The organism is Streptomyces sp. NPDC044002 (assembly GCF_056434525.1).
On record NZ_JBWKEZ010000027.1, the window covers coordinates 53,534 to 99,321 of the forward strand.

The window sequence follows — 45,788 nt, forward strand, 5'->3', positions numbered from 1 at the left end:
GGCTTCTTCGCCGCCGCGGTCAGGTCGAAGCGCTCCAGCAGCTCGGCGGCCACGCGCCGGCCCTCGGGCTTGGGCAGGTGGTGCAGGTCGGCCATCAGGAGCATGTTCTCCTCGCCCGTGATGAGCCCGTCGACGGCGGAGAACTGCCCGGTCACGCCGATCGCGGCGCGCACCCCGTCCGGGGCGGCGGCGACGTCGTGGCCCCCGACGTGCGCCTGCCCGCCGTCGGCGGTGACGAGGGTGGAGAGGATCTTCACGGCGGTGGTCTTGCCGGCGCCGTTCGGTCCGAGCAGCGCGAAGACGCAGCCGGCGGGGATGTGCAGGTCGACCCCGTCGAGGACGGTCTTGTCGCCGTACGACTTGCGCAGGCCCACGGCGCGGACCGCGGCGGGCTGTTCCCGGGTCGGGGCAGGGATTGACGTGGGCATGACAGAAGAAGACATGGGGCCCTCCGTTCGAAGGCTGGAGTGGCTGAAGTCGTTGGAGGCGCTGGAGGTGTTGGGGGAGGGGCGGCCGGGCGGCCCGGACGGGGCCGCCCGGCGGCCGGGTCAGGCCTTGGCGCGCAGGACGTCGATGTTGCCGTGCCGGGTGCGGGCCCGGATCCTGACCGTGTCCTCGGTGTCCTCCGGGGCGCCGGTGGCGGTGAGCATGTTGCGGACCTGGCCGGAGCCGGAGTTGACGTCGAGCCAGGCGGCCGTGCCCTCGCGCACACCGACCTCGATGGTTCCGTAGCCGGTCTCCAGGTCGACGGTGCCCCGTGCCACCTCGCCGATCCGCAGGGCGCCGTGGGCGGTGGTGGCGGTGACCGAGCCCTCGGCGTGCCGGACGTCGATGTCGCCGTGGGCGCCGCTCACCCGCAGCTCGCCGGTCGCCGCGCCGACGGTCGTGCTGCCGTGCGAGTTCTTGAGCACGCCGGGACCGTCCACGAGGCCGACGCGCATGCTGCCGGAGCTGGTGGTGATCTCGGCCGGGCCCACCACGCGGTCCACGGTGATCGAGCCGTGCGAAGCGGTCAGCCGCAGCGGCCCGGTCGCGTCGAGCCGGACGTCGCCCGTCGAGGTCTTCACCCGGACCTCGCCGAGCCGGCCCTCGCCGAGCACCTGGGCCCAGGCGCCGGTCAGGTCGACGTCCGAGCCCGCGGGCAGCCCGATGGTCACGTCGACGGTGCCGGGGCGGCGCAGCGAGTTGCGGTGCTTCGGCGTCCTGACGGTCAGGGTGCCGTTGGCGTACGAGACCTCGGTCTGCTCGGCGGCCCGTACGTCCCGGTCCTTCTCCGGGGCGCGGGGGAGCACCTCGACGACCGTGTCGCGGCGGTCGCCCGCGGTGAAGCGGATGGAGCCGGCCTCGACGTGCGCCGTGACCGAGATCGGTTCGGGGGTGTCGAAAGAAGGCATGGCTGTCCCGTCCTCTTGGGTCTTGGGTCTTGGGGCTTGGGGTGGAGTGGTGCCGGTGTGCCGGTGTGAGGTCGTGCCGGTGCGGTGGTGCGCGCGGGCCCGGCTAGCGGACCCAGCCCGTGACGCTCTGGCCGATGGTCTGGATCCGGTCCGCCGTGCGCGGCCGGGTGCCGCCCTCGACCGCCGCCGACACCGCCCGCACCAGCCAGGCGTTGACCGACGTCCCCTCGCGGTTCGCGGCCTCCTCGGCGCGGGCCTTGAGGTGGGCCGGCAGGCGCAGGTTGACGCGGGCGGTGCCGCCCTCGTCGCCGTCGGCCGGGGCCGGGGCGGCGAGCGGTTCGGCCGGCACGCCCGGCTGGGGTGCCGGGATGCCGCCGGCGGCCGGCAGCGTCACCACGAAGTCGGGGTCCAGACCGCGCAGCCGTACGTCGACTGAGCCGGGGGCGAGCTCGCGGGTGATCTCGTCCATCGCGGCGGACAGCACGTTGAGCATGGTCAGCCGGGTCGCCGACTCCAGGGGAGCGGTGAGCCTCTCGGCCAGCTCGCGGGCGTCGTCGCCGCCGGCTTCGGCGGCCACCGCCAGTTCGCGGCGGAGGGAGTCGATATACGGCGTGAGGTCCATGACGCCATCATGGCACCACTGTGGCGCCATGCGCAAGCGTCGATGGCGCCGCATGGTGCCTGGTCTGGCGCCATGGGCTCTGACCTGCGGAAATGTGCGGCAGGTCGGCGGAAGGCGGGGTCGGAGGTGGCGTCTCCGCGTCTTGGGTGACGCCGGGTGGTGCCATGTGGCGCCACCCGGTGCCATCCAGTGGCGCCGCCGAAGCGCCGGCCGCGGACCGGGCCGCCCGGGGGAAAGCCCGCCGCGTTCCCCGAGAGTCCCGAGGAGTGCGGCGCCGCCGCATATAGCGTCGGGCCGGGGGAAGGCGTAGGGGGCAGCTGACGGAAGGTGATGCCGGATGGTCTCCGGAGCGGACGACAAGCGGTTCACCGTCGCGGTGCGGGCGGTGGACGGGGTTGTACTGCTCACCCTCGGCGGTGAGCTGGACCATGACACGGCGGGTCCCCTGAAGGAGGCCCTGGACGCGGCCGTCCACCAGGGCGGCCGGCTGCTGGTCGACATGGCGGGACTGCGGTTCTGCGACTCGACGGGTCTCAACGCCCTGCTCCACGGCCGCCTCGCCGTCCAGGAGGCCGGCGGCAGCCTGGAGCTGGCCGGTCTGACCGGGCCGGTCGCCAGGATGTTCCGCATCACCGGCGCGGACGGGGTCTTCCCGGTCCACGCCGATGTCACGCGGGCCCTGGGCGCGAACCCGGGCCGATGAGAGGGGGCGAGAGCCGTGGAGCAGCGAGGCCCCGCCGAACGCAACTGGCTCCTGGTTCTCGAAGGGATGGCCGACCCGGTCCTGCGCAGCCGTGACTTCACCCGGCGGGCGCTGACCGCGTGGCAGTGGCTGCCGGTGCGCAGTCCGGCGGCGCGGGAGGCGGTGGAGGACGTCCTGCTGCTGGTGTCGGAGGTGGTGGCCAACGCCTGCCTGCACGGCGGCGGGCCCGGGGTCCTGGTCCTGGACTGTACGGACGAGCGGCTGCGGATCGAGGTCACCGACTCCAACCCGGCGCCGCCGGCCCCGTCGGGGGAGGGGAGGGACCCCCGGCAGCCGGGCGGGCACGGGCTGGTGATCGTGGACCGGCTGGCCCGGTCCTGGGGTACCAGGCCCGGGGCGGCCGGCAAGTGCGTCTGGGTGGAGGTGGCGTACCCGGCCGCCCTCAGCGGAGCGAGTCCAGGGCCGCGATGATCTCTCGGGTGGAGCTGACCCGGCCGATCCGGGGGAAGATCTTGCCGAAGGTGTGGGCGTGCGAGCCGGCGTCCAGGTCGGCGGTCGCGTCCTCGGCGAAGACCAGGCCGTAGCTGTGCTCCCAGGCGGTGCGGGCGGTGGACTCGACGCCGATGCTCGTCGAGATGCCCGCCAGAACGATCTTGTGGATCCCGCGCCGGCGCAGCTGGAGGTCCAGCTCGGTGCCGGTGAAGGCGCCCCAGTGGCGTTTGGTGACCGTCACGTCCCCCAGGGCGGCCAGCTCGGCCGGGATCTCGGAGAAGGCGGCCGGCGGGGCGGTGGCCGGGCCGGGGCGGTCGACGTCGGTGGTGGGCAGGTCGCAGCCGTCGGGCGACCAGGCGACGTTCACCAGGACGACCGGCAGCTTGTGCGCGCGGAAGGCCTCGGCGAGTGCGATGCCGTTGCGCAGGATCTCGTCGGCGGGCCGGGCGGTGGGCAGGGCGAGGATGCCCTGCTGGAGGTCGATGAGCACGAGCGCGGTGCCGGCGTCGAGGGCCGGAGGGGAGGCGGGGGTGTCCATGGGGACGACCGTAGGAAAGGCGGGGCGTGGTTGCACGCGTGTCCCGGCACGGGCCGGCCGTGTCGCCGACCCTAGGATGGGAACATGAGTGCGAATCGCGTGGGGGAGGGGCGGCCCGAGCCGACCCCGGAGCTGTCCGGGGCCGAGCTGCTGCGTTGGTACTGGACGCTGGAGGAGCTGACCGGGCTCGCCCGGCGGGCGGGCGTTCCCGCGCGCGGCGGCAAGGCCGCCCTCACGGAGCGGCTCGCCGCCGCGCTGGACGGGCGCGCCGTCCCGGCCCCCGCGCCGGCCGCCCGGCGCGGCGGGCGCCAGCTGAAGGCGCCCGTCGACGGGGCCAGCGTGATCCCCGAGGGGCAGCGGTGCAGCCAGGTGCTCCGGGAGTTCTTCCTCCGGGAGATCGGGCCGGGCTTCCACTTCGACGCCTTCATGCGGGAGTACGTCGCCCAGGGCGCGGGCCGCACCCTCGCCGAGGCTGTCGCCCACTGGCACGCCACCCGGCAGCGGGCCGCCGAACCCCAGGAGGTCGGCGCCCAGTTCGAGTTCAACCGGTTCCTGCGCGACTGGCACGCCGGCCACCCGGACGGCACCCGCGACCAGGCCCTCGCCGCCTGGCGCGAACACCGGGCCCGCCCCCGCGGCTGACGCGCGGCCGGGCGGTGCGCCCCACCGGCCCCGCGCACCTCTGGTACAGACCTGGTTCATCCCGAATCCGGTCAGACTTGACAAGTCCACCAGAAACGATCTTCATGGGGCGGGGCAGGGGACATACTGACCGACGTGACCGACGTGACCGAAGACACCGTTCTGATCGAGACCGACGGCTGTACGGGGCTGATCACCCTCAACCGCCCCCAGGCCCTCAACGCCCTCACCCACCCCATGGTGCTGAGGATCGGGGAAGTCCTGACGGCCTGGGAGGACGATCCCGCCGTGAGCCAGGTCCTCCTGCGCGGCGCGGGGGAGCGCGGCCTGTGCGCGGGCGGGGACATCCGGGCCATCCACGCCGACGCGAAGGCGGGCACCACCGGCTCCCTCGACTTCTGGCGGGACGAGTACCGGCTCAACGCCCGCATCGCCCGCTACTCCAAGCCGTACGTGGCCCTCATGGACGGGATCGTGATGGGCGGGGGCGTCGGGCTCTCGGCCCACGGCGGCGTCCGCATCGTCACCGAGCGGTCCCGGGTGGCCATGCCCGAGACCGGGATCGGCTTCGTCCCCGACGTCGGCGGCACCTACCTGCTCTCCCGCGCCCCGGGCGAGCTCGGCACGCACCTGGCCCTGACCGGCACGGCCGTCGGCGCGGGCGACGCCCTGCTGTGCGGCCTCGCCGACCACTACCTGCCCTCCGGCTGGCTGGAGGAGTTCACCTGGGAGCTCACCAGGGGGCCCGTCGCCGAGGTGCTGCCCAAGTTCCAGGGCACCACCCCCGAGGCTCCGCTCGCCGCCGACCGGGAGTGGATCGACCACTGCTACGCCGCCGACACCGTGGAGGAGATCCACAAGCGGCTGCTGGAGACGGGCCTGGCGGCCGCGCGGGACGCCTCCCAGCTCCTGCACGCCAAGTCGCCGACCTCGCTCAAGGTCACCCTTGCCGCATTGCGCCGCGCGCGCGGACTGGACTCGCTGGAGCGGGTGCTGGAGCAGGAGTACCGGGTCTCCGCCGCCGCCCTGTCGACGCCCGACCTGGTGGAGGGCATCCGGGCCCAGGTGATCGACAAGGACCGCCGCCCGCGCTGGTCCCCGGCCGCGCTCTTCCAGGTCCGCCAGGCCTCGGTGGACCGGCACTTCGCCCCGCTCGGCGAGGGCCGCGAGCTGACCTTCCCGCAGTCCGGGGCCGGCCGCGGCTGATCCGGGTCGCCGGGCGGCCCGGACCGCTCCCCGCGGCCCGGGACGCCCGGCCTCCCGCGTCAGTCCCGGCCGAGCCGGACCGCGAGGCCGTCGAGGACCCGCTGGAGCCCGTAGTCGAAGTTCTCGTCCCGCAGCCGCGCCGGGTCCTGGACGTGCCGGGAGTAGGCGTGGTCCTTCACGACGGGGTGGTCCTCCAGGGCCGCCTCGGCGGCGGGCAGCAGCGACTCCAGCCACTCCTTCTCGGTCTTCCCGCTGCGGGCGAGGAGCGAGAGGTAGGAGGCCTCGCTGGTGGTGGCGCCGATGACGTAGGAGATCACGGCCTTCACCGCGAGGTCGGCCTCGCCCGCCGGGAACCCCGCCGACACGGACAGGCCCAGCAGCCGCTCCGACATCCGGATCAGGTTCGGCCCCAGGTGCGCCAGTCCGACCTGGCCGAGGACCGAGGCCACCCAGGGGTGGCGCAGCACCATCGCCCGCAGGCTGTGGCCGCACTGCGCCAGGGCCTCGCGCCACTTCTCCCCGGGGCTGTCGGCCGCGGGGAGTTCCAGCTCGCCGTAGACCTCGTCCACGACCAGCTCGATCAGCTCGTCCTTGTTGGTCACGTGTCTGTAGAGCGAGGTGGCGGCGGTGCCCATCTCCGCGCCGAGCTTGCGCATGCTGAGCGCCTCGATGCCCTCGGCGTCCAGGAGGCGCACGGCGGCGGCGACGATCTGCTCCTGGCTGAGCGCGGGCTGTTCCTTCTGTCGCCGCGGCCTGGTCCACACGGAGGGCACCGGGGCGAGGGTCTGCTGCTCTGAAGAGGACATGCCCCCAGCCTAACCCGGTGCGAACAGTGTACGCATCATGCGTACACCTGCGCGTGGAATCCGCTGGAACCCGTTGGAACCGGTTCGGAAAGCGGGCCCGGCCCGCCCCTGAGCGGCCCCGAGGTGGCCCTCAGGGGCCGCTGCGGCGGCCGCGCGCCCCGGCCGGGACGGGCGGGGGAGGGTCCCCTCCCCGCAGGCCTCCACGCACCCGCCCGCGACCCTCCCGCACCGCCTCCGACCTGGGATTACGTACCCCCGCCGGGATATGATCTCCCCCTGACCGAAGGGGAGTTGATGGACCGCACCATACGCTCGACGGAAGACGTACTGGACCTCCTGGACGGGCTGTTCGCGCAGGACGCCGACCGCTGGACCGATGGCGGCGCCTCCTGGTGGGACGGCTTCTACGCCGACCGCTCCAAGCCCGTTCCCTTCTTCGTGGCGAAGCCCGACGAGAACCTCGTCTCGTACGCGGAGAGGGGGCTGATCCGCCCCGGCCGCGCCCTCGACCTCGGCTGCGGACCCGGCCGCAACGCCCTCCACCTCGCCTCCCTCGGCTTCGAGGTCGACGCCGTCGACCTGTCGCCGACGGCCGTCGCCTGGGCCGAGGAGCGCGCCCGCGAGACCGGCGCCACGGGCGTCCGCTTCCACCGGGGCGACGCCTTCCGGCTCACCACCGCCGAACTGACCGGCCCCTACGACCTGGTGTACGACTCCGGCTGCTTCCACCACCTGCCGCCCCACCGGCGCGTCAGCTACCTGGCCCTCCTGGACCGCGTCCTCGCCCCCGGCGGCCACTTCGCCCTCACCTGCTTCGCCTCCGGCGCCATGGGCTGCGAACTCCCCGACGCCGAGCTCTACCGGCAGGGCGGCCTCGGCGGCGGCCTCGCCTACACCCCCGAGTCGCTGCGCCTGATCTTCTCCGGCCTGGAGGAGACCGAACTGCGCCGGATGCGCGACGAGGACGCCGCGTCACCGCTCTTCGGCGAACCCTTCCTCTGGACGGCCCTGTTCCGGCGCCCGGAGCCGGCCCGCCGGTAGCGCCCGGGCGCGGTCCGGAGACCGGGAAGTGACGCGGCCGGGCTTGTACAACGCCCCCTTCAGGCCGCACTGTTGGCCGGGATCCGCCCGTCCGGCCAGCAACAGGAGAGCCCGCTTGTCACCCGACCGCGCCCCCGCGCACCCCCAGGCCCACGTCATCGACCCCGCCGGCGGCTGCCCCCACGCCCTCAACGCCCGGCTGCGCGCCCGGGGCGCGGTGGCCGAGGTGGTCCTCCCCGGAGGCATACCCGGCGCGGTCGTACTCGGGCACGAGGAGCTGAAGGAGTTCCTGTCCCACCCCGATGTGGCCAAGGACGCCCGCCACTTCCCCGGCCTGCACGACGGCACCGTCCCCGCCGACTGGCCGCTGCGGGTCTTCGCCAACGCCCAGGGCATGCACACCGCCGACGACGCCGACCACCGCCGCCTGCGCTCCCTCGTCGGCAACGCCTTCACCGCACGCCAGGTGGAGCGGCTGCGCCCGCGCGTGGAGGAGCTGGCCGACGGACTCCTCGACGGCCTCGCCCGCGCCGCCGGGGAATCCGCCGACGGGACCGCCGACCTGCGCACGCACTTCGCGCTGCCGCTGCCCATGAGCGTCATCTGCGAACTGCTCGGCGTGGACCCCGAGCACCGCGGCAGGCTGCACCACCTCTCCAACACCGTGATCATCTCCACGGACATCCCGCCCGCCGAGGTCATGGCCGCCGTACGGGAACTCGTCGAGCTGATCGCCACCATCGCCGCCGCCCGCCGCGCCGCCCCCGGCGAGGACCTCACCAGCGCCCTGATCGCGGCCCGCGACGACGACGGCGACCGGCTCAGCGAGGCCGAACTCATCGGCACCATGCGGCTGATGCTCGTCGCCGGCCACGAGACCACCCTCAACCTGATCAGCAACGCGGTCCGCGCCCTGTGCACCCACCGCGACCAGCTCGCCCTGGTGCTCGACGGCAAGGCGAGCTGGTCGGACGTGGTCGACGAGACCCTGCGCTGGGACGGGCCGGTCAGCTGGTTCCCCTTCCGCTACCCCACCCGCGACCTGCCCCTCGGCGGCACCGTGATCCCCGAGGGCACCCCCGTCCTGGCCGGCTACACGGCGGCCGGCCGCGACGCGGCCGTCCACGGCCCCGACGCGGACCGGTTCGACGTCACCCGCCCCGGCGCCGGCCGCAACCTCTCCTTCGGGCACGGCGCGCACTACTGCGTCGGCGCCCCGCTCGCCCGGCTGGAGGCCACCATCGCCCTGGAGCGGCTCTTCACCCGCTTCCCCGGCCTCGACCTCGCCGTCCCCGAGGCGGAACTCCCGCACCAGCGCAGCTTCATCGGCAACAGCGTCGAGGCCCTGCCGGTCCGCCTGGCCTGATCCGGGGGGCACGGCCTAGGGCCGGTCGTCAGACTCCCGTCGTCGCCCGAAGGGCGGCCTCGCGACGTCTGGTGCGTGCTCTCGGCGTGCCGGGCGGAAGCCCGCGTACTGGACGTACTTGGGCTTTCGCCCGGTGCGGCGAGAGCACGTGCCAGGCGTCGCGGGGCTGGGGGCACCTCCCAGCGGTAGCTGGGGGAGGGAGTTTGACGACAGGCCCTAGCGGGCCGCCGGCGCGGACAGCTCCGTGCTCAGCCAGCCCAGCGCGTCCGGGTACATCGCGCTCCAGGTCTGGAAGTTGTGGCCGCCGGACGGCCGTACCAGCGTCTTCACCCGGATCCCGGTGCCCTGCGCCGCCCGGGTGAAGTCCGCCAGCTGCCGCGGCGGGCTGTCCTTGTCCTGAGCGGAGGTGGCCAGGAACAGCCCGACGTCCGCCCCCTTCGCCTGCCGGGCCAGCCACATCGGGCTGTTGCGCTCCCGCAGCACCGGATCGGCCAGCACCTCCGGGTCCCCGGTCAGCGGGTCCGGGTCCAGGGCCGCGCCCGCCCGGAACACCCCCGGGTACTGCAGCGGCAGCTTCACCGCGCAGAACGCCCCCGTCGACACGCCCATCAGCCCCCACCCCTTCGGCCCGGGCAGCGTACGGAAGTTCCGTGCGACCAGCTCGGGCACGTCCCGCGCGAGCCAGGTGGCGACCTTGCGCGAGGGGGTGTCGCTGCAGTCGGTGTTCACCCCTCCGGGGTAGATCTCCGGCACCACCAGGACGAACGGCCGCACCGCGCCGAGCTCCACCAGCTGCTCCAGCGCGTCCGGCATCGAACCGAGGTCGAACCAGGAGCCCGGCGAGCCGGGATACCCGTGGAGCAGCACCAGCACCGGGAACCGGGTCCGGTCCGCGCCCGGGGCGTCGTACTCCGGCGGGGTCCACACGATCACCTGGCCGGCGAGCTTCGAGTGGCTGCCCCGGAAGTACGTGCTGCGGGTGCCGTTCGCGCCCGGCGTGAACTTCGCCCGGCCCACCGGCGGCCCGGTCATCGCCGAGGCGCCGCGCCCGCCGGTGCCCAGCAGGTCGTCCCAGGACGCGTACAGCCCGAAGCCCGCGTTGGTCCAGGCGGCCACCACGCAGACCGCCGTCAGCTGGCACAGCCCGAGCATCACCACCCGGACGGCCCAGCGCACCGGGCCGGGGCCCGGCACCCGGTTCCAGGCCAGGAGCGCGAGGAGCATGGCCAGCACGGTGGCCGCGATCAGTGTGACGAGGAACGACGTGCTGGTCAGCTCCACGGCGTCGGCTCCTGGGGCGCGGGACGGTACGGGATGCGGGGCGGGGCACCCCCCTCACCATGCCCGCTGCCGGCCCGCTAGGCGCGCACGTCCACCGTGACGGAGTGCCAGCCCGTCGCCCCGTCGGGCAGGGTGCCCGTACGCCGCTCCGGCTGGACCTCGCCCCGGCCGTCGGTGGCCCGGACCTCCAGGGTGTGGCGCCCGGGCCGCGCCTCCCACGGCCACACCCACTGCCGCCAGGTGTCCACCCCGTCGGCCGCCCCGAGCCGGGCGTCCCGCCAGGGCCCGCCGTCGGCCCGCACCTCCACCCGGGCGATCCCCCGGTGCTGCGCCCACGCCACGCCCGCCACCGCGACCGGGCCGGCCGGGCGCTGCGAGAAGGGGCGCGGGGTGTCGATCCGCGACTGCGTCTTGACCGGCGCCTGCTGCGCCCACGAGCGGCGCACCCAGTAGGCGTCGTACGCGTCGAACGTGGTCAGCCGCAGCTCGCGCAGCCACTTGCAGGCGGAGACGTACCCGTAGAGGCCCGGGACGACCATCCGGACGGGGAAGCCGTGCGCGAACGGCAGCGGCGCCCCGTTCATCCCGACGGCCAGCAGCGCCTCCCGGCCGTCCATCACCGCCTCGACGGGGGTGCCGATCGTCATCCCGTCCACCGACCGGGCCACCAGCTGGTCGGCGGGCCCGCCCCGGGACGGGGGCCGCACCCCGGCCTCCCGCAGCAGGTCGGCGAGGCGTACGCCGAGCCAGCGGGCGTTGCCGACGTAGGGGCCGCCGACCTCGTTGGAGACGCAGCACAGGGTGATGTCGTGCTCGACGAGCGGCCGGGCGAGCAGCTCCGGCAGGGTCAGGGTCAGGGGTCTGGCCACGCCCTCCCCGCGGATGTCCAGCCGCCAGGCGTCCGCGTCGACCCGGGGCACCACCAGAGCGGTGTCCACGCGGTAGAAGTCCCGGGCGGGGGTGAGGAACGGCCCCAGGCCCGGCAGGCGCAGGTCCGCCCCGGCGGGTACCGGCGGCGCGGGGACGGCGGGGGGCGGCAGGACCAGGTCCGCCCGGGAGGCGGTGGCCCCGGCCGCGCCGTGGGCGCCGAGGCGCCGGCCCGCGTACCCGGCCGCGGCGGAGGCGGCCACGGTCGCAGCCAGCAGCCGGCCGAAGGCGCGCCGGTCCAGCGGCCAGGTGCCGCCGGGGCGGCCCGCGGCCGGGCGGGGCCGGCGCAGGACGGCGACCAGTACGTACAGCACCCCGGCGGCGACGGCCCCGCCCGCCAGCGAGGGCAGCGCGTCCGGCGGGCCCGCCCCCGGCCGGCCCAGGGCCGCCGCAGCCCCGAGGAGCCCCACCGAGGCGGCGAGCGCGCAGCCCGCGCGGGGACGGCGCAGCGCCAGGATCCCGGCCGCAGCGGCGAGCACCGCCAGCAGCAGCACCGTCCCCAGGGTCAGCACCGGCTTGTCGGCGGTGCCGAAGACCCGGACGGCCCACTCCTTGACGGCCGCCGGAGTACGGTCCACCACGGCCCCGCCGACCGCCGTGAGCGGGGCCGCCTCGGGGCGTACGAACGCCGCCGCCAGTTCCGCGACGGCCAGCCCGGCGAACGCCGCGGCCAGGCCGGCGACGGCGCCCGCCGGGCGCGTTCCTCGGTCCCCCCGTACTCGGGTCATCCGGAGCCACCTCCGCCCTGTCACGGTAGCCCCGGAGCCCTCACTGGCGCGCCGCTCCCGGCGGCTGCGCCCGCAGCGCCTCGCAGCCGCAGCCCCCGCCGGCGGCACGCCCCTGGGGGGCGGGACCGGCCGGACGGCGTTTGCGCAGCTCCACGACGCCGTCGGTGATGCCGACGGCGGGCGCGGGGGGCTGGGTGCGCTCGTGCGCGGTCTCGGACATGTCGGTGCACTCCTGTCGCCTGGTGGCCCGCATCGGGAAGGGGCGGCCGCCGAATCGTTCCGGCGGCCGCCCCTCCGGTCCGGGCCAGTGAACCCGGCACCCCCGCCGGGCGGGGGCCCGCCCGGCGCCGGTTCCCCCGGAAGTGTGAGGGCGCCGGGCTGCTCCCCGCCGGCCTAGACGGGGAGCGACCAGGCCTGGTCCACCTGGTGGTCGCCGCAGGCCGTCAGCCGCAGCCGCTCGGCCGGGGCGTCGGGGGTCGCGGGTGCCGCCGGGGCGGTCAGGCACTGTCCGCCGGTCTCCTCGACCAGGGTCCCGTCGCGCCGGTGGCTCCAGCTCTGGCCCGCCTGCCGGCCCGGGGCGCAGTCCGCCAGCTCCACCACGCCGCCCGCGCGGGCCGTGAGGCACTCGCCGGCCAGCTTCAGCCGCCCGCCGCCGCCCAGGGTCCACCGCTGGTCGGCCCCGGCGGTGCAGGTGCCCAGGACCACCGAGCCGACCCCGCTGGTGCTGGCCCCGTCGGCGCACTTGGCCCCGAGCCCGTTGATCTGCCCGGTGGGCACCGCCTCGGCGCAGCCGCGCGGGGTGAGCCGCCACACGGCCGTGTCGTGGGCGCCGAGCCGCCCGGTCAGCGCGTTCACGACCTCGGTGCGGCGCCCGGTCCACAGGTCCTCGGCGTCCACCACGCACGCGGGCGGCAGTCCGACGTCGGCCAGCGGCACCGAGACGTCCCGGGCGCTGCCGGAGCGGTTGAGCACGGCCACCGCGCGGTCGCCGTTGGCGAGCGGCCGGGCCAGCACCTCGAAGGTGGCGTTCGAGGAGACCACGGCGCCCTGCCGGCCCAGCGGGTCCTGGTCCAGCCCGATCAGGCGCGTGTTGCCGAGCGCGGCGAGCCCGCCCGGGGTGAGGGCGGACACGTCGGAGGACAGGATGAAGGGGGCCGCCATCATCGCCCACAGCCCGACCTGGCTGCGGCTCTCCGCGTCCGTGAGGCCGGGGGCGCCCGCGATCAGGAAGTCGGGGTCGTTCCAGTTGCCGGGGGCCGCGTACCGGCCGAGCCAGCGGTTGTAGCCGTAGTTGCCCAGTACCGAGCTCCAGCGGGAGGTGGCGGGGGCGTTCGGCGCGTACACCTTGATGTCCCGGCCCTCGCGCCACAGCTGGCCCGTCTCGCCGACCCAGCCGAGGACCTTGTGCCAGTCGGAGCCGCCCCATTCGCCCTGCTGGAAGTAGGCGGGCGCGGAGGCGGACAGCACCATCGGGCGGCCGCTGTCGCGCAGTGCCCGGGCGACGGAGTTGTAGGCGTCCCGGTAGGCCTGCTCCTTCGTCTTTCCGGGCGGCACCCACAGGTTGCAGCCGTCCATCTTGACGTAGTCGACCTTCCACGACGCGAACAGCCGTGCGTCGCGGGCGTAGTGGTCCGGGCCGCCGCCGTCGGGGGAGCCGCTGCCCGGGTAGCGCTCGCAGGTGAGGGAGCCGGCGTCCTCGTAGATGCCGAACTTCAGCCCCTTGGCGTGCAGGTACTCGCCGAGCCAGGCCATGCCGTGCGGGAACTTGACGGGATCGGTGACCAGGTTCCCCTCCGCGTCGCGCTCCTTGAGCATCCAGCAGTCGTCCACGGTCACCGTGTCGTAGCCCTTGGCGGCGAGACCGCTGGAGACCAGGGCGTCGGCGTTGGCGACCACCTTCGCCTCGTCGATGTCGCACATGTAGTGCGCCCAGTTGTTCCACCCCATGGGCGGGGTGAGGGCCAGCGGGGTGTCCCAGGTCGCGGTCGGCTCGGCCGCCGCGGGGGCGGGGACGAGCGCGAGGGCGAGCAGGGCGGCCGCGGCGAGAGCGGGGAGCGCGGCGCGCGGGCGAGGCGGCACGGGGCCTCCTTGGCGTGGGGGAGTACCGGCGGACGTTCGTGCCTCAGTGCAGCGGCGCGACTACCTGCTGTCAACGCGAGTCGGTGGTTATGGCTCAATGACCAGCAATTTGGCCGCAGTCGATGTCACACGTCCGTGGCGGACGGGGTGGAGATCCGACGTATGTTACGACGGCTGATACGCTGTATCTCATGCCGAGGACATCACCCGCCCTGGACCGTGCCACCCCGGAGGCCATCGCCCTCACCGCCCTGCGCATCCTCGACGAGGAAGGGCCCGGGGCCCTCAGCTTCCGCGCCCTCGCCGAACGGCTCGGCGTCTCCCACGCCACCGTCCAGCGCCGCTGCACCGACCTCGCCGGCCTGCTGGACCTGTGCACCGACCACCTCGCCGGACAGCTCCCCGAAGTCCCCGCCGGCACCGACTGGGCCGAAGCCTGCGAACAGCGCTTCGGCGCCCTCTACCGGCTGCTCACCGCCCACCCCGGACTGCTCGTCCTGCGCGGCGGCCGCCCCTGGCTCGGCCGGCAGCTGCTGGCCCGCCTCGTCGAACCCGCACTCGCCGACGGCATCGCCGCCGGGATGACCCCGGCCGAGGCCATGACCGCCTACCGGCGGATGTACCTGCTCACCCTGGGCAGCGCCGCCTTCGTCGACCACCGCGACCCGGCCGGGGCCACCGCGGCCTCCCGGGCCGCCATCGCCGCCCTCGACCCGGCGGAGTTCCCGGTCCTCACCGGCGCAATGGCCGACGTACTGCCCCCGCTGACCGACCACGAGGTCTACCACGGCGCCCTGCGCCAGCTCATCGAGGCAGCCCGGCCGGACGGCCGGCGGCCCGCACCCTGACACCGCCCGCGTGCCGACACCGCCCGCGTCCTGACACCGCCCGCGTCCTGACACCGCGAAAGGCAGACCGACCATGGAACAGCAGCTCGACTACGCCGCCGTCCGCGCCGCCGCCGCACGCACCGCCGGAGCCGTCCGGCCCGCCGCGGTGGTCCCCGCCGCCGAAGGCGTCTGGTACGCCCTGGAGTACCTCCAGCACACCGGCTCCTTCAAGGCGCGCGGTGCGCACAACTTCCTCGCCGCGCACCGCGAGGCGGGCCGCCTCCCCGCCGCCGGCGTCACCATCGCCTCCGGCGGCAACGCCGGCCTGGCCTGCGCCTGGGCGGCCCGCGCCCACGGGATCCCCGCCACCGTCTTCCTCCCCGGCAACGCCCCGCGCGTCAAGGTCGACCGGCTGCGCGGCTACGGGGCCGACGTACGGCTCGTCGGCGACCGCTACGACCAGGCCCTCGCGGCCTGCCGGGAGTTCGCCGCCGGCAGCGGCGCCCTGAGCAGCCATGCCTACGACCACCCGCTCGTCGCCGCCGGAGCCGGGACCCTGCTCGACGAGGTGCGGGCCGCCCTGCCCGGACTGGACACCGTCGTCGTCGCGGTCGGCGGCGGCGGGCTGTTCGCCGGCGTCGCCACCGCCGCCCGCGAGCACGGCGTCCGCGTGGTCGCCGCCGAGCCCGAGCACTGCCGGGCCCTGAACGCCGCCCTGGAGGCGGGCGAACCCGTCGACGTCCCGGTGGCCTCCGTCGCCGCCGACTCCCTCGGCGCCCCCCGCGTCTCGGCCGACGCCCTCGCCGCCGCCCGGCACGCGAACGCCGAGTCGGTGCTCGTCCCCGACGGGGCGATCACCGCCGCCCGCAGGGCACTCTGGGACGAGCACCGGATCGTCGTCGAGGCCGGCGCCGCCACCGCACTGGCGGCCCTGCGCGCCGCCCCGGAGCCACTGGGCGAGCGGGTCGCCGTCGTCCTGTGCGGGGCCAACACCGACCCCGGGGACCTCTGAACGACGATCGTCGCCCCGGCCCGAGACTTTCGAGTACGGCACCGGCACCCGCCCGCCTGCGATGCTCCGGCACGACGGTGCGGAGCGCACCGGAACGTCGAGGGCACGGAGGAACGGGGCCATGGCTCAGCGCAAGGGTTGTCTCATCGGGTGCGGTATCGCGCTGGTGCTGGGGGTGGGGCTCCTCGTGGCGCTGTTCTTCGGGGCGGCCAAGGTCCTCGACATAGCCGACAAGACCCTCCTCGACCCGAAGGTCTACGAGGCGGTGAAGGTCGGCGACCCCGAGGGCGAGGTCCGCGCCAAGCTCCCCTCCGGCGACACCTTCGTCAAGGACGCCCTCAAGGAAGGCGGCCCCGCCGAGCCCGCCGGCAGCGTCTGCGCCTGGTACCTCTCCGCCGCCGACGGGCAGACCGAGGATGTGCTCCGCCTCTGCTTCAAGGACGGCAAGCTCGCGGAGAAGGCCCAGTACCGCATGAATTGACGCCCTCCCCCGTGAGCAGGGGGATTCCTACCGGGCCGCCGCTGGATGGCGGCGGTCGTAGGTGGTTCCTGTTTCATCACCCACTGCCTGGCTCGCCAGGTCTTGCACGGGCTCCGCAGGCGTTTTACGTGTCCGGACGTCCCTCGGCCACGATGCGCCGTCCTTCACGGCGGAGGTTGAGCTCTGCGTTCTCGTCCCGGTCGTGGGCGGCTCCGCAAGAGCACACCCAGTGCCGGATCTTGAGTCCTTCGAGTCCCCTGGGTCCCTCGATGCTGCCGCAGGCGGAGCACAGCTGCGTGGAGGGGAACCAGCGCGAAACCTTGACGAAGGTACGCCCATACCGTGCGCATTTGGCTTCGAGGGTGCGGGCGAACATGCCTGGTGACTGGTCGTGGACGGACTTGGCACGCTTGCCCTTGCGACTCCCCATGCCCTTCACGTTCAGGTCTTCCACGTACACGGCTTGGCTCTCGCGCGTGATTCTGGTGGTTTCCTGCTCGATGAAGTCGCGTCGCTGGTCGGCGATGCGGGCATGGATCTTCCCCACGGCGAGCTTTGCCTTGCGCCGGTTACTGGATCCTGTCTCACGGCGGGACAGCTTGCGCTGGGCGCGCTTGAGTTTCTTCTCCTGGCGGCGGAAGAACTTCGGGGAAGCGATCTTCCGTCCGCGAAGGACTGCATAGGTGGACAGCCCCAGGTCGATGCCGGTCTCCGTCCCGTCCAGGTCCAGCCCGGGCAGCGGCTTGTCCTCGACCTCCACCACGAACGACGCGAAATACCGGCCGCAAGTGTCCTTGAGGACCGTCACGGACGACGGGACGGAGGGAAGCTCACGGGACCAGCGCACTTCGACGTCGCCGATCTTCGGCAGCCGAAGTTTCCCGTCGGGCAGGATCTTGAAGCGGGCATTCGCGGTGAACCGCACGGCTTGACGGCTGGTTTTCGTCTTGAACTTCGGCGGCCCTGTCTTCGCACCCTTGCGGGTGCCCTTGAGAGAGTGGAAGAAGTTGGAGTATGCGCTCTCAAGGTCCCGCAGGGCCTGCTGGAGCACCACCGCTGACACCTCTGACAGCCAGGCCCGCTCCTCAGTCTTCTTCGCTTCGGTGATGACCCGCTTGGACAGGTAACCGGCTTTCGGAAGCGGCTGTCCTTGTCTGTAGGCGTCCTTGCGGATGCGCAGCGCATCGTTCCAGACCATGCGCGCACACCCGAACGACTTGGCCAGCGCCGAGCGCTGAGGGCCGTCCGGGTACACGCGGAACTGGTACCGGAGCTGCATGCCGATCACCGTAATGCAGTTGGTCTATGGCTCATATCCAGAACATCCGTACGGGCGGCGCTGCCCTTTCACCCTCCACGCCCAGCCTCCCGTTCCGGCCTACCCCCGGCCGTCCAGCCGGGCCGCGGAGCGCGACAGCCCGTCCGCGGCCGTGGCGCACCGCCGGGCCAGCTCCTCGACCCGGGCCCGGAAGGCGTCGGCCTGCGGGCCCCGCCAGTCCAGGCCGTCACAGGCGCCGCGCAGCCGGTCCGCCCGCTCGCGCAGGGCGGCCGCGTGGCTGCGCAGCCCGTCGGCGGGGTGCCCGCTCACGACCGCTCCTTCCAGGGCGCGAAGGCGTTGGTCACCCCGGCCAGCGCCGGGGCCAGCTCGGGGTGGTGCCGCAGCAGCACCGTCACCATCGAGTTCCGGTCGATCCAGCGCAGCCCCTCGGCGGTGTACACCTCCGGCCGGTAGTCCGTGGTGAAGAACCGGTCGCTCTTGATGCGCCGGGTGGCCATCAGCGCGAACACCCGGAAGAGGGTGTCGCTGAACCCGAAGCCCGCCGGTCGCGGCTCGGCCAGGTTCCCCACCAGGGTGTCGACCCGGTCGAGCCGTCCGTCGTACAGCTCCCGCAGCAGCGGGGTGTCTCCCGGGTGCCCGCCGGTGAGCTCCTCGAAGGAGGTGACGGGCCGCTTGCGCAGCATCCGCCGCTGGGCGTTGTAGCGCGGGATGCCCCGCTCCCGGTCGCGCAGGACGTCCACCGTGCCGAGGTCGACGTGCTCGCCGGACAGCCGCTTCAGGTTCCGCAGCGCGTCCGGGTGGTTGTGCAGGACCAGCGCCCCCGGGTTCGAGACGCCGAAGGTGTAGAACAGGTCGCTCATCCCGTACGCGTCGACCGCGGTGCGCGTGGCCGCGCCCTGCATGTCGTCGAAGCCGACGACCTCGCGCGGCGCCCCGCGCCGGTGGTCGCGGAGCGTGATCTCGTCGGGGATCAGCGGGTGCAGCCGGTACGCCGAGACGAACTCCTCCGTCATGGAGAACGGCGCGGAGTGGTGGTCGGTGCCCGACCCCCGGGAACCGCTGAGGACCTCGCCGCCGACCCGGCCGAAGGTCTTGGTGACCCAGCGGGGCAGCAGCCCGTACCAGTTGGCGCGCATCGCCTGGTGCACCACGGGGTGGTCCAGGATGCCCGGGGTCCACTCCACCGTGTGGATCTTCGCCATGAGGGCGGTGTTCACCAGCCGCGCCGTGTGGAAGATCCGCTCGTCGTCCCAGGTGGGATGGTGCGAACGGACCAGGTCGCAGATGGAGTTGTGCTCCTTGGCGAAGAGCGTGTGCAGCAGCGACAGGCCGGTCCAGTAGTCGCTGTTCATGCCCGTGGCGTCCAGGCAGTCCATCCCGGGCCGCGGATCGGCGGGCAGCCGTCCGCCGTCGACGATCAGCCGGCCCTGCTCCCCGGTGCGCAGCGAGCGGCAGCGGGCCTCGTCCGACCCGTAGATCTGCGAGCCGTCCCACCAGTGGCTGACGGTGTTCTCGTACGTCGGCGGCACGTCAGGGGTGGTGTGCGCGACCGGGTCGGGGCGGGTGCGGTTCACCCGCATCGGGCAGCCGCCGCCCTGCTCGGCCCAGTCGTCGTCGGCGGCGAGCGGGACGGTGAACGGCTCGGCCTCTTCGTTGTCCCCGTGGTTGGCCCAGCCGTGGTTCTGGAACTGGATCCACGCGGCGGCCAGCAGGTTCAGGGAGGGCGCGGGGACGAAGCCGCGCCGGGCCAGCAGCTGCCGGCTCACCTCGCGGGGACTGGGCGTCATCAGTGCCTCGTCCTCGTCCGGATACGCCATGTGCAGCGGGGCGTTGCGGTCCAGCCGGGTACCCACCCGGCCCATGTCCTCGTCGTACGGGTCGTAGCCCGATCCGTCGTACGAGCGGTACGGCGCGAGGTGCTTCGTGGGCCGGCGGTCGCGCTCGCCGCCCGCGCCGAAGGTGTCGTGCAGGTTGTGGCGGCGCAGGTCCTCCCGGATCACGGCCAGGTTCAGCAGGCCGAGCGGGGCGGGCAGTTCGTACCACTCGCGGGTCTGGTTGACCCGGGCGAACGCCGCCGACTCCAGCCGCTCCAGCAGTCCGGGCGGGCCGTACGGCTGCGGCGGCGCGGGCTGCGGCTGGTGCCGGCGGGAGGCCTGGGCCGGCAGTTCCGGTGCGGCCGGCGCCGCATCCGTCGGGGGAGTGTGCGAGTCGGTGTCGGTCATGCGGGGTCCTCAGCGGTCGTGGAGGGTGAAGAGGTGCGTGCCGGTGACCCGGCCGCGGAAGGCGGCGAGTTCGGAGTCGACGTGCGAGCGCGCGTGCGGGACGTCGTGCTCCAGGTTGTGCGCGTACCGCTCCGCGGCATGGCACAGCGGGAAGGCCTGGGTGTCGTCGGTCCAGGTGAACTCCGTGAACTGCTTCGGAAGTTCGTACGGGGACACCGACGAGCGGCCCTCCAGGCTCGGCACGATGTCGTGCTCGTTGACGAGCGAGACCACCCGGGTGCGCGGATCGGCCGCCCGCTTCTGGTCGATGGGCGAACCGACCGCGACCACGTGCGTCACCGTGTACAGCGCGTTGAAGTCCCGGCTCGCCGCCAGGTTCATCGCGGTGATCCCGCCCTGGCTGTGGCCGACCAGCGCGACCTGAGCCCCGGAGGGCACGAGCCGGCGCAGGGCCCGGACCACCGCACGGGTGTAGGTGGTGTCGATGGAGCCCAGCGCGTCGATGCCGCCCAGCAGGTCCTGCGGGCTCTCCTGGTTGAAGCTCGGCCCCATCCCGGCCAGCTGCACGACGTAACGGCTCTCCCGGTCCGGCCCTTCGGCCTGCTGGACGAGCAGCAGCCCCCGGGTGCCGATCCGGCTGATGTTGCGGACGTAGCCGACGATCGTGCCCGACGTGTCGATGCTGCCCAGCAGTGCGGCCGAGGGGGTGTGCGGTTCCGCGCGGCCCTTCCCCCGGTTGAGGAACGCCCACACCGAGGTGCTGACCCCGGCGAAGTAGTCGGAGGTCAGCGGCCGGCCGGTGGCGATCTGCCAGCCGGCGGTGTCGTTGAAGGGGTTCTCGTCGGTCAGCGCGTTCCAGGCCATGATGTCCGTGAAGGACGGCGCCAGCAGCGCGAGGGCGTACTCCGCGCCCTTCTCCGTCAGCAGGCCCCGGAACAGCCGGACCGCCTCGGCCTGCCGGTCCTCGTCGATGGCGCGCAGCACCCGCGAGGTGGTCGGGTTGCCGAGCAGCTCCGGGTGGCGCACGGCCGCCGCCCGGATCCGGGCCTTGAGGCCGGTGACGGCGAGGCTTACCGCGAGGCTCTCCCGGCTGGTCAGCACCCCGGCCAGCCAGAGCGCCCCGGCCAGCGGGGCGCCGCCCTGCGGGGCCCAGCCCAGGCCCTTCGGGTCCATCAGGGTCCGCAGCAGCTCGCGCTGCGCGGCGCGGGCCCGGCGCCGGCCGGCCGCCGCCAGCGGCAGCCGGGAGCCGAGGGCGACGCGAGAGGCGTACCGGGCGGCGTCGCGCACCGCGTCGGCCGCTTCGGCCAGCTCGCGGCAGACGTGGTGCAGGGAGGCGATGTCCGGCTGGGTGACGGATGCTCCGGCATCGGTGGCTTCGGTCATGGCGGCCTCCTCCTACACCCGGCCGAGGCGCAGCCGGATGCCGGCCGTGTCGAGGATCCCCGGCAGCGGACGCCCCGGGTCGAGCACCGGACGGGCCCCGGTGAGGCGGTGGCCGCGCAGCACCTCGGCGCAGACCAGGGAAGTGAGCAGCAGGGCGACGTACTCGCCCGGGCAACGGGCGCCGCCGTGGCTGAACGGGGCCACCCGGGTGTCCCGGTGCACGTCCGGGGCCAGCCAGCGGCCCGGCGCGAACAGGTTCCCGCCGTCGACCCGCTCTGGGTCGCGCTGGTGGAAGCCCATGGGGACCAGCACGTTGGTGCCGGCCGGGTAGCGCACCCCGCCCCACTCGGTCTCGGTGCGGGTGACCCGTACGAGGTCGGGCACGATCGGGTACAGCCGCACCGACTCCTCCAGGCAGGCCCGCAGCCTCGGCAGCCCGGCGACGCGGCCCGCCGCCTCGGCGTGGGCGGCGTCCTGCTCGGCCGGGTGGTGGGCGAGCAGCAGCAGGGTGCGGGCGACGACGGGCGCGGCGAGGTCGATGCCGAGCAGCCAGTGGTGGGTCTGGCCGAGCGGATCGGTGCCCTCCGGGCAGGGCTCGGCCAGCGCGCGGGCGGCCAGGGTGTGGGCCGGGGCCTCGGCCGCGTACCGGGTGATCCGCGCCTCGATCCTGGAGTAGAGCGCCTTCGCGGCCTCCGGCTTGCTGCGGCCCATCCAGTTGGCCTGGCCGCGCAGGGTGGCGAGCCAGTCGGACAGCTCCTGGTCGTCGGAGGCCTGGTCGCCGAGGACCACCCGGCGGGAGATCCGGGTCAGCGTCTTCCACAGCAGCGGGAAGTCGACGACGGAACGGGAGGTGAGCCGCCGGCACTCCTCCTCGACGACGGCCTCGAACTCCGCGCAGGACGGGTGCACCGGCTGGTCGGCGGCCAGCGCGTGGTCGTTGACCCGGCGCCGGTCCTCGCGGACCGGGCCGTGCGAGCTGATCACCCCCGTCGGCTCGAAGACGGACAGGCTGGCGTACTTGTCGTCGGCGTCCATCGCGAGGTCCGACACCGGCTCCTCGAAGAACCGCCGGACGTCGCCCTGGTCGAACAGGACGAGCATCTCGCCGGAGAGCGCGCGCACCATCACCGGCGCGCCCCGGTGCCGGGCCCGCATCGCGCGCAGCGTGGCGTTCGACCAGGCGGGCTGGTTGACGCGGGAGTACAGCGCCATGACCGGGAAGCGGGGGTTGGCGACGCCGCGCACGAAGACGGGCAGGGTGTGCGTGGCGACGAAGCGGACGGTCTCCGCCAGGCCGGCCCGGACGGGCGGCAGCCCGGGGGCGCCGCCGCGGGTGGTGTCCGGGGCCTCGGTGGACTGGGTCATGCCGTGACCACCTTGCCGGGGTTGAGGAGGTTCTTGGGGTCGAAGAGCCGCTTGAGGCCGCGCTGGAGCTCCAGCGAGACCGGTCCCAGCTCGCGCTCCAGCCAGTCCCGCTTCAGGGTGCCGATGCCGTGCTCGCCGGTGGTGGTGCCGCCCAGTTCGAGGCCGGCGGCCATGATGGCGTCGTACGCCTCCCGGGCGCGGCGGGTCTCGTCCGCGTCGGACTCGTCGAAGACGACCGTGGGGTGCAGGTTGCCGTCCCCGGCGTGGCCGAGGGTGAAGATCCGCAGGCCGTACCGCTCGGCGATCTCCTCGATCCGCCCGACCAGCACGGGCAGCGCGCTCCTGGGCACCGCGACGTCCTCGATGAACGCGGTGAGCCCGCCGCCCCGGGACGCCATGTACGCGGCGAGGGCCGGGCTGACCAGCCGGCGCGCCTCGATGATCTCGTACGCCTCCTCGCCGGTGGCGGACGTGGCGATGTGCTCGGCGCCGGCCTCCTTGCAGAGGATCTCCATCGCGGACAGCTCCGAGGAGGGGTCGGCGCAGTCGCTCTCGACGATCAGGGTGGCGGCGCTGCCGGGGCGTAGCAGCGGGTGGGTGCCGAGGTCCACGATCGCCTGCGTCGTGGCCCGGTCGAGGAGTTCGAGCGCGGACGGGGTGTGCCCGGCGGCGGTGATGGCGGCGACGGCGTCCCCGGCGGCGGTCAGGGTCGGGAACTGGGCCAGCAGCGACAGCGCCGGGGGCCGGGCGGGCCGCAGCGCGAGGGTGGCGCCGACCACCACCGCCAGGGTCCCTTCGGAGCCGACGATCAGGCGCGTCAGGTCGTAGCCGGCGACGCCCTTGGCGGTGTCCCGGCCGGTGCGCATCCGCCGCCCGTCCGGCAGGACGAGGTCCAGCCCGAGGACGTAGTCGGCGGTCACCCCGTACTTGACGCAGCAGATGCCGCCCGCGCCGGTGGCGATGTTCCCGCCGATGGTGCAGCGGTCCCAGGAGGCCGGGTCCGGCGGGTACGTCAGCCCGTGCTCGGCCACGGCTTCCGCGAGGCGCCGGGTGGTGACCCCGGGTTCGCAGCGCACCAGCCGGTTGGCGGGGTCGACGGACAGGATCCGGTCCATCGCGGCGGTGGACAGCACCACGCAGCCGTCGACGGCGTTGGCGGCGCCGGCCAGGCCGGTGCGGGCGCCCTGCGGGACGACGGGGACGTCCAGTGCGTACGCGGTGCGCATGACGTGCTCGACCTGCTCGGCCGTGCGGGGGACGGCGACCACGGCGGGGGTGCCGCACTCGGAGAAGGGGGCGGAGTCCCGGGCGTGGGCGGCGAGTTCCGCCGGGTCGGTGAGCAGGGCCTGGGCGGGGAGAGCGGAGCGGAGCCGTTCGAGCAGCAGGGAGGTGGTGTCGCGGGTGAGGGGCATGCCGGCCTTCCGGGGGCAGGGCGGGGCGGGGCGGTGGTACGACGGGGAAGGGGCTACAGGGTGGGGAGTTCGGTGGTGACCGGTACGTCGATCAGCACCGGGCCGTCCTGCTGGAGGGCCGACTCCCGGACCAGCTTGGTCAGTTCGCCGAAGCCGGTCGCCTGGTGGGCGCGGACCCCGTACCCGGTGGCGATCGCGGCGATGTCCAGGCCCGGGATGTCGAGGCCGGGGGCGCCCTGGGCGCGCTCCACCTCGGCGAACCACTGGAGGATCGCGTAGCGCTGGTTGCTCAGGACGACGAAGGTGACCGGGATCTTGTACGCGGCCGCGGTCCACAGGGCCTGCACGGCGTAGTGGGTCGAGCCGTCGCCGATGACGCAGACCACGGGCCGGCCGGGGGCGCCGAGCTGGGCGCCCACGGCCGCGGCCAGGCCGAAGCCCAGGCCGCCGCCCGCAGTGAAGAGGAACGAGCCGGGGGTGTCGATCCGGGTGGCGTCGTGGAACTGGCCCAGGTTGGACGGGGATTCATTGACCCAGAGGGTGTTCGCCGGGGCCCCCTGGGCGATGGCCGTCATCGCCGCGAGCGGGGTGAGCACCCCGTCCACCTCGGCCGTGGACTCGGCCCGCGCGATCCGCGCGGCCGGGGCGGCGGCCTCCCGCGCGGGCAGCTCCGCGAGCAGGGCCCGTACGGTCAGGGTGAGGTCGGCGACGAGGGCGTCCCCGACGGGGGCTCGGGCGGCCTCGTCCGCGTCCCGGGTCAGGTGCACCAGCTCGGTGCCCTCGGGCAGGTGGGCGCCGGGGACGTAGGGGTAGTAGCAGAACACCGGGGCGCCGATCACCAGGACCAGGTCGTGCCCCTCCAGGCAGCGGGACAGCGGCGCGATGGCCGGGGGCAGCATCCCCCGGTACTGCGGGTGGGACTTGGGGAAGGAGACCCGGCCCTCGGTGGGCGCCGACCAGACGGGCAGGCCGGTGCGCTCGGCGAGTTCCACGACGGCGTCCCAGGCCCCGGAGGCGTCCACGTCGTTGCCGGCGACGATGACGGCGCTGCGCGCGCCGGCCAGGCGGGCGGCGAGCCGCCGGACCACCTCGGCGTCGGGCACGGCGGCGTGCGTCACCCTGCGGGCCGCGGTCCGCAGGGCCGCCCGGTCCTCGTCCTCGCCGAGTACCACGTCGAAGTCGTCCATCGGCAGCGAGACGAACACCGGCCCCTGCGGCGGGGTTTCGGCTACCTGCACGGCCCGGGCCAGGGCGGGTGCGACGTCCGCCGCGCGCGGGGGCTCGTACGCCCACTTGACGGCGGGCTGCGGCAGCAGGGTGGACTGCGGGTTGGTGAGCAGGGCCTCCATGGTGAGCATGGCGCGGACCTGCTGGCCGGCGGTGACCACCATGGGGGTGCGGTTGGCGCGCGCGTTGAGGATGGCGCCCATCGCGTTGCCGGTGCCCGGCCCGGTGTGCAGGTTGACCAGGCCGGTGGTGCCGGAGGCGAGGGCGTAGCCGTCGGCCATGCCGACCACCACGGCCTCCTGGAGCCCCAGTACGTAGCGGAAGTCTTCGGGGAACTGCTTGAGCATGGGCAGTTCGGTGGAGCCGGGATTGCCGAAGACCGTGGTCATCCCGCGGGCTCGCAGGACGTCGAGGGCCGACTCGCGGACCGTGCGCATGGGGGTTCCTTCGCGGAGCGGGCGGAAGCGGTGGGTGATCAATCCATCACATTGCGTTGATCAAGGCAAAATCCATGATCCGTTCGGGTCGGACGCCGGAGAACCCCTGGCGACCGCCCGCCCCGCGTGTTATCGGCCCGTCCGGGCAGGGGCGGCGCGGGCCGCGCCCTTGGGCACGACGAACGCCCCCTACCCGTGTGGGCAGGGGGCGTTCGTCGTGAGGGGCGCCCTGCGGAGCCCCCGTGCCGTGCGGGGCCGGGGCCGCCTGTCCGGGGCTGCGTCCGCTTGGGGCCGCGTCCGCTTGGGGCCGCGCCCGCTCGGGGGCCGCCCGGCCGGGCCCGCGCCCGCCCGGCCCTGTACCCCGGCCGGGGACGCGCCCCTCCTTCGTCACCGCCCGGCTAGGGCTTCCGCATCCAGTGGCCGTCCGTGCTCCAGCCCAGCAGCCGGCGGGCGCGGCCGCCCTCGGCCGTACCGTCCGCGCCGAAGGAGCCGCCCGCGGCCACCAGGCGCAGACCAGCCAGCGCCGGGGCCAGCCGGGCCCGTACACGGGCCGGACGCAGCGCCGACTCCGCCTCGATCCAGGCCAGTACGGAAGCCCGCTCGGCCGGGCCGCACAGCGACAGGTGGAACAGCATCTGCCGCCACGCGTACGCCGCGTCCTTGATCGCGGGCAGCGGGCGCGGGTTCCCCTCCACCCGGGCCACCAGCCGGCACACGGTCTCGAAGCACTCCCGGGCCGGCCGCGCCCAGCCGCCCGGCACGGTGACCCCGGCCCGGCCGACCAGGGTGGCGAGGTTGTGCGTGGTGAGGACCTGGGCCTGCTCGATCACCTTGCCGTTCGCCGCGACCGACCAGGCCCGGTCGCCGCCCGCCCGCTCCGCGCACAGCGCCGCGAACTGGGGGGCGGTGCGCGCCGGACGGCCGCTCCGCGCCGACTCGGCGGCCTGGGACACCGCCATCCGGCGCACCGCCGCGTAGTCGATGCCGTAGTAGCGCGCGTACAGGCTCTCCTCCAGCAGCTCCCCGGCGACGCGGGCCGCGACGAGGAACTTCGGGCCGAAGGTGCCCATGAAGATGTCGGCGGCGAGCTCCTCCGTGAACGGCGCACCCAGTTCCGCCTGCCGGGCCAGCTGGCCCAGCTCGCGCACCAGGGGGTTGGGCAGCACCGTGCCCGGGAAGGCGTGCACCGCCAGCCCGCCGAGCCGGCGCAGCGCCTCCGCGGCCGGCCCGGTGTCCGTGCCTTCGGCGCGCAGGTGGCCGGAGACCGCCCGCAGCCAGGGGAGTTCCTCGATCCGGACCTGCGACTGAAGGTTCAGCAGGAGCAGCGAACGGCGGCTCCGGAAGGCCCGGTACGTCGCCGCCATCAGGTTCCGCAGCGGCCCGTCCGCGTACCGCTCGGCGGTGACCGCCGCGACGAGCTGCGGCACCAGCTCGGCCAGCACCTCCGCCGACGGCACCACCCCGCGCTCCACCAGGACCTCCAGCGGGGCGCTCAGCGCCGCCCGGACGGGGGCGCCGACCGACGCCGGGACCTCCGCACCGGCGGGCAGCCCGGTCTCGCGGGCCTCCTCGGCGCTCACCGGAGCCACCGGGGCGTCCGTGTCCGGCGTCCCGGCCCGCTGGTCGAGCCCGGAGATCCGGCGCAGCACCAGGCCGGCCAGCGCGTGGTGCGAGGGCAGGGCCGCCTGGCGGGCCTGGGCGGCCCGGAGCCGGGCGTGCCCGGGGGAGCCGGGCGCGCCGCGCTTGGCGAGCATCGACTCGACGGCGACCCGCAGCAGCCCGGCCAGCCGGGGCGCGGGCGCGCGGCCGGCGACCTCCTCCTCCAGGGCCCGGCGCAGGATCGCCGCGTTCGACTTCGGGTCCAGGTGCTTCGTGCAGAGGGTGTGCGCGGCGGCCAGCGACCGGTAGCGCGCCAGCAGTTCCGCGCCCCGGGCGTGCCAGTCCGGGCCGGGCACGTGCCCGTGGGCCAGCAGCCGGTGCGCGAGCAGCTCGTCCTCGAAGGGGCGCCAGACCGCGAGCGCCTCCCGCTGGGTCTCCACGGCCGTGTTGGGTCCGCGCCGGGCCAGCGCCGCCGAGGCCTCGCCCACGGTACGGCGGTGTACGGCGTCCACCCCGGGTGCGGGGCGGTCGGCGGGGCGCGGGGAGAACCGCAGCCGGCCGGCGAAGGGCCGCAGCACCGTGACGAGTTCCGCGGCGGCGTCGAAGTCCCCGGCGCGCACCAGCCACGCCACGGTCGCGAGCGCCGCCTCCTCCGGCACGCGCACCTCGTAGCGGCCGCTGTCGAGCAGCGACCACAGGTGCGCCAGGCCGTCCTCGGTGAGGAAGTGCGCGAACAGCTCCGCACGGTCCGCCGGTACGCCCGCCAGCCGGGCGGCCTCCTCCTCGTACGGCAGCAGCGGCCCGCCGGCCGAGGCGGCGCCGGTGGCGAAGCCGCCGGTGACCACCTCGGGGGTGACCCAGGCGGGCAGCGCGGCGACGGGGGTGCGGGAGCCGATGGCCAGGGAGCCGTCCGCGATGCCCGCCAGGACGCTCTGCCACTTGCGGGCACGGGACTCGGCGCGCTCGCGGGTGGCGGTGTCGCCGTGGGTCCGCGAGGTCCGCAGGGCGCGGGCCAGCCGCTCCGCCGCGTACGCGGGGGACACGGTTACGGCCACCGGCGCGGGGCCGGCGACGGGCGTCGTCGTGGGTCCGGGGACGGGCGCGGGGCCGGTCCGGGACGGGTTCGGAGGCTGCTTGTCAGCGTGTGCGTCCATGGCCGACGTGGCAGGTTCCGCCCCTGCGCCCTCCGGGTCCCGAGCCCGGTGCTCTGCTGCTGAGCTACACGTCGTGGTAGTCCGTCAACCTAGGCGGCGGCCCGCCGGCCGCGCAAAGGTTTTTGCCGCGTGCGGCGCGGCGGGCGGCGCGCCGGGCCGGGCCGCCACCCGTACGGCGCGGGAGATAAACCGCTTCAGGCCATCGGGGCGGGGGCCTCGTTGACGGCCCCCCGCCCCGGGGCCAGCGTGGGCACCGCCCTCCGGCAGCGAAGCCGGAACCTCCCCCGAAGGCGGCGACGATGACTCGTTCCCCCCTGACCCGCACGGCCCTCGCCACGCTCGTGGCGGCCGGCCTCCTGACCGCCTCCGGCTGCGGCCTGAGCGGAGGCGGCGCCGGCGGCGAAGAGGCACGCAGAACCGGCGAGGTGTCCGGCGAGATCACCTTCCGCACCCTCCAGCTCAAACCGAAGTTCACCGCCTACGTCCAGGGCGTCATCGACGCCTTCGAGGCCGAGCACCCCAAGGTGAAGGTGAAGTGGGAGGACGTGCCCGGCGACGGCTACAACGAGAAGCTCGTCGCCGACGCCCAGGCCGGAGCCCTGCCCGACGTGGTCAACCTCTCCACCGACTCCTTCCAGCTCCTCGGCGACCGCGGCATGCTCGCCGACGTGGCCCGGCTCGACGGCGCGGTCGCCGCGGAGTACGTCCCGGGAGCCTGGGAGCAGTTCAAGCTGCCCGGCAAGGGCGACGGCGTGTACGCCTACCCCTGGTACGTCACCCCCGAGATCCTCACCTACAACAAGGACCTCTTCGCCAAGGCCGGCCTGGACCCGGACCGGCCGCCCACCACCGTCGAGGAGTTCTTCGACCACGCGGAGCGGATCGCCGCCCGCTCCGGCGGGCAGTACGCCGCGTTCATGGCCGACCCCAAGGGCCGGCTGCCCGGGGACTGGCAGAAGATGGGCGTCCCCCTGCTGAACGACGCGCGGGACCGCTTCACCTTCGACACGGACCGGGCCGTCGCCTGGGTCGAGCGGATGAAGGACCTCTACGCCAAGGGCGCCATGCCCAAGGAGTCCCTCCTGAAGGCCGACGACATCAACCAGCTCTACGGCGCCGGCAAACTCGTCTTCGGCCCCGGCTCCCCGGGCTTCGTCCGGGACATCAGGCAGAACGCCCCGCAGGTCTACCAGCGCACCGGGGTCGCGGGCGCCGTCACCGGCACGCTCGGGCACATAGGGATCTACGCCCAGTCCCTCGGCATCCGCAAGGACACCAGGCACCCGGACGCGGCGGCCGAGTTCGCCAAATGGGTCACCAACGGCCCCAACCAGGTGGAGTTCTCGAAGAACGCCACCATCTACCCCTCCAACGCCAAGGGCCTCGCCGACCCGCGCTTCGCCGACCGGGGCGACGGCAAGGACGCCGAGACCCTGGCCCGGGCCATCGGCGCGGAGCAGCTGAAGACGGCGGCCCTCGACGCCAACACCCCCGTCCAGTGGACCAACCAGGTCGGCGACGCGGTGGTGCGGGAGGTGCAGCGGGCCATCCAGGGCGAGCAGGACGCCCGGACGGCGGTGCGCAGGGCGCAGGAGGAGGCCAACCGGCTGCTGGCCGCCGGGACGCGCAGGTGACCGCTCCCGCCCCGGCGGCCGCCGCTCCGGTGCGGGACCGGCGCGGCGGGGGGCGCCGGCGCCGCGGGGAACGCGTCACGGGGGCCGACCCGGGCCTCGTCCACCGCAGGTGGTGGACCCCCTACCTGTTCCTCGCACCGGGCCTGCTGATGGTGGCCCTGTTCAGCCTCTGGCCGTTCCTCAACACCGTCGTGCTGTCCTTCACCGACGCCCGCATCCTGAGCGGCGGCTCCTTCGTCGGCTTCGACAACTACAGTCGGGCCCTCGCCGACCCCGACTTCTGGACCGCCACCGGCAACAGCGTGCTGTACCTGCTGGTCGTCGTCCCCTGCCTGGTCCTGCTGCCGCTGGCCCTCGCGGTCCTCGTCCAGGCGAAGGTCCCCGGCATCGGCCTCTTCCGCTCCGCGTTCTACACCCCGGTGATCGCCTCGGCCGTCGTCGTCGGCCTGATCTGGCAGTGGGTGCTGCGCAGCGACGGGCTGGTCAACACCGTCTTCGAGGCGCTGGGCGTCGTGTCCGAGCCGGTCCCCTTCCTCACCGACAGCACCCTGCTGCTGTTCTCCGCGATGCTCGTGACCGTGTGGAAGGGCCTCGGCTACTACATGGTCTTCTACCTGGCCGCCCTCGGGAACGTCCCCGCCTCCCTCCACGAGGCGGCCGCCCTCGACGGCGCCGGCCCCGTACGCCGCTTCTTCAGCATCACGATCCCCCAGGTGAAGCCGATGATGCTGCTCGTCGGCACCCTCTCCGCGGTCTCCGCGCTGCGCGTCTTCACCGAGATCTACATCCTCGGCGGCGAGAGCGGCGGCCCCGGCGGCGGCGCCCGCACCCTGCCGTTCCTGATCCGGCAGGTCGGCCTCGGCTTCGCCGGGGAGACCGGCTACGCCTGTGCCATCTCCCTGCTGCTGTTCCTGCTGACCCTGGCCTTCAGCCTGCTGGGCCACCGCCTGTCGAAGGGGGACGAGGAGTGAACGCCCCCGCCCCCGGCCGCGGCCCCGCCCCCGGCCCCGCCCCCGGCCGCCGCCGCCGGCGCCGCCGCGGCGGCCTGGCCGTCCGCTACGCCGTGCTCGTGCTCGTGCTCGTGCTGATGCTCGGGCCGATCGTCTGGCAGTTCCTGACCTCGGTCCGCGGCCGCACCGAGAACGTGTACGACGGACTGCTGCCCTCGCACCCGACCTTCGACAACTACCTGCGCGTCGCCGACTCCTTCCCGCTCCTCCAGTACGTGGGCAACACCCTGGTGGTGGCGCTCCTCGCGGTCGCCTCCAACACGCTGTTCGCGGCCATGGGCGGCTACGCGCTGTCCCGCGCCGGCTGGAAGGGCCGGAAGGCCGTCTTCACCGTCCTCGTGGCGACCCTGATGTTCCCCTTCGAGTCCGTGATGATCTCGATGTTCCTCACGGTCCGCGGGATGGGCCTGGTCGACACCCTCGTCGGGGTGTGGCTGCCCGGGGCCGTGTCCGTCCTCAACGTCATGATCATGCGGGCGGCGTTCCTCGCCGTCCCCCGGGAGATCGAGGAGGCCGCCGTCCTGGACGGCGCGGGGGAGTGGACCCGCTTCACCCGGGTGTTCCTCCCGGGTGCGCGGGGGGCGCTGGCCGTCGTCTGCGTCACCAGCTTCATGGGCGCCTGGGACGACTTCCTGTGGCCCCTGCTGGTCCTCACCGACAGCGACCACTACACCCTCCAGCTCGGCCTGAAGACCCTGGCCGGGGCCACCACGACCAGCGACCAGCGGATCGTCGCGGCGGGCGCGATGACCGCGCTCGTCCCGATGGTGCTGCTCTTCCTCCTCCTCCAGCGTTTCTTCTTCAAGGGAGTGGGCGAGGGGGCGGTCAAGACCTGACCACCCCGCCCCACCCGTTGCCCGCCCCGCCACCCGTCCGCGAACGACCTCCTGGAGCCGCCTCGTGCACGACGACCGCAGCATCACCGAACACCGCCTCCGCCGGGTCCTGGGCGAGCGCATCCGGCCCGCCGTCCACTCCCGCCCGGTCCCCCTCACCGTCGAGCGCTGGGAGGCCCCGGGCGAGCCGGTCCCGGTCGCCGAGGCGCTGGCCGCCCCGTACGGGCCCTGTGCCGCCGGCGACGCCTGGGGGCCGGCCTGGGGCACCACCTGGTTCAAGGTCACCGGCGAAGTCCCCGCCGACTGGGCGGGCCGTACCGTCGAGGCCGTCCTCGACCTCGGCTTCGACCGGATGATGCCCGGCTTCCAGTGCGAGGGACTGGTCCACCGGGCGGACGGCAGCGAGGTCAAGGCCCTCAATCCGTACAACGACTGGGTGCGGGTGGCCGACGCCGCGGCGGGCGGCGAGCGGGTCGAGTGGTACGTCGAGGCCGCCTCCAACCCCGTCCTGGTCGAGCACGCCCCCACCGCCGAGGGCGACCGGCTGACCAGCGGGGACCGGCCGCTCTACCGGCTGGCCCGGATGGACCTCACCGTCTTCGAGGCCGAGGTCTGGGAACTCGTGCAGGACCTCGACGTCCTCGCCGGACTGATGCCCCAGCTCGGCGAGGACGACGCACGGCGCTACGAGATCCTGCGCGCCGTCGACTCCGCCCTCGACGAGGTAGACCTCGGCGACGTCGCCGGGACGGCCGCCGCCGCCCGCGCACGCCTCGCCGGGGTGCTGGCCGCCCCGGCGAACGCCTCCGCGCACCGGATCAGCGCGGTCGGCCACTCCCACATCGACTCGGCCTGGCTCTGGCCGCTGCGCGAGACCGTGCGCAAGGTGTCGCGCACCACCTCCAACATGCTCGCCCTGATGGACGAGCACCCCGAGTTCGTCTTCGCCATGTCGCAGGCCCAGCAGCTCGACTGGGTCAAGACCCACCGGCCCGGACTCTTCGAGCGGGTCAAGAAGAAGATCGCCGACGGGCAGTTCGTACCCGTCGGCGGCATGTGGGTGGAGTCCGACACCAACATGGTCGGCGGCGAGGCCATGGCCCGGCAGTTCCTCTACGGCAAGAAGTTCTTCCTGGACGAGTTCGGCATCGAGACCCGCAACGTCTGGCTGCCCGACTCCTTCGGCTACACCGCGGCGATGCCGCAGCTGGTCAGGCTCTCCGGAGCGCAGTGGTTCCTGACCCAGAAGATCTGCTGGTCCCAGGTGAACCGGTTCCCGCACCACACCTTCTGGTGGGAGGGCATCGACGGCACCCGCGTCTTCACGCATTTCCCGCCCGTCGACACCTACAACAGCGACCTCGGCGGCGCCCAGCTGGCCCACGCCGCCCGCAACTACCGCGAGAAGGGCCGGGGTTCGCGCTCCCTGGTGCCCTTCGGCTGGGGCGACGGCGGGGGCGGCCCCACCCGCGAGATGCTGGCCCGGGCCGGGCGCCAGCGCGACCTCGAAGGCTCCCCGCGCGTGGAGATCGAGCGGCCCGACGCCTTCTTCGAGAAGGCCCGCGCCGAGTACGAGGACGCCCCCGTCTGGGCCGGCGAGCTGTACCTGGAGCTCCACCGCGGCACCTACACCTCGCAGGCCCGGACCAAGCAGGGCAACCGCCGCAGCGAGTCGCTGCTGCGCGAGGCCGAGCTGTGGGCGGCCACGGCCGCGGTCCGCGTACCGGGCTTCGGCTACCCGTACGAGGACCTGGAACGCATCTGGAAGACCGTCCTGCTGCACCAGTTCCACGACATCCTGCCCGGCTCCTCCATCGCCTGGGTGCACCGCGAGGCCCGCGCCACCTACGAGGAGGTGCGCGAGGAGCTGACCGCGATCACCCTCGCGGCGCAGACCGCCCTCGCGGGCGCGGGCGAGGAGGAGCTGGTCTTCAACTGCGCCCCGCACGAGCGGCGCGGCGTCCCGGCCGGCGGCGCGGGCCGCCCGCGCCCGGCCGAGCAGCCGGTCACGGTGGAGGAGCGGCACGGCGGCGGGCACGTCCTGGCCAACGGGCGGCTGCTGGTGGAGGTCGACGGGCGGGGCCTGATCGTCTCCGCGTACGACCTGGAGGAGGGCCGCGAGGCGCTCGCCCCGGGCAGTGCCGCGAACCTGCTCCAGATCCACCCCGACTTCCCCAACATGTGGGACGCCTGGGACGTCGACGCCTTCTACCGCAACAAGGTCACCGACCTCACCGCCGTCGACTCCCTGGAGGTCACCGGGGCGGGCCCGGACTCCTGCACCGTCACGGTCACCCGCTCCTTCGGCTCCTCCACCGTCACCCAGGCCGTCACCCTGCGGGCCGGGGCCAAGACCGTGGACATCGCCACCGACGTGGACTGGCACGAGACGGAGAAGTTCCTCAAGGCCGCCTTCCCGCTCGACGTCAAGGCCGAACGGAGCGCCTCCGAGACCCAGTTCGGGCACGTGTACCGGGCCACCCACACCAACACCTCCTGGGAGGCCGCCAAGTTCGAGATCTGCGCCCACCGCTGGATCCACGCCGGGGAACCGGGCTGGGGCGTGGCGCTGCTCAACGACTCCACGTACGGGCACGACGTCACCCGCCGGATCCGGGAGGACGGCGGCCAGACCACCACCGTGCGGCTCTCCCTGCTGCGGGCCCCCCGCTACCCGGACCCGGAGACCGACCAGGGGCGGCACACCCTGCGCTTCTCCCTCGCGCCCGGCGCCGGCATCGGGGACGCGGTGCGCGAGGGGCACGCGTTCAACCTGCCCGAGCGGATCCTGCGGGGCGCGGGGCCGGTGGCCCCGCTGCTGGCCGTCGACCACGACGCGGTGGTGGTGGAGGCGGTCAAGCTCGCGGAGGACCGTTCCGGGGACGTGGTCGTCCGGCTGTACGAGTCGCGGGGCGGCCGGGCGAAGGCCGTGCTGAGGCCCGCCTTCGCGGTCGCGGAGGCGGTGGAGAGCGACCTCCTGGAGCGGCCCCTGGCGGGCTCGGCGGTCGGCGCCCCGGCCCCGGACGGCGGGGTCGCCCTCACCCTGCGCCCGTTCCAGATCGTGACGGTCCGCCTCCGGCGCGGGTGAGGGGTGCGGAGCCGGGCCGGCGGCGGTCCGGCTCCGCCGCGTTCATCCGGTCGGCCGAGCAGCGCAGGCCGCCGGGGCTCCGCCGGGCAAGGCTGTGGTGAGGACCACCACCGCACAGACGAGGACCGCCCCATGTCCCACCGCCGACGGATCAGCACCATCGTGGGGGTCGCGGCACTGCTGCTGACCGCCTCCGCCTGCTCCGGCCTGGGCCGCAGCACCGTGGGCATGCTCACGTTCCGCGGGCACGACTCACCGGTCGAGCTGAGCTACTCCAACACCCCGGTCAAGGGCTGCCACAAGATCCGCATCCCGAAGGGGGCCACCCACGTCGAGAACAACACCCTCGTGGACATCGTCCTGTACCGGACGGAGAACTGTGGCACGGCCGAGGCCGGAGGGGCCGAGGGCGCCGAGGGCGTCTACGTGGCGACCACGCTCTCGAACGTGACGGCCCCGCACAGCCTGCCCTGGCGCAGCTTCCGGGTGATCCACTGACGGCCCCGGCCGGCACGGCGGCGTGAACTGCGCCACACCCGCGGCGGTGCGCGCCCCAGGGTCCGGGAATCCCGGCCCCCGGGGCGCGCAGCCGGTTATGCACTTAGTTGCAAAACCCGGCCCTCCTCGCTAGAACAGGTTCATCACCCCCGCGCGAGGAGGCGCCCCCTCATGAGTTCCCAGAGCCGGTACCCGCACCTGCTGAGCCCCCTGGACCTCGGCTTCACCACCTTGCCGAACCGCGTGATCATGGGGTCGATGCACACCGGCCTCGAAGAGCACGCGCACGGCTTCGAGCGCCTGGCCGCCTTCTACGCCGAGCGCGCCCGCGGCGGCGCCGGCCTGATCGTCACCGGCGGCATATCGCCCAACGACGCCGGGCGCCCCTTCGAGGGCGGCTCCCGCCTCACCACCGAGGAGGAGGCCGCCGAGCACCGGGTGATCACCGACGCGGTGCACGCGGAGGGCGGGAAGATCGCCATGCAGATCCTCCACTTCGGCCGCTACGCCTACCACAAGGACCTCGTCGCCCCCAGCGCGATCCAGGCCCCCATCAGCCCCTTCGTCCCCAACGAGCTCACCGACGCCGAGGTCGAGGCCACCGTCGAGGACTTCGTCCGCGCCGCCCGCCTCGCCAAGCTCGCCGGCTACGACGGCGTCGAGATCATGGGCTCCGAGGGCTACCTGGTCAACGAGTTCATCGCCGCAGCCACCAACAAGCGCACCGACCGCTGGGGCGGCGCGTACGAGAACCGCGTGCGCTTCCCGCTGGAGATCGTCCGGCGCACCCGCGCCGCCGTCGGCGAGGACTTCATCCTGATCTACCGGCTCTCGATGCTGGACCTGATCCCCGGCGGCTCCACCCTCGACGAGGTCGTCCACCTCGCCAAGGAGATCGAGGCGGCCGGCGCCACCATCATCAACACCGGCATCGGCTGGCACGAGGCCCGCATCCCCACGATCGCCACCTCCGTCCCGCGCGGCGCCTACACCTGGGTCACCAAGCGGCTGATGGGCGCGGTGAGCGTGCCGCTGGTCACCAGCAACCGCATCAACACCCCCGAGAAGGGCGAGGAGATCCTCGCCGACGGCCGCGCCGACCTGGTGTCGCTGGCCCGCCCCTTCCTCGCCGACGCCGACTTCGTAGCCAAGGCCGCCGCCGGGCGCTCCGAGACCATCAACACCTGCATCGGCTGCAACCAGGCCTGCCTCGACCACACCTTCAGCGGCAAGATCACCAGCTGCCTGGTCAACCCGCGCGCCTGCCACGAGACCGAGCTCGTGCTCTCGCCCACGCGCACCAAGAAGCGCGTCGCCGTCGTCGGCGCCGGCCCGGCCGGCCTCGCCTGCGCGGTCACCGCCGCCGAACGCGGCCACGCCGTCACCCTCTTCGAGGCCTCCGGCCACATCGGCGGCCAGCTCGACGTGGCCCGCCGCATCCCGGGCAAGGAGGAGTTCGAGGAGACCATCCGCTACTTCGGCACCCAGCTCACCGCCCGCGGCATCGACGTCCGCCTGGACACCCGCGCCGACGTCGACACCCTGCGCGGCTACGACGAGGTCGTCGTCGCCACCGGCGTCACCCCCCGCACCCCCGCCATCGAGGGCGTGGACCGGGACAACGTCGTCAGCTACCTCGACGTACTGCGCGACGGCGCCCCCGTCGGGCAGCGCGTGGCCGTCGTCGGCGCCGGCGGCATCGGCTTCGACGTCGCCGAGTACCTCACCGACAGCGGCGAAGGCGCCTCCCAGGACCCCGAGGTCTACTTCCGGCACTGGGGCGTCGACACCGCGTACGCCGGCCCGGGCGGCCTCACCGCCCCCGAGCGTCCCGCCGCCCCCCGGCAGGTCACCCTGCTCCAGCGCAAGACCACCAAGGTCGGCGCCGGCCTCGGCACCACCACCGGCTGGATCCACCGCGCCGAACTCAAGCACCGCGGGGTCGTCTCCGTCGCCGGGGCCACGTACGAGCGGATCGACGACGAGGGCCTGCACATCACCGTCGGCGGCGAACCGCACCTCGTGCCCGCCGACACCGTCGTCCTGTGCACCGGCCAGGAACCGCGCCGCGACCTGTACGAGGCGCTGCGCGCCGAGGGCGTCGAGGCGCACCTGATCGGCGGCGCCGACGTCGCCGCCGAACTCGACGCCAAGCGCGCCATCCGCCAGGGCACCGAACTGGCCGCCTCGCTCTAAGGGTTGCCGTGGCTTGTGGCGGCCCGCTCCGGGCCGCCACAATCACCGGGTGACGTTGACACCGGCAGACGCGGACAAGATCCTCTCCGACAACTTCGCCCCCTGGGTGCTGGCCCTCGGCCTCACCGTCGAGGAGACCGGCGAGCGGCACGCCGTGCTGCGGCTGCCCTGGTCGGACGCCCTGGCCCGCGACGGCGGCGGCCTGTCCGGCCAGGCCCTGATGGCCGCCGCCGACACCGCCACCGTCATCGCGATCTCCGCGGCGCGCGGGGCGTACGGCCCGATGACCACCGTCCAGCAGTCGACGAGCTTCCAGCGTCCGGTCGTCGCCGCCGACGTGCTGATCGACGTACGCGTCACCAAGCTGGGCAAGCGCATGGCCTTCGCCGACGTCACCATGACCCCCGCAGGGGCCGCGGAACCGGCGGCGAAGGCCTCCACGGTCTACGCCCTGCTCGGCTGAACCGGCGGCGTCAGACCCCGCGGCGTCAGACCCCGCGGCGTCAGAACCGCCCCGGACCGGCCGGGAACGGCAGCGGCTTCGGCGCCGGCGAGGCGTCCTGCCGCTGGGCCGGGGCCGGGGCCGCCTCGCAGGTCACGTCCCGGTCGGGCAGCCGGCCCGTGGCCAGGTAGGAGTTGACCGGCGCGTTGGCACAGGAGTTGGGGTCGGCCAGGTACACGCCGTGGCCCTCCCCGCCCTTCGCGAGCACCATCCGCGAACCCTTCAGGGCCCGGTGCAGCCCCTGCCCGCTCACCAGCGGGGTCTGCGAGTCCCACTCGTTCTGCACGGTCAGCACGTTCGCCCGGGTCTTCATCGGGGTGGCCGCCTCGGCGGGCCGCTGCCAGAAGGCACAGGGCTTGATGTTGGAGGCGATGTCCCCGTACAGCGGGTACCGGGCCTTGTCCCGGGCCGCGTCCCGCGCGTACTGGCCGGGATCGCGCGGCCAGGCGCCGGTGTCCCCGCACAGCACGGACCAGAACACGGCCGTGCCGTTGTCGGAGGCCGGCTCCGGGGCGCGCAGCAGTTCCTTGAGGTCGGGCACGGCCGCGCCGGCGGGCTGCGGCGCCCCCTCGGCGGCCGCCTTCAGCGCGGCGACGAGCGGCGCGGCCTGCTGCGGGTAGAAGAACAGGGCGCGCGCGGAGCGGATGTCATCGCCCGTCAGCTTCATCCCCTGGAACTCGATCGGCTCGCGGTCGGCGCGGGCCACCAGCCCCCAGAACGTCGCCGACACCGCCTGCGGCGTCGCACCGAGCCGGTACTCGCCGTCGCGCTCAGCCGTCCACCGCGTCCACCGGGCGAAGGCGGGCTCGGCCTCGGTGGCCCACACCTGGATCATCCCGCGCCAGAGCAGCTGCGGGTCGACGCCGCTGTCGAGGACGAAGCGGTCGGTGCGGGACGGGAACATCTGGGTGTAGACCGCGCCGAGGTAGGTCCCGTACGAGTAGCCCACGTAGGAGATCTTCCGCTCGCCCAGGGCAGCGCGGATCGCGTCCATGTCGCGGGCCGTGTTGCGGGTGGTGATGTGCGGGAGGACCGAACCGGCCTTCTCCCGGCACTTGTCCGCGACGGTGCGCGCCCAGGCGACGTCGGAGGGGAAGGTCTCGGGGCGGTACGCGCGGTCGAAGTTCTGCTCCGCCTCGTTCAGTCCGCAGCTGATCGGGCTGCTGGCGCCGACGCCGCGCGGGTCGAAGCCGATCAGGTCGTACCGCTCCCTGACCTCCTTCGGCATGGCCTCTTCCATCATCAGCGGCAGGTCGAGCCCCGAGCCGCCGGGTCCGCCCGGGTTCAGCAGCATGACCCCGTGCCGCTTGGCCCGGTCCGGGCTCTTGATCCGGGATATGGCGAGGTCGAGGGCCGTGCCGCGGGGGCGCTGGTAGTCGAGCGGCACCTTGATCGTCGCGCACTCGTACGCGGCCGGCTGGTCCGGGCTGCAGCGGTGCCAGGAGGGCTGCTGCGGCTGGTAGTCGGAGGGGGCCGGGGCGGCCGCGGCCTGGGTGGCGGCGAGCAGGGGGAGGGAGGTCGCGAGGAGTCCGGCGGTGGCGAGCAGGGGCGTGAGCCGTTTCATGCGCACGGAGAGCCGTTCCTTTCGGAAGAGGGGCGGTTCCGTGCCACCTTGGAGCAAGCGGGCGGTGGGGCGAATCATCCCTGAGGGCGGCTCCCGTACTCCTCCGTGCAACTCGCGAATGAGGGAAATTCCGGACAACTGGCCGACTCGCCGCGTCTGTTGGAGGATCCCGTGAGCCGCCGCGGACTCAGTGCCCGGTGTGCTCCTCGCCCGTCTCCAGCGTGCCGCCGAGGCGTTCGCGGAGCGCGGTCAGGGCCTCGGGCGACTGGGCGGTGACCACCCAGCGGTTCCCCACCAGGTAGACCCCGCCGTACACCCGGGTCTCCGCCAGCCAGGAGCGCAGGCCCTCCTCGGCGGCGAAGGTGCTCAGGCGGTAGGCGCCCTGTCCGGTCGCGCACGCCCCCTGGCGCAGTTCGTCGGCCTCGGTGACCGACTCGGCGGTGCAGCCCAGGGCGGAGGCGAGCTCCTCCAGCGTGGCGGCCTTCCCGGCCGGGCCCCGGCCCGCGTGGGCCGCGTGGGCCGGAGCCCCGGGCTGCGCGGGCGGTTCCGTGGCGCAGCCGCCGGCCAGCAGCGCACCGCCCAGCGCGGCACAGGTCGCGAGGAGGCGGAGGGTCGGGCGGTCGGACGGGGGCATGGCGACCTCACTGGAGGGGACCGGCGGGGAAGGGGGTGTGGTGCCCGGCGGGGAGGGGAGGGGGACCGGGCACCACGGTTCATGGGTGTCGCGGCCGGCTCAGCCGGCGGCCTTCGCCTTCTTCCCCTTGTCGGTGACGGCCCACCAGAGGTCCTGCTTGCCCTGCCCGTTGACGTCGCCGGGCGCCTTGTCACCGGTGAACGTGTAGACCGGCCAGCAGTCGATGGTCAACTGCTCCGTGCCGTCGGGCCTTTTCACCGAGCCGATCAGTTTGGGGTCGATTCCCGACACCTGCGTCTTGTCGACGAGCGGAGCGGGCTTCCAGGTGTCCGTGCAGGCATCCACGCAGCCGATTTTCATCGGCCAGGCGCTGTCCTTGTCGAAGCGGTACAGGGTCCAGCCCTCCGCATTCTGGACGATGTTTCCGAGCTTGGCGTCCTTCCGTACCGAAAGCGCGACCTTCGCCGCTTCCTTCGCCCCTTCCTTCGCTCCTCCTCCCTGTTCCATTCCGTGTCCCTGCATTTCCGTACCCGTACCGGTGCCCGCTGCCGCTCCCTTTCCGGCAGCGGCCCATTTCCCGTCGGGTCCCAGGACGTGCCAGGTGCCGCCGACGCCCTCGCCGAGGGCGTCGCCCGCCTTGGTGTCCTTGGCGTAGCGGTACACCGGCCAGCCCCCGAGCGTCAGCTGCTTGCTGCCGTCGGCCCGGGTGACCGAACCGAGGAGGGCCGCGTCGACGCCCGCCCCCGCCGAGGCGTCGTCCGCCGGGACCACCGGCCAGGCCTTGGCGCAGTCGCCCTCGCAGTTGGACTTGGGCGGCTTCGCGGTGTCCTTGTCGAAGCGGTAGAGGGTGAACCCGTCGCCGTCTGCGACCCCGGAGCCCACGTTCGCCATCTCCCGCACCTGGAGCTTCCCGGCCGGCCCGCTCTGCCCCCCGCCGCCCGCCGGGTTGGCGCCAGATCCCTCGCCGTAACCCGATCCGGATCCCGCCCCGTATCCCGAACCGCCGTCGGATCCGTATGCGCCGAGCTGCTTTCCCGAGCCCGCCGGCTGGACCGCGTCCGCTTTCGAGGAGGGTTTGTCGGCCGCACCGCAGCCGGCCGTCAGCAGCAATACCGCGACCGCCGACCCGGCGATTATCTCCCGGCGCATTGTCTTCACGATCTCTCCTTGGGATTCGGTGCCGTCGTGCTCTTTGCCTGTGTTCTCTGCCTGCGGTCATTGATACGGGGAGAACGGCGGCCGGAGCTGATATCCGCGGGAATTTGTCAGATCGCGCCAAGAATGAACTCGGAGGCGTCCCGCACTCGTGCGCCCGCTCATTCCTGGATGCGCAGCGCGAGGGCCGGGCAGCGCCGCACCGCCCGCAGCGCCTTGGGCCGCAGGTGGACCGGCACCGGCATGGACGCCTGCGCCGGGAAGCCGTCCGCGTCGAGCCGTACGACGTCGGGCAGGACGTCCACGCACAGCCCGTGCCCCTTGCACAGGGTCCAGTCCACCACCAGCCGCTCCGGCGGGCTCTCGTCCAGCGGCAGCGGCAGCGCCCCCGTGATCCGCCGCCCGCAGCCGCTGCCGAGGGCGTGGTCGCGGAACTCCTCGGGGAACGCGGCGAGCGCGGAGGCCACGAAGTGCGAGGTGCCGTCGGGATGGCTGCACGCACCCCGCCCCCGGACGGCCCTCAGCCGTGCCTCCACCGCGTCGAGGGCACCGCGGCCCCCGCCCCGCACGGCGTCCTCCAGTACGTCGGCCAGCCCGGGCAGGCCCCGTACGCAAGGCCCGCACTGCCCGGCCGACTCCTTCGCCATCCAGCGCGTCACCCGCGCGACCTCGCCGGCCGGACAGGTGTCCTCGGGCAGCGGCAGCACCGCCCCCGCCCCCAGCACCGCGCCGAAGGCGGACAGCGACCCCCGGGACACGTCCGCCGAGCGGGCCGCCCCCGGATCCAGCCAGCGGCCGTGGTACCCGCCGACCAGGACGCCCTGCCCGGTACGGGTGCCGCACAGGTCGAGGATGTACGCCAGCGAGGTCCCCGTCGGGGTCTCGACCACCGTCTGCCCGGCGACGGTCAGCAGTACGGTGCCCGGCTCGGACGGCAGCCCGGCCGAGCGGTAGTCGGGGGCGCCCATCCGGGCGGCGACGGCGAGTTGCGCGTAGGTCTCGGTGTTCGACAGCAGTGTCGGCACCCCGCCCAGCCCCCGTTCGCTGGTCCGCACCCGCCGCCCGGACGGCAGTGCCGCGCCCCCGTTGAGCCCGCCCACCATGGCGGTCCCCTCGCCCGTCACGAACCGCTCGGGCAGCCGTGCCACTCGCACCCGGCGGCCGCCCGGCCCCCGTTCCGCGACGGCGTCCCGTACCGAGCGCTCCACGTCCGCCCGGGTGACCGCCACCACCACCTCCTCCGCGCCGACCGCGGCGGCGGCCAGCAGGGCGCCGTCGAGCACCAGGTGCGGGGCGTGCAGCAGCAGCGCCTTGTCCTTGAGGCAACTCGGCTCGCCCTCACTGCCGTTGACCACCACGGCCGTCGGCCCCTCCCGCTCCCGGGCGGAGGCCATGACGGCCCGCAGCTTCCGGGCGAAGGGGAAACCGGCTCCGCCGCGGCCCCGCAGGTCGATGTCGGCGGCCAGGGCGACGAGTTCGTCCGGGGCGTAGCGCGGCAGCGGGCCGTGCGCCGCCAGATGGGCCTCGCGGTCGAGCCGCGGGTCCCGGTCCAGGCCGGCCAGCAGCCGGGGGGTGCCCACGCAGCCGAGGCCGGGGCGCGCGGGTCCGCTCACGACCACCGGTCCCCGTCGCCGATCGGCCCGGAGCGCCGGTCGGCGCCCGGGCCCGCGGCGGCCGCCGCGTAGGGTGCGCGGCCGGCCCGCGGCGGCCCCGCCGCGGGCCCGGAGGCCGGGCTCCTGCGGGGCCGTACCAGCAGGTCGGCCAGCGGCACGTCCTGGATGAAGAACGGGCGCACGCGCGCGGGTCGGTCGGGCGCGTCCCCGGCGCCGGCGCTCTGCGGGACGGACGGCTGCCAGGCGGCGCCCAGCCCGCGGGCCCTGAGCCGGAAGGCGAGCAGGGCGATCACCCCGGCCAGGCACAGCCCGTAGGCCGCCGTCACCCAGGTGTCGGCGGCGCGGCCGGCCTTCAGCCCGTGCAGCAGCGACGCGCCCCACGCCGGGTACGCGCCGATGTGCAGGGCCCGCCACCAGAGGGAGCGGCTCTTGGTGGCGAACACACTACGCAGGGCTCCGGAGGCCGCCACGGCCACGAAGAGATATCCGGCCAGGGTGCCCAGGCCGATGACGACGGGTCGGTCCGTGTCCGCGAACGGCACCGCGGCGGCAGCGGCGTCGGCCTGCTTCCCGGCCACCTTGACCCATATGTGCAGGCCGAGGAAGCCCAGCCCCGCCACGGCGAGGCCCCGGTGCACGCCCTGGGCCAGCAGCCGGTGGCCCGACCCGAGCAGCACCCGGTCGGTGGCCACCAGCCCCCACAGGACGGTGGAGGTCAGGCAGACGAGCGACAGCACGCCCGCGCCGAAGTCGAGGAACTCCCACAGGCGGGTCAGGGCGCCCGCGCGGGCCGCCACGAGGAGCGAGACGAGGGCCGCGCCGGCGGCGCACAGCGCGCTGGGCCGGAGTCTTCCCGCGGAGGGCAGCAGCGAGGGCCGCCGGACGGCCCGCCGCCCGGCGGCCGGAGCCGCGGCGGCGGCCTCGGCCGCGTGGCGGCTCCTGCGTCGTGCCCTGTGGGAGCGGGGTATGTGCGGCTGGGGCAGGGGCATGCGGTTCTCCTGAGCACCCGGGCTCCGAGCGGTCCACCTCGCGCTCGGCGCCCGGGGGTTGGGGGACGGTGACGGCCGGCAGCGCTGCGAATTCCCGCGCCGGCCGAGGGGCTCGGGGGCCGGAGTGCAGCAGCATCGTGGAGCTACGCAGCATCTCCACAGGATTTATCGAAACGTGATAATTTCTCGCACCGCGTCTACAGCGCATCGAACAACCCCGGAAGATTCCCCTCCAGTGGAGGTTGCGACAGGCCACCGCCTCATCGGCCATCCATGCGTCCCCGGCGGCAAAAACAAGGCAAACCCGTGGGACCGAAAGTGGCCGGAACCCTCCAGAAGGGGACGCGGTGGCTGCAACTCTCTTGGCAGACAGGGCTGTTGGCGAAACCGGCGGCCCTGGCGGGCCTGTCACCCCTGCACCGGACAGGCCTCACCCCGGCAAGAACGAGGAAACGATGTGCGAACTTCTGAACCGCATCTGGTCCCGCCCCCGCGGAGAGTGGACCCGCGTCCTGCGCAGGGAACTCCCCGCGCTCGCCGCGGAGATAGTGGAGGAGCTTCTGCATGGAATTCCGGAATTTTCCGCCCTTGTCGATGACAACGATGCCATCGACGACGATCTGCTCAGGCTGAGGGTGGAAGAAGCCCTTCTCTCCGCCCTCGGCTACCACGACGTCCAGGACCAGCACGACCACGACCACGACGACCGCGACGACCGCGGCCCGCACTGCGCGGACCCGGTGCCGGACCCCGTGGAGGAGCCCGTGCCGGAACCCGCCGACCGCCACGACGGCCGCGTCGAGGAACCGCGGGGAGCCGTGCGGGAACACGTACGCGAACCCGCGCGCGAGCACGGTCACGAGCGCCCCGACGCCGGCCACGCCCCGGGCCACCCCCTCCGGCAGCTGCCCGCCGCCCCGCCGGACCGGGCCCGCCAGGAACTCTTCAGGGCCCTCACCGACGACCGGACCGCATGCGACGGCTCCCTCGCCGAACTCGCCGAGGCCGCCCACTGGCCCCTCCCGCCCGCCGTACGGGCCGTCGCCCTCGCCACCCCCGGCGAGACGCAGCAGCTGGCGGCCGTCCTCGACGACGCCCTCGCCGGCATGTTCGCCGGCCGGCCCTGCCTGCTGCTCCCCAGCCCCGACCCCGACGCCCGCGCCGCCCTCGAAGTCCCCCTCCGCGGCCGGTTCGCGGCCGTCGGCCACGCCGTCGCCCCCCGCGACACGGCCTCGTCGCTGCGCTGGGCGCTGCGCCTGCTGACGCTGACGCCGCACCGCGGCGGCCTGGACACCCGGGCCGTCTTCGTCGACGACCACCTCTCGACCCTCCTGCTGCTCCAGGACGAACCCCTCGCCCACGCCCTGGCCGCCCGCTGGCTCAAGCCCCTCGCCGACCTCACGCCCCGTCAGAGCGAACGGCTGGAGGTCACCCTGCTCGCCTGGCTGGAGGGCGGCGGCGCCCCGGAGGCGGCCAAGGCCCTGAGCGTGCACCCGCAGACCGTGCGCTACCGGATGCGCCAGCTGGAGAAGCTCTTCGGGCCCGGACTGCGCGACCCCCGGACCCGCTTCGAACTGGAGATGGCCCTGCGCAGCCGCCGGCTGATGGCCCAGGTCCGCCGCCAGAACCCGCGCACCGGCCGCAGGAACGGACGGGTGGTCACCGCCGACTTCACCCCCCTGGTCGTCGGACGGATGGCCCGCGTCAACGGACTCTGAGCCGAGCGCCCGCCGGGAAGGCGGGCACACGAAGGGCGGTGGGGGGGGGGGGGGGGGGGGGGGGGGGGGGAGGCGGGGCGTTTTCTTTTTCTTTCTTTTTCGCTGGGTGTGCCTTTGTTTCGGGT

Annotated in this window: 39 protein-coding genes and 1 tRNA gene (1 of these 40 cut by a window edge); 17 read left to right on the plus strand and 23 right to left on the minus strand. The window is 74.2% G+C overall.

Annotation, left to right across the window (positions count from 1 at the left end; genetic code table 11):
- The 3 genes from AC07A6_RS21070 to AC07A6_RS21080 all read right to left on the minus strand — a co-directional run.
- Nucleotides 1-428 carry the 5' end (the start) of an ATP-binding cassette domain-containing protein gene (locus tag AC07A6_RS21070; RefSeq protein WP_478778074.1) on the minus strand. It extends 568 nt beyond the left edge of the window, so only the first 428 of its 996 coding nucleotides appear in the window; it begins with the start codon at nucleotides 426-428; its stop codon lies off the left edge, out of view.
- Nucleotides 429-548: 120 nt separating this feature from the next.
- Entirely contained in the window at nucleotides 549-1,394 is an 846-nt protein-coding gene (locus AC07A6_RS21075; RefSeq protein WP_478778075.1) for a DUF4097 family beta strand repeat-containing protein, read from the minus strand.
- Between the two features lie 103 nt (nucleotides 1,395-1,497).
- The gene (locus AC07A6_RS21080; protein ID WP_362470810.1) at nucleotides 1,498-2,016 is read right to left on the minus strand and encodes a hypothetical protein; all 519 of its coding nucleotides are present in this window, start codon (nucleotides 2,014-2,016) and stop codon (nucleotides 1,498-1,500) included.
- Between the two features lie 337 nt (nucleotides 2,017-2,353).
- Here AC07A6_RS21080 and AC07A6_RS21085 point away from each other — a divergent pair, with 337 nt between their 5' ends.
- Together AC07A6_RS21085 and AC07A6_RS21090 are read left to right on the plus strand one after the other, a co-directional pair.
- Complete coding sequence (locus AC07A6_RS21085; protein ID WP_478778076.1) at nucleotides 2,354-2,719, plus strand: STAS domain-containing protein; 366 nt, start codon at nucleotides 2,354-2,356, stop codon at nucleotides 2,717-2,719.
- Nucleotides 2,720-2,734: 15 nt separating this feature from the next.
- The gene (locus tag AC07A6_RS21090; RefSeq protein WP_478778077.1) at nucleotides 2,735-3,190 is read left to right on the plus strand and encodes an ATP-binding protein; all 456 of its coding nucleotides are present in this window, start codon (nucleotides 2,735-2,737) and stop codon (nucleotides 3,188-3,190) included.
- On the opposite strand, the gene AC07A6_RS21095 is transcribed toward AC07A6_RS21090, so the two are convergent.
- A complete protein-coding gene (locus AC07A6_RS21095) occupies nucleotides 3,162-3,749 on the minus strand; it encodes a hydrolase (RefSeq protein ID WP_362470802.1) in 588 nt (195 codons plus the stop codon). The two genes, AC07A6_RS21090 and AC07A6_RS21095, sit on opposite strands and share 29 nt — an antisense overlap.
- An 84-nt stretch (nucleotides 3,750-3,833) precedes the next feature.
- On the opposite strand from AC07A6_RS21095, the gene AC07A6_RS21100 reads away from it, so the two are divergent.
- Nucleotides 3,834-4,391 (plus strand): DUF6434 domain-containing protein, encoded by a 558-nt coding sequence (locus tag AC07A6_RS21100; RefSeq protein WP_478778078.1) that lies wholly within the window; start codon nucleotides 3,834-3,836, stop codon nucleotides 4,389-4,391.
- A gap of 135 nt (nucleotides 4,392-4,526) precedes the next feature.
- Complete coding sequence (locus AC07A6_RS21105; RefSeq protein ID WP_478778079.1) at nucleotides 4,527-5,597, plus strand: enoyl-CoA hydratase/isomerase family protein; 1,071 nt, start codon at nucleotides 4,527-4,529, stop codon at nucleotides 5,595-5,597.
- A gap of 59 nt (nucleotides 5,598-5,656) precedes the next feature.
- Here the strand turns inward: AC07A6_RS21105 and AC07A6_RS21110 are convergent, their stop codons facing one another.
- Nucleotides 5,657-6,403: a TetR/AcrR family transcriptional regulator gene (locus AC07A6_RS21110; protein WP_362470793.1), complete on the minus strand. Its 747-nt coding sequence runs from the start codon at nucleotides 6,401-6,403 to the stop codon at nucleotides 5,657-5,659.
- A gap of 294 nt (nucleotides 6,404-6,697) precedes the next feature.
- Here AC07A6_RS21110 and AC07A6_RS21115 point away from each other — a divergent pair, with 294 nt between their 5' ends.
- Both AC07A6_RS21115 and AC07A6_RS21120 read left to right on the plus strand, forming a co-directional pair.
- Nucleotides 6,698-7,444, plus strand: coding sequence for a class I SAM-dependent methyltransferase (locus tag AC07A6_RS21115; protein ID WP_478778080.1), 747 nt, complete (start codon nucleotides 6,698-6,700; stop codon nucleotides 7,442-7,444).
- A gap of 115 nt (nucleotides 7,445-7,559) precedes the next feature.
- Entirely contained in the window at nucleotides 7,560-8,810 is a 1,251-nt protein-coding gene (locus AC07A6_RS21120) for a cytochrome P450 family protein (protein WP_478778081.1), read from the plus strand.
- A 216-nt stretch (nucleotides 8,811-9,026) separates the two neighbouring features.
- Here AC07A6_RS21120 and AC07A6_RS21125 read toward each other — a convergent pair whose 3' ends face one another.
- From AC07A6_RS21125 to AC07A6_RS21140, 4 genes are all read right to left on the minus strand, one after another.
- Nucleotides 9,027-10,091, minus strand: coding sequence for an alpha/beta hydrolase (locus tag AC07A6_RS21125; protein WP_478778082.1), 1,065 nt, complete (start codon nucleotides 10,089-10,091; stop codon nucleotides 9,027-9,029).
- 77 nt (nucleotides 10,092-10,168) lie between these two features.
- Nucleotides 10,169-11,746: a molybdopterin-dependent oxidoreductase gene (locus AC07A6_RS21130; RefSeq protein WP_478778083.1), complete on the minus strand. Its 1,578-nt coding sequence runs from the start codon at nucleotides 11,744-11,746 to the stop codon at nucleotides 10,169-10,171.
- A 40-nt stretch (nucleotides 11,747-11,786) separates the two neighbouring features.
- A complete protein-coding gene (locus AC07A6_RS21135; protein WP_478778084.1) occupies nucleotides 11,787-11,966 on the minus strand; it encodes a hypothetical protein in 180 nt (59 codons plus the stop codon).
- A 173-nt stretch (nucleotides 11,967-12,139) separates the two neighbouring features.
- Complete coding sequence (locus tag AC07A6_RS21140; RefSeq protein ID WP_478778085.1) at nucleotides 12,140-13,825, minus strand: ricin-type beta-trefoil lectin domain protein; 1,686 nt, start codon at nucleotides 13,823-13,825, stop codon at nucleotides 12,140-12,142.
- 191 nt (nucleotides 13,826-14,016) lie between these two features.
- Here AC07A6_RS21140 and AC07A6_RS21145 point away from each other — a divergent pair, with 191 nt between their 5' ends.
- The 3 genes from AC07A6_RS21145 to AC07A6_RS21155 all read left to right on the plus strand — a co-directional run bounded on the left by AC07A6_RS21145 (nucleotide 14,017) and on the right by AC07A6_RS21155 (nucleotide 16,148).
- The gene (locus AC07A6_RS21145; RefSeq protein WP_478778086.1) at nucleotides 14,017-14,673 is read left to right on the plus strand and encodes a TetR/AcrR family transcriptional regulator; all 657 of its coding nucleotides are present in this window, start codon (nucleotides 14,017-14,019) and stop codon (nucleotides 14,671-14,673) included.
- A 73-nt stretch (nucleotides 14,674-14,746) separates the two neighbouring features.
- Entirely contained in the window at nucleotides 14,747-15,667 is a 921-nt protein-coding gene (locus tag AC07A6_RS21150) for a serine/threonine dehydratase (RefSeq protein WP_478778087.1), read from the plus strand.
- Nucleotides 15,668-15,788: 121 nt separating this feature from the next.
- Nucleotides 15,789-16,148, plus strand: coding sequence for a hypothetical protein (locus tag AC07A6_RS21155; protein WP_478778088.1), 360 nt, complete (start codon nucleotides 15,789-15,791; stop codon nucleotides 16,146-16,148).
- 124 nt (nucleotides 16,149-16,272) lie between these two features.
- Here the strand turns inward: AC07A6_RS21155 and AC07A6_RS21160 are convergent, their stop codons facing one another.
- The 9 genes from AC07A6_RS21160 to AC07A6_RS21200 form a co-directional block, all read right to left on the minus strand.
- The gene (locus AC07A6_RS21160) at nucleotides 16,273-17,427 is read right to left on the minus strand and encodes an RNA-guided endonuclease InsQ/TnpB family protein (protein WP_478778089.1); all 1,155 of its coding nucleotides are present in this window, start codon (nucleotides 17,425-17,427) and stop codon (nucleotides 16,273-16,275) included.
- 99 nt (nucleotides 17,428-17,526) lie between these two features.
- On the minus strand, nucleotides 17,527-17,736 hold the full coding sequence (locus tag AC07A6_RS21165) for a hypothetical protein (RefSeq protein ID WP_125818322.1): 210 nt from the start codon (nucleotides 17,734-17,736) through the stop codon (nucleotides 17,527-17,529).
- Nucleotides 17,733-19,649: a peroxidase family protein gene (locus AC07A6_RS21170; RefSeq protein ID WP_478778090.1), complete on the minus strand. Its 1,917-nt coding sequence runs from the start codon at nucleotides 19,647-19,649 to the stop codon at nucleotides 17,733-17,735. The genes AC07A6_RS21165 and AC07A6_RS21170 overlap by 4 nt, the downstream gene beginning before the upstream one ends.
- A gap of 9 nt (nucleotides 19,650-19,658) precedes the next feature.
- The gene (locus tag AC07A6_RS21175; protein ID WP_478778091.1) at nucleotides 19,659-21,032 is read right to left on the minus strand and encodes an alpha/beta fold hydrolase; all 1,374 of its coding nucleotides are present in this window, start codon (nucleotides 21,030-21,032) and stop codon (nucleotides 19,659-19,661) included.
- Between the two features lie 12 nt (nucleotides 21,033-21,044).
- Nucleotides 21,045-22,397 carry a cytochrome P450 gene (locus AC07A6_RS21180; protein ID WP_478778092.1) on the minus strand — a complete coding sequence of 451 codons (1,353 nt, stop codon included), beginning with the start codon at nucleotides 22,395-22,397 and terminating at the stop codon, nucleotides 21,045-21,047.
- Nucleotides 22,394-23,809, minus strand: a complete 1,416-nt coding sequence (locus AC07A6_RS21185; RefSeq protein WP_478778093.1) for an FAD-binding oxidoreductase — start codon at nucleotides 23,807-23,809, stop codon at nucleotides 22,394-22,396. The genes AC07A6_RS21180 and AC07A6_RS21185 overlap by 4 nt, the downstream gene beginning before the upstream one ends.
- 53 nt (nucleotides 23,810-23,862) lie before the next feature.
- Nucleotides 23,863-25,473, minus strand: coding sequence for a benzoylformate decarboxylase (gene mdlC / locus AC07A6_RS21190; protein ID WP_478778094.1), 1,611 nt, complete (start codon nucleotides 25,471-25,473; stop codon nucleotides 23,863-23,865).
- A gap of 398 nt (nucleotides 25,474-25,871) precedes the next feature.
- Entirely contained in the window at nucleotides 25,872-28,226 is a 2,355-nt protein-coding gene (locus AC07A6_RS21195; RefSeq protein WP_478778095.1) for a hypothetical protein, read from the minus strand.
- Nucleotides 28,226-28,300 (minus strand) — tRNA-Pro (locus AC07A6_RS21200). The genes AC07A6_RS21195 and AC07A6_RS21200 overlap by 1 nt, the downstream gene beginning before the upstream one ends.
- A gap of 225 nt (nucleotides 28,301-28,525) precedes the next feature.
- Between AC07A6_RS21200 and AC07A6_RS21205 the strand changes: the two genes are divergently transcribed.
- From AC07A6_RS21205 to AC07A6_RS21235, 7 genes are all read left to right on the plus strand, one after another.
- On the plus strand, nucleotides 28,526-29,860 hold the full coding sequence (locus AC07A6_RS21205) for an ABC transporter substrate-binding protein (RefSeq protein ID WP_478778096.1): 1,335 nt from the start codon (nucleotides 28,526-28,528) through the stop codon (nucleotides 29,858-29,860).
- A gap of 149 nt (nucleotides 29,861-30,009) precedes the next feature.
- Nucleotides 30,010-30,831, plus strand: coding sequence for a carbohydrate ABC transporter permease (locus AC07A6_RS21210; protein WP_478778106.1), 822 nt, complete (start codon nucleotides 30,010-30,012; stop codon nucleotides 30,829-30,831).
- Nucleotides 30,828-31,706 carry a carbohydrate ABC transporter permease gene (locus tag AC07A6_RS21215; RefSeq protein ID WP_478778097.1) on the plus strand — a complete coding sequence of 293 codons (879 nt, stop codon included), beginning with the start codon at nucleotides 30,828-30,830 and terminating at the stop codon, nucleotides 31,704-31,706. The genes AC07A6_RS21210 and AC07A6_RS21215 overlap by 4 nt, the downstream gene beginning before the upstream one ends.
- A 64-nt stretch (nucleotides 31,707-31,770) precedes the next feature.
- Nucleotides 31,771-34,794, plus strand: coding sequence for an alpha-mannosidase (locus tag AC07A6_RS21220; protein ID WP_478778098.1), 3,024 nt, complete (start codon nucleotides 31,771-31,773; stop codon nucleotides 34,792-34,794).
- A gap of 132 nt (nucleotides 34,795-34,926) precedes the next feature.
- The gene (locus AC07A6_RS21225) at nucleotides 34,927-35,292 is read left to right on the plus strand and encodes a hypothetical protein (RefSeq protein WP_478778099.1); all 366 of its coding nucleotides are present in this window, start codon (nucleotides 34,927-34,929) and stop codon (nucleotides 35,290-35,292) included.
- A 171-nt stretch (nucleotides 35,293-35,463) separates the two neighbouring features.
- Nucleotides 35,464-37,488 carry an NADPH-dependent 2,4-dienoyl-CoA reductase gene (locus AC07A6_RS21230; RefSeq protein WP_478778100.1) on the plus strand — a complete coding sequence of 675 codons (2,025 nt, stop codon included), beginning with the start codon at nucleotides 35,464-35,466 and terminating at the stop codon, nucleotides 37,486-37,488.
- Nucleotides 37,489-37,537: 49 nt separating this feature from the next.
- Complete coding sequence (locus AC07A6_RS21235) at nucleotides 37,538-37,951, plus strand: PaaI family thioesterase (RefSeq protein ID WP_362469448.1); 414 nt, start codon at nucleotides 37,538-37,540, stop codon at nucleotides 37,949-37,951.
- 40 nt (nucleotides 37,952-37,991) lie between these two features.
- Here AC07A6_RS21235 and AC07A6_RS21240 read toward each other — a convergent pair whose 3' ends face one another.
- The 5 genes from AC07A6_RS21240 to AC07A6_RS21260 all read right to left on the minus strand — a co-directional run bounded on the left by AC07A6_RS21240 (nucleotide 37,992) and on the right by AC07A6_RS21260 (nucleotide 43,945).
- A complete protein-coding gene (locus tag AC07A6_RS21240; RefSeq protein ID WP_386274771.1) occupies nucleotides 37,992-39,560 on the minus strand; it encodes an alpha/beta hydrolase in 1,569 nt (522 codons plus the stop codon).
- A gap of 181 nt (nucleotides 39,561-39,741) precedes the next feature.
- Nucleotides 39,742-40,188 carry a hypothetical protein gene (locus AC07A6_RS21245; RefSeq protein ID WP_362469451.1) on the minus strand — a complete coding sequence of 149 codons (447 nt, stop codon included), beginning with the start codon at nucleotides 40,186-40,188 and terminating at the stop codon, nucleotides 39,742-39,744.
- Nucleotides 40,189-40,287: 99 nt separating this feature from the next.
- On the minus strand, nucleotides 40,288-41,337 hold the full coding sequence (locus AC07A6_RS21250; RefSeq protein WP_362469471.1) for an SCO0930 family lipoprotein: 1,050 nt from the start codon (nucleotides 41,335-41,337) through the stop codon (nucleotides 40,288-40,290).
- A gap of 167 nt (nucleotides 41,338-41,504) precedes the next feature.
- On the minus strand, nucleotides 41,505-42,956 hold the full coding sequence (locus AC07A6_RS21255; protein ID WP_362469459.1) for an NADH-ubiquinone oxidoreductase-F iron-sulfur binding region domain-containing protein: 1,452 nt from the start codon (nucleotides 42,954-42,956) through the stop codon (nucleotides 41,505-41,507).
- The gene (locus AC07A6_RS21260; protein WP_478778101.1) at nucleotides 42,953-43,945 is read right to left on the minus strand and encodes a hypothetical protein; all 993 of its coding nucleotides are present in this window, start codon (nucleotides 43,943-43,945) and stop codon (nucleotides 42,953-42,955) included. Before AC07A6_RS21260 ends, AC07A6_RS21255 begins: the two co-directional genes overlap by 4 nt.
- Nucleotides 43,946-44,400: 455 nt before the next feature.
- Here AC07A6_RS21260 and AC07A6_RS21265 point away from each other — a divergent pair, with 455 nt between their 5' ends.
- Entirely contained in the window at nucleotides 44,401-45,663 is a 1,263-nt protein-coding gene (locus tag AC07A6_RS21265; protein ID WP_478778102.1) for a PucR family transcriptional regulator, read from the plus strand.
- Nucleotides 45,664-45,788: the final 125 nt, after the last annotated feature.

Bases quoted from the DNA above. Each gene is read 5' to 3' on its own strand.
- AC07A6_RS21075 (WP_478778075.1), bottom strand. From the start codon at position 1,394: ATGCCTTCTTTCGACACCCCCGAACCGATCTCGGTCACGGCGCACGTC.
- AC07A6_RS21080 (WP_362470810.1), bottom strand. From the start codon at position 2,016: ATGGACCTCACGCCGTATATCGACTCCCTCCGCCGCGAACTGGCGGTG.
- AC07A6_RS21085 (WP_478778076.1), top strand. From the start codon at position 2,354: ATGGTCTCCGGAGCGGACGACAAGCGGTTCACCGTCGCGGTGCGGGCG.
- AC07A6_RS21095 (WP_362470802.1), bottom strand. From the start codon at position 3,749: ATGGACACCCCCGCCTCCCCTCCGGCCCTCGACGCCGGCACCGCGCTC.
- AC07A6_RS21100 (WP_478778078.1), top strand. From the start codon at position 3,834: ATGAGTGCGAATCGCGTGGGGGAGGGGCGGCCCGAGCCGACCCCGGAG.
- AC07A6_RS21110 (WP_362470793.1), bottom strand. From the start codon at position 6,403: ATGTCCTCTTCAGAGCAGCAGACCCTCGCCCCGGTGCCCTCCGTGTGG.
- AC07A6_RS21115 (WP_478778080.1), top strand. From the start codon at position 6,698: ATGGACCGCACCATACGCTCGACGGAAGACGTACTGGACCTCCTGGAC.
- AC07A6_RS21130 (WP_478778083.1), bottom strand. From the start codon at position 11,746: ATGACCCGAGTACGGGGGGACCGAGGAACGCGCCCGGCGGGCGCCGTC.
- AC07A6_RS21135 (WP_478778084.1), bottom strand. From the start codon at position 11,966: ATGTCCGAGACCGCGCACGAGCGCACCCAGCCCCCCGCGCCCGCCGTC.
- AC07A6_RS21145 (WP_478778086.1), top strand. From the start codon at position 14,017: ATGCCGAGGACATCACCCGCCCTGGACCGTGCCACCCCGGAGGCCATC.
- AC07A6_RS21150 (WP_478778087.1), top strand. From the start codon at position 14,747: ATGGAACAGCAGCTCGACTACGCCGCCGTCCGCGCCGCCGCCGCACGC.
- AC07A6_RS21155 (WP_478778088.1), top strand. From the start codon at position 15,789: ATGGCTCAGCGCAAGGGTTGTCTCATCGGGTGCGGTATCGCGCTGGTG.
- AC07A6_RS21160 (WP_478778089.1), bottom strand. From the start codon at position 17,427: ATGCAGCTCCGGTACCAGTTCCGCGTGTACCCGGACGGCCCTCAGCGC.
- AC07A6_RS21170 (WP_478778090.1), bottom strand. From the start codon at position 19,649: ATGACCGACACCGACTCGCACACTCCCCCGACGGATGCGGCGCCGGCC.
- AC07A6_RS21175 (WP_478778091.1), bottom strand. From the start codon at position 21,032: ATGACCGAAGCCACCGATGCCGGAGCATCCGTCACCCAGCCGGACATC.
- AC07A6_RS21180 (WP_478778092.1), bottom strand. From the start codon at position 22,397: ATGACCCAGTCCACCGAGGCCCCGGACACCACCCGCGGCGGCGCCCCC.
- AC07A6_RS21185 (WP_478778093.1), bottom strand. From the start codon at position 23,809: ATGCCCCTCACCCGCGACACCACCTCCCTGCTGCTCGAACGGCTCCGC.
- mdlC (WP_478778094.1), bottom strand. From the start codon at position 25,473: ATGCGCACGGTCCGCGAGTCGGCCCTCGACGTCCTGCGAGCCCGCGGG.
- AC07A6_RS21195 (WP_478778095.1), bottom strand. From the start codon at position 28,226: ATGGACGCACACGCTGACAAGCAGCCTCCGAACCCGTCCCGGACCGGC.
- AC07A6_RS21205 (WP_478778096.1), top strand. From the start codon at position 28,526: ATGACTCGTTCCCCCCTGACCCGCACGGCCCTCGCCACGCTCGTGGCG.
- AC07A6_RS21210 (WP_478778106.1), top strand. From the start codon at position 30,010: ATGGTGGCCCTGTTCAGCCTCTGGCCGTTCCTCAACACCGTCGTGCTG.
- AC07A6_RS21225 (WP_478778099.1), top strand. From the start codon at position 34,927: ATGTCCCACCGCCGACGGATCAGCACCATCGTGGGGGTCGCGGCACTG.
- AC07A6_RS21230 (WP_478778100.1), top strand. From the start codon at position 35,464: ATGAGTTCCCAGAGCCGGTACCCGCACCTGCTGAGCCCCCTGGACCTC.
- AC07A6_RS21245 (WP_362469451.1), bottom strand. From the start codon at position 40,188: ATGCCCCCGTCCGACCGCCCGACCCTCCGCCTCCTCGCGACCTGTGCC.
- AC07A6_RS21250 (WP_362469471.1), bottom strand. From the start codon at position 41,337: ATGCGCCGGGAGATAATCGCCGGGTCGGCGGTCGCGGTATTGCTGCTG.
- AC07A6_RS21260 (WP_478778101.1), bottom strand. From the start codon at position 43,945: ATGCCCCTGCCCCAGCCGCACATACCCCGCTCCCACAGGGCACGACGC.
- AC07A6_RS21265 (WP_478778102.1), top strand. From the start codon at position 44,401: ATGTGCGAACTTCTGAACCGCATCTGGTCCCGCCCCCGCGGAGAGTGG.